Annotated in this window: 54 protein-coding genes and 1 pseudogene (1 of these 55 cut by a window edge); 24 read left to right on the top strand and 31 right to left on the bottom strand. The window is 61.6% G+C overall.

Translation table 11 applies throughout. The annotated features are described in order from the left end of the window. From ACE026_RS02205 to ACE026_RS02230, 6 genes and pseudogenes are all read left to right on the top strand, one after another. Positions 1-1,043: glycoside hydrolase family 3 C-terminal domain-containing protein (locus ACE026_RS02205; RefSeq protein WP_486037566.1), on the top strand; the 1,043-nt coding region annotated here is incomplete at its 5' end. Beyond that, positions 997-2,523, top strand: a pseudogene (locus tag ACE026_RS02210) (MFS transporter); the annotation flags it as partial. The gene ACE026_RS02205 and the pseudogene ACE026_RS02210, both read left to right, overlap by 47 nt. A gap of 27 nt (positions 2,524-2,550) precedes the next feature. After that, entirely contained in the window at positions 2,551-3,516 is a 966-nt protein-coding gene (locus ACE026_RS02215) for a glycoside hydrolase family 43 protein (protein WP_486037690.1), read from the top strand. Continuing rightward, the gene (locus ACE026_RS02220; RefSeq protein WP_486037568.1) at positions 3,506-4,369 is read left to right on the top strand and encodes an aldose epimerase family protein; all 864 of its coding nucleotides are present in this window, start codon (positions 3,506-3,508) and stop codon (positions 4,367-4,369) included. The genes ACE026_RS02215 and ACE026_RS02220 overlap by 11 nt, the downstream gene beginning before the upstream one ends. Positions 4,370-4,456: 87 nt before the next feature. Continuing rightward, positions 4,457-5,491: a BRCT domain-containing protein gene (locus ACE026_RS02225; RefSeq protein WP_486037569.1), complete on the top strand. Its 1,035-nt coding sequence runs from the start codon at positions 4,457-4,459 to the stop codon at positions 5,489-5,491. A gap of 187 nt (positions 5,492-5,678) precedes the next feature. Then, entirely contained in the window at positions 5,679-6,125 is a 447-nt protein-coding gene (locus ACE026_RS02230) for a hypothetical protein (protein ID WP_486037571.1), read from the top strand. A 224-nt stretch (positions 6,126-6,349) separates the two neighbouring features. Here ACE026_RS02230 and ACE026_RS02235 read toward each other — a convergent pair whose 3' ends face one another. Further along, positions 6,350-6,961 carry a hypothetical protein gene (locus ACE026_RS02235; protein WP_486037572.1) on the bottom strand — a complete coding sequence of 204 codons (612 nt, stop codon included), beginning with the start codon at positions 6,959-6,961 and terminating at the stop codon, positions 6,350-6,352. A 195-nt stretch (positions 6,962-7,156) separates the two neighbouring features. On the opposite strand from ACE026_RS02235, the gene ACE026_RS02240 reads away from it, so the two are divergent. Next, a complete protein-coding gene (locus tag ACE026_RS02240; RefSeq protein ID WP_486037574.1) occupies positions 7,157-7,660 on the top strand; it encodes an autotransporter outer membrane beta-barrel domain-containing protein in 504 nt (167 codons plus the stop codon). A 92-nt stretch (positions 7,661-7,752) separates the two neighbouring features. Here the strand turns inward: ACE026_RS02240 and ACE026_RS02245 are convergent, their stop codons facing one another. Next, positions 7,753-8,508 (bottom strand): fimbria/pilus outer membrane usher protein, encoded by a 756-nt coding sequence (locus tag ACE026_RS02245; RefSeq protein ID WP_486037691.1) that lies wholly within the window; start codon positions 8,506-8,508, stop codon positions 7,753-7,755. A 121-nt stretch (positions 8,509-8,629) separates the two neighbouring features. Here ACE026_RS02245 and ACE026_RS02250 point away from each other — a divergent pair, with 121 nt between their 5' ends. Both ACE026_RS02250 and ACE026_RS02255 read left to right on the top strand, forming a co-directional pair. After that, a complete protein-coding gene (locus tag ACE026_RS02250) occupies positions 8,630-11,689 on the top strand; it encodes a hypothetical protein (protein ID WP_486037575.1) in 3,060 nt (1,019 codons plus the stop codon). After that, positions 11,686-17,817, top strand: a complete 6,132-nt coding sequence (locus ACE026_RS02255) for a DEAD/DEAH box helicase (RefSeq protein ID WP_486037577.1) — start codon at positions 11,686-11,688, stop codon at positions 17,815-17,817. Before ACE026_RS02250 ends, ACE026_RS02255 begins: the two co-directional genes overlap by 4 nt. 75 nt (positions 17,818-17,892) lie before the next feature. Here ACE026_RS02255 and ACE026_RS02260 read toward each other — a convergent pair whose 3' ends face one another. Continuing rightward, entirely contained in the window at positions 17,893-18,402 is a 510-nt protein-coding gene (locus ACE026_RS02260) for a histidine phosphatase family protein (protein WP_486037692.1), read from the bottom strand. A gap of 35 nt (positions 18,403-18,437) precedes the next feature. Here ACE026_RS02260 and ACE026_RS02265 point away from each other — a divergent pair, with 35 nt between their 5' ends. From ACE026_RS02265 to ACE026_RS02275, 3 genes are all read left to right on the top strand, one after another. After that, entirely contained in the window at positions 18,438-18,959 is a 522-nt protein-coding gene (locus ACE026_RS02265) for a TetR/AcrR family transcriptional regulator (protein WP_486037578.1), read from the top strand. A 547-nt stretch (positions 18,960-19,506) separates the two neighbouring features. Next, positions 19,507-21,087 carry an ATP-dependent nuclease gene (locus tag ACE026_RS02270; RefSeq protein ID WP_301868533.1) on the top strand — a complete coding sequence of 527 codons (1,581 nt, stop codon included), beginning with the start codon at positions 19,507-19,509 and terminating at the stop codon, positions 21,085-21,087. Beyond that, positions 21,065-22,162, top strand: a complete 1,098-nt coding sequence (locus ACE026_RS02275; RefSeq protein ID WP_486037581.1) for a UvrD-helicase domain-containing protein — start codon at positions 21,065-21,067, stop codon at positions 22,160-22,162. The genes ACE026_RS02270 and ACE026_RS02275 overlap by 23 nt, the downstream gene beginning before the upstream one ends. A 15-nt stretch (positions 22,163-22,177) precedes the next feature. Here ACE026_RS02275 and ACE026_RS02280 read toward each other — a convergent pair whose 3' ends face one another. From ACE026_RS02280 to ACE026_RS02305, 6 genes are read right to left on the bottom strand one after another with little or no spacing between them, the layout of a single operon-like run. Beyond that, entirely contained in the window at positions 22,178-22,456 is a 279-nt protein-coding gene (locus ACE026_RS02280) for a hypothetical protein (RefSeq protein ID WP_301868535.1), read from the bottom strand. Next, on the bottom strand, positions 22,453-25,650 hold the full coding sequence (locus ACE026_RS02285; protein ID WP_486037582.1) for an efflux RND transporter permease subunit: 3,198 nt from the start codon (positions 25,648-25,650) through the stop codon (positions 22,453-22,455). The genes ACE026_RS02280 and ACE026_RS02285 overlap by 4 nt, the downstream gene beginning before the upstream one ends. Before the next feature lie 8 nt (positions 25,651-25,658). Beyond that, positions 25,659-26,609 (bottom strand): efflux RND transporter periplasmic adaptor subunit, encoded by a 951-nt coding sequence (locus ACE026_RS02290; protein WP_301868537.1) that lies wholly within the window; start codon positions 26,607-26,609, stop codon positions 25,659-25,661. Beyond that, on the bottom strand, positions 26,606-27,886 hold the full coding sequence (locus ACE026_RS02295; protein WP_301868577.1) for a TolC family protein: 1,281 nt from the start codon (positions 27,884-27,886) through the stop codon (positions 26,606-26,608). The genes ACE026_RS02290 and ACE026_RS02295 overlap by 4 nt, the downstream gene beginning before the upstream one ends. Positions 27,887-27,942: 56 nt before the next feature. Then, entirely contained in the window at positions 27,943-28,299 is a 357-nt protein-coding gene (locus tag ACE026_RS02300) for a hypothetical protein (protein WP_301868539.1), read from the bottom strand. Beyond that, positions 28,296-28,913 carry a cation efflux transmembrane domain-containing protein gene (locus ACE026_RS02305; RefSeq protein ID WP_301868540.1) on the bottom strand — a complete coding sequence of 206 codons (618 nt, stop codon included), beginning with the start codon at positions 28,911-28,913 and terminating at the stop codon, positions 28,296-28,298. The genes ACE026_RS02300 and ACE026_RS02305 overlap by 4 nt, the downstream gene beginning before the upstream one ends. Before the next feature lie 105 nt (positions 28,914-29,018). Here ACE026_RS02305 and ACE026_RS02310 point away from each other — a divergent pair, with 105 nt between their 5' ends. Further along, positions 29,019-29,435, top strand: a complete 417-nt coding sequence (locus ACE026_RS02310) for a MerR family transcriptional regulator (protein WP_301868541.1) — start codon at positions 29,019-29,021, stop codon at positions 29,433-29,435. A gap of 348 nt (positions 29,436-29,783) precedes the next feature. Here ACE026_RS02310 and ACE026_RS02315 read toward each other — a convergent pair whose 3' ends face one another. Both ACE026_RS02315 and ACE026_RS02320 read right to left on the bottom strand, forming a co-directional pair. Then, on the bottom strand, positions 29,784-30,404 hold the full coding sequence (locus ACE026_RS02315) for a histidine phosphatase family protein (protein WP_406846283.1): 621 nt from the start codon (positions 30,402-30,404) through the stop codon (positions 29,784-29,786). A 55-nt stretch (positions 30,405-30,459) separates the two neighbouring features. Further along, a complete protein-coding gene (locus ACE026_RS02320) occupies positions 30,460-30,828 on the bottom strand; it encodes a hypothetical protein (RefSeq protein WP_301868542.1) in 369 nt (122 codons plus the stop codon). A gap of 80 nt (positions 30,829-30,908) precedes the next feature. Here ACE026_RS02320 and ACE026_RS02325 point away from each other — a divergent pair, with 80 nt between their 5' ends. After that, complete coding sequence (locus ACE026_RS02325) at positions 30,909-31,133, top strand: helix-turn-helix domain-containing protein (protein WP_313218389.1); 225 nt, start codon at positions 30,909-30,911, stop codon at positions 31,131-31,133. Between the two features lie 480 nt (positions 31,134-31,613). Continuing rightward, on the top strand, positions 31,614-32,147 hold the full coding sequence (locus ACE026_RS02330; RefSeq protein WP_301868545.1) for an arsenate reductase ArsC: 534 nt from the start codon (positions 31,614-31,616) through the stop codon (positions 32,145-32,147). Here the strand turns inward: ACE026_RS02330 and ACE026_RS02335 are convergent. Genes ACE026_RS02335 through ACE026_RS02355 form a run of 5 tightly spaced genes read right to left on the bottom strand, consistent with a single transcriptional unit; the run spans position 32,108 to position 36,123 of the window. Next, entirely contained in the window at positions 32,108-33,193 is a 1,086-nt protein-coding gene (locus ACE026_RS02335) for an ArsO family NAD(P)H-dependent flavin-containing monooxygenase (protein ID WP_301868547.1), read from the bottom strand. The two genes, ACE026_RS02330 and ACE026_RS02335, sit on opposite strands and share 40 nt — an antisense overlap. Before the next feature lie 27 nt (positions 33,194-33,220). Continuing rightward, positions 33,221-34,207 (bottom strand): thioredoxin-disulfide reductase, encoded by a 987-nt coding sequence (trxB, locus tag ACE026_RS02340; RefSeq protein ID WP_301868549.1) that lies wholly within the window; start codon positions 34,205-34,207, stop codon positions 33,221-33,223. A 3-nt stretch (positions 34,208-34,210) separates the two neighbouring features. After that, the gene (arsB, locus tag ACE026_RS02345) at positions 34,211-35,269 is read right to left on the bottom strand and encodes an ACR3 family arsenite efflux transporter (RefSeq protein WP_301868550.1); all 1,059 of its coding nucleotides are present in this window, start codon (positions 35,267-35,269) and stop codon (positions 34,211-34,213) included. A 20-nt stretch (positions 35,270-35,289) separates the two neighbouring features. Beyond that, the gene (locus tag ACE026_RS02350) at positions 35,290-35,781 is read right to left on the bottom strand and encodes an arsenate reductase ArsC (protein WP_301868552.1); all 492 of its coding nucleotides are present in this window, start codon (positions 35,779-35,781) and stop codon (positions 35,290-35,292) included. A gap of 27 nt (positions 35,782-35,808) precedes the next feature. Then, a complete protein-coding gene (locus ACE026_RS02355; protein ID WP_046272489.1) occupies positions 35,809-36,123 on the bottom strand; it encodes an ArsR/SmtB family transcription factor in 315 nt (104 codons plus the stop codon). Positions 36,124-36,163: 40 nt separating this feature from the next. On the opposite strand from ACE026_RS02355, the gene arsH reads away from it, so the two are divergent. The 6 genes from arsH to ACE026_RS02385 all read left to right on the top strand — a co-directional run bounded on the left by arsH (position 36,164) and on the right by ACE026_RS02385 (position 43,580). Next, positions 36,164-36,904, top strand: a complete 741-nt coding sequence (gene arsH, locus ACE026_RS02360) for an arsenical resistance protein ArsH (protein WP_012480200.1) — start codon at positions 36,164-36,166, stop codon at positions 36,902-36,904. Continuing rightward, positions 36,901-37,320 (top strand): arsenate reductase (glutaredoxin), encoded by a 420-nt coding sequence (gene arsC / locus ACE026_RS02365; RefSeq protein WP_301868553.1) that lies wholly within the window; start codon positions 36,901-36,903, stop codon positions 37,318-37,320. Before arsH ends, arsC begins: the two co-directional genes overlap by 4 nt. 30 nt (positions 37,321-37,350) lie before the next feature. Continuing rightward, positions 37,351-38,574 carry an MFS transporter gene (locus tag ACE026_RS02370; RefSeq protein WP_301868554.1) on the top strand — a complete coding sequence of 408 codons (1,224 nt, stop codon included), beginning with the start codon at positions 37,351-37,353 and terminating at the stop codon, positions 38,572-38,574. Positions 38,575-38,605: 31 nt separating this feature from the next. Then, a complete protein-coding gene (locus tag ACE026_RS02375) occupies positions 38,606-38,953 on the top strand; it encodes an ArsR/SmtB family transcription factor (protein ID WP_301868555.1) in 348 nt (115 codons plus the stop codon). A gap of 63 nt (positions 38,954-39,016) precedes the next feature. Next, positions 39,017-40,063, top strand: coding sequence for a flavin-containing monooxygenase (locus ACE026_RS02380; RefSeq protein WP_301868557.1), 1,047 nt, complete (start codon positions 39,017-39,019; stop codon positions 40,061-40,063). A gap of 241 nt (positions 40,064-40,304) precedes the next feature. Beyond that, positions 40,305-43,580: a DEAD/DEAH box helicase gene (locus ACE026_RS02385; RefSeq protein ID WP_301868558.1), complete on the top strand. Its 3,276-nt coding sequence runs from the start codon at positions 40,305-40,307 to the stop codon at positions 43,578-43,580. Between the two features lie 80 nt (positions 43,581-43,660). Here ACE026_RS02385 and ACE026_RS02390 read toward each other — a convergent pair whose 3' ends face one another. From ACE026_RS02390 to ACE026_RS02405, 4 genes are read right to left on the bottom strand one after another with little or no spacing between them, the layout of a single operon-like run. Further along, positions 43,661-44,140, bottom strand: coding sequence for a hypothetical protein (locus ACE026_RS02390; protein WP_301868559.1), 480 nt, complete (start codon positions 44,138-44,140; stop codon positions 43,661-43,663). Beyond that, complete coding sequence (locus tag ACE026_RS02395) at positions 44,130-46,466, bottom strand: hypothetical protein (RefSeq protein WP_486037589.1); 2,337 nt, start codon at positions 46,464-46,466, stop codon at positions 44,130-44,132. The genes ACE026_RS02390 and ACE026_RS02395 overlap by 11 nt, the downstream gene beginning before the upstream one ends. Next, complete coding sequence (locus ACE026_RS02400; protein ID WP_301868561.1) at positions 46,463-47,977, bottom strand: site-specific integrase; 1,515 nt, start codon at positions 47,975-47,977, stop codon at positions 46,463-46,465. The genes ACE026_RS02395 and ACE026_RS02400 overlap by 4 nt, the downstream gene beginning before the upstream one ends. Positions 47,978-47,996: 19 nt before the next feature. Next, on the bottom strand, positions 47,997-49,214 hold the full coding sequence (locus ACE026_RS02405; protein WP_301868562.1) for a site-specific integrase: 1,218 nt from the start codon (positions 49,212-49,214) through the stop codon (positions 47,997-47,999). A 228-nt stretch (positions 49,215-49,442) separates the two neighbouring features. On the opposite strand from ACE026_RS02405, the gene ACE026_RS02410 reads away from it, so the two are divergent. Together ACE026_RS02410 and ACE026_RS02415 are read left to right on the top strand one after the other, a co-directional pair. Beyond that, a complete protein-coding gene (locus ACE026_RS02410) occupies positions 49,443-49,706 on the top strand; it encodes a DUF3653 domain-containing protein (protein WP_123729278.1) in 264 nt (87 codons plus the stop codon). A gap of 116 nt (positions 49,707-49,822) precedes the next feature. Continuing rightward, positions 49,823-50,224, top strand: a complete 402-nt coding sequence (locus ACE026_RS02415; protein WP_486037592.1) for a hypothetical protein — start codon at positions 49,823-49,825, stop codon at positions 50,222-50,224. Here the strand turns inward: ACE026_RS02415 and ACE026_RS02420 are convergent. From ACE026_RS02420 to ACE026_RS02465, 10 genes are all read right to left on the bottom strand, one after another. Beyond that, positions 50,221-51,363 (bottom strand): zonular occludens toxin domain-containing protein, encoded by a 1,143-nt coding sequence (locus tag ACE026_RS02420; RefSeq protein WP_486037594.1) that lies wholly within the window; start codon positions 51,361-51,363, stop codon positions 50,221-50,223. The genes ACE026_RS02415 and ACE026_RS02420 overlap by 4 nt on opposite strands. Next, positions 51,363-51,653, bottom strand: coding sequence for a DUF2523 family protein (locus ACE026_RS02425; protein WP_282261737.1), 291 nt, complete (start codon positions 51,651-51,653; stop codon positions 51,363-51,365). Before ACE026_RS02425 ends, ACE026_RS02420 begins: the two co-directional genes overlap by 1 nt. After that, positions 51,653-52,438: a hypothetical protein gene (locus ACE026_RS02430; RefSeq protein WP_486037596.1), complete on the bottom strand. Its 786-nt coding sequence runs from the start codon at positions 52,436-52,438 to the stop codon at positions 51,653-51,655. Before ACE026_RS02430 ends, ACE026_RS02425 begins: the two co-directional genes overlap by 1 nt. Positions 52,439-53,156: 718 nt before the next feature. Further along, entirely contained in the window at positions 53,157-53,384 is a 228-nt protein-coding gene (locus tag ACE026_RS02435) for a hypothetical protein (protein WP_486037598.1), read from the bottom strand. A 31-nt stretch (positions 53,385-53,415) separates the two neighbouring features. Continuing rightward, a complete protein-coding gene (locus ACE026_RS02440) occupies positions 53,416-53,622 on the bottom strand; it encodes a hypothetical protein (protein WP_481433574.1) in 207 nt (68 codons plus the stop codon). 15 nt (positions 53,623-53,637) lie between these two features. Further along, complete coding sequence (locus ACE026_RS02445; RefSeq protein ID WP_486037601.1) at positions 53,638-53,928, bottom strand: single-stranded DNA-binding protein; 291 nt, start codon at positions 53,926-53,928, stop codon at positions 53,638-53,640. Continuing rightward, positions 53,925-54,803, bottom strand: coding sequence for a rolling circle replication-associated protein (locus ACE026_RS02450; protein ID WP_486037694.1), 879 nt, complete (start codon positions 54,801-54,803; stop codon positions 53,925-53,927). Before ACE026_RS02450 ends, ACE026_RS02445 begins: the two co-directional genes overlap by 4 nt. 244 nt (positions 54,804-55,047) lie before the next feature. Then, positions 55,048-55,290, bottom strand: coding sequence for a hypothetical protein (locus ACE026_RS02455; protein WP_486037602.1), 243 nt, complete (start codon positions 55,288-55,290; stop codon positions 55,048-55,050). Continuing rightward, entirely contained in the window at positions 55,283-55,453 is a 171-nt protein-coding gene (locus tag ACE026_RS02460) for a hypothetical protein (protein WP_486037604.1), read from the bottom strand. Before ACE026_RS02460 ends, ACE026_RS02455 begins: the two co-directional genes overlap by 8 nt. Beyond that, positions 55,450-55,839, bottom strand: coding sequence for a rolling circle replication-associated protein (locus ACE026_RS02465; RefSeq protein WP_486037606.1), 390 nt, complete (start codon positions 55,837-55,839; stop codon positions 55,450-55,452). The genes ACE026_RS02460 and ACE026_RS02465 overlap by 4 nt, the downstream gene beginning before the upstream one ends. A 138-nt stretch (positions 55,840-55,977) precedes the next feature. On the opposite strand from ACE026_RS02465, the gene ACE026_RS02470 reads away from it, so the two are divergent. After that, complete coding sequence (locus tag ACE026_RS02470) at positions 55,978-56,331, top strand: helix-turn-helix domain-containing protein (RefSeq protein ID WP_486037608.1); 354 nt, start codon at positions 55,978-55,980, stop codon at positions 56,329-56,331. A 260-nt stretch (positions 56,332-56,591) separates the two neighbouring features. Here the strand turns inward: ACE026_RS02470 and ACE026_RS02475 are convergent, their stop codons facing one another. Continuing rightward, positions 56,592-57,038 carry the end of a Tn3 family transposase gene (locus ACE026_RS02475; protein WP_486037610.1) on the bottom strand. The gene runs 2,547 nt beyond the window's last position, so 447 of the gene's 2,994 nt are visible here — the last part of the coding sequence; the start codon falls outside the window, past its right edge — the gene reads right to left on this strand; its stop codon occupies positions 56,592-56,594.

Raw genomic sequence — 57,038 nt, forward strand, 5'->3', positions numbered from 1 at the left:
CCCCCCCCGACGACGGCCTCCGCCTCTACGTGGATGGCAAGCGGGTGCTGGACCACTGGGCCAACAGTGATCGCCTGCGCAGCGACGGGGTGGACCTGGACCTGCAGGCGGGCCGTGCCTATGAGCTGACGCTGGAGTACTACGATGCCGAGCGCGACGCCGGCGTGCGGCTGGGTTGGCGCATGCCCGGGGCGAAGCCGCCGTTCGAGGAGGCGGTCGATGCCGCCCGCAACGCGGACGTGGTCGTGTTCGTCGGCGGCCTGACCGGCGACGTGGAAGGCGAAGAGATGACGGTCAACTATCCGGGCTTCGCCGGCGGCGATCGCACCGACCTGCGTCTGCCCGCTACCCAGCGCGCCCTGCTGGAAGCACTGCACGCCACGGGCAAGCCGGTGGTGATGGTGCTGACGGGAGGATCGGCGCTGGCGGTGGAGTGGGCCCAGGCGAATCTGTCCGCGATCCTGATGAGCTGGTATCCGGGTCAACGCGGCGGCACCGCCGTGGGCGCGGCGCTGTTCGGCGACGTCAATCCGGGCGGCCGGCTGCCGGTAACGTTCTACCGCGCAGACCAGGCAATGCCCGCGTTCGATGATTACGCGATGGAAGGCCGCACCTACCGCTATTTCCACGGCACCCCGCTGTATCCCTTCGGCTACGGGCTCTCGTATACCCGGTTCGACTACGGCAAGCCAAGCCTCGACGCGCCCCGCATCGCCGACCACGGCACGCTCAAGGTGCAGGTGGAGGTGGCGAACGCCGGCAAACGCGCGGGCGATGAAGTGGTGCAGCTGTACGTGCGGCGGCTGGCGGCTGGCGCAGGCGATGCACAGCAGACGCTGCGCGGCTTCCAACGTGTTCACTTGGCTGCGGGCGAGCGGCGCACCGTGACCTTCGATCTGGACGCGCAACAGGCACTGCGCGAGTACGACGACGCGCGGGGCGCCTATGTCGTGCGGCCCGGGGCATACGAAATACGGATAGGCGGCTCAAGCGCCGATGCCCGCGTGCGGAGCCGTTTCACCGTGGAGGCGAGTCGTGATTGATGCCCGCCACAGCGATACCCCCGAGCACACGCTGTCGGTCCGGGAGAAGCTGGGCTACAGCCTGGGCGACCTCGCCGCCAACCTGATCTTCCAGACGCTGATCACCTACCTGGCGTTCTTCTATACCGACGTATACCGGTTGCCGCCCGCCACGGCGGCAACGATCATCTTCGTGATCGGCCTGCTGGGTGCCTTCGTGTTCACCCCGCTGATCGGCATTGCCGCCGACCGCACCGTCAGCCGGTGGGGAAAGTTCCGGCCCTGGATACTGTGGACGGCGATCCCGTTCGGTGTGCTGTCGCTGCTCGCCTTCAGCACGCCGGACCTGGGCGCGCAGGGCAAGGTTATCTATGCCCTGGTGACCTATGGCCTGCTGATGTTCGTGTACGCGGCCAACAACCTGCCGTACTCCGCGCTCAGCGGCGTGCTCACCGGCAGCATGGCCCAGCGCAACAGCCTCTCGGCCTACCGCTTCGTGGCAGTGATGATCGCGCAGTTCATCATCCAGGTCCTGCTGTTGCCGCTGGTGCTGATCCTGGGCGACGGGGATCGCGTGCAAGGGTTCGAGCGGGTGATGACCGTGTTCGCGGTGGTGGGCACACTTTTCTTCCTGATCACCTTCGCCACCACCCGTGAGCGCATCGTGCCGGCGAAGGAACAGACCGGCGGCGTGCTACAGGACCTGTCCGACCTGCTGCACAACCGGCCGTGGAAGGTGATGCTGGCCCTGACGGTGCTGGTCTTCATCAACCTGGCCCTGAAGGGCGGCACCTACATCTACTACTTCCAGTACTACATGAGCGAGGCCGCACTGGCGGGCTTTCTCGATGCTTCCGGTTTCAACCGCCTTATCAGCGGATTGAACGCGACCCTCAACGGATGGGGCCTGTCCGGCTTCACCTGGCCGGAGGATCCGGCGACCTCGGCGTTCAGCCTGTTCAACGCCTGCGGCATCCTCTGCATGATCCTGGGCATCGGGGTCTCCCGGCGCCTGGCCGACCGCTTCGGCAAGCGTGATGTGTTTGGTGGCGCGCTGCTGGTCTCGACCGTGTTCCTGCTGGTGTTCTACCTGTTTCCGCCTACAGCGGTGGGGGTGGCCTTTGGCGCCTTCATGCTGCACGGGTTCTGCTACGGCATCACCATCCCGCTGCTGTGGGCGATGATCGCCGACGTAGCCGACTACTCGGAATGGAAGAACCATCGCCGCGCCACGGCAATCATCTTCTCCGCGATGCTGTGCGGCTTGAAGATCGGGCTCAGCATCGGCGGTGCGCTGGTCGCCGGCATTCTTGCGCACCACGGCTATCAGGCCGGCGCGGAACAACAGCCCCAGGCCGTGGTGGACGGCATCCGCCTGACCATAAGCATCTACTGCTCCCTGCCGTTCCTGGTCGCGGTCGCGCTGCTCTTCTTCTACAAGATCGACAAGCGCATGGAGACGCGCATCGAGCAGGACCTGCACCTGCGTCGGCAGGGAAGCACCCTTGACCAGCTCAAGGCGCATGCCATCTCCCCGCCGCTGGTGACCCACATCTACACGGCCGACCCCTCGGCCCATGTGTTCGAAGGGCGCCTGTACATCTATCCGTCGCACGATATCGACGGCGGCGCGCCCTTCGACGACGAGGGTGGGCACTTCCGCATGGAGGATTACCACGTGCTGCGGATGGACTCTCCCGAGGGTGAGGCCACCGATTGCGGCGTGGCGCTGCATGTGCGCGACGTGCCCTGGGCCGCGCAGCAGATGTGGGCGCCGGATGCGGCGCACCGCGACGGCCGTTACTACCTGTATTTCCCGGCCAAGGACGCGCAGGGCATGTTCCGCATCGGCGTCGCGGTGGCAGATCACCCCGAGGGCCCGTTCACTGCGGAGCCCGAGCCGATGGAGGGCACGTACTCGATCGACCCGGCCGTGTACGAGGACGAGGACGGCACGCATTACCTCTACTTCGGCGGCATCTGGGGCGGCCAACTGCAGAAGTACCGGGACAATCGCTTTGATGTGGCGCATGAGGAGCCCACCGGCGACGCGCCGGCACTCGGCCCGCGAGTCGGCCGGTTGGACGCTGGCATGACACGGCTGGCGGAGCCTACGCGGGAGATCGTCATCCTGGATGAGCACGGACAGCCGCTGCGGGCAGATGACCATGCGCGCCGGTTCTTCGAAGGGCCGTGGCTGCACAAGTACCAGGGGCGGTACTACCTCTCGTATTCGACCGGCGATACGCACCTGCTGTGCTACGCCATCAGTGACAGCCCGTACGGACCGTTCACCTACGGGGGCGTGATCCTGAAGCCCGTTGTGGGCTGGACCACGCATCACTCCATCTGCGCGTTCAAGGGGCAGTGGTATCTCTTCTACCACGACGCCTTGCTATCCGGCGGCGTGACCCATCTGCGCTCGGTCAAGTGCACGCCGCTGCACATGGAGCCGGACGGCAGCATCCGGACGATCGATCCGTATGGCGCTTGAAGCGGCGTCACCCAAAGATGATGCGCAGGCACCGGTGCATGGTGGGCGCCTGTACTGGTTGCGCGCGGGCAGGCTGGAGGTCGCGCTTGCACCGGACGCCGGTGGCCGTATCGCTCAGATGCGGTACGACGGGGTGGACTGGCTGGTGGGCGAGGACGAGGGTGGGGCGGCCGCCATTGGATGGGGGTGCTATCCGATGGTGCCTTGGGCGGGCCGGATTCGGCAGGGGCGCTTTGTGTTTGATGGCAAGGCGTTTGAGCTCCCGCCGAACCTTGGGGCGCATGCCATCCATGGCGTAGGGTTCTCGCGGCCGTGGCGGATTGAAAATCTTGGCGCGGATACCGCGACGCTGTCACTGGCGCTTCCTGAGGATGGCTATTGGCCTTTCGGGGGGCGTGCGACCCAGGCGATCCATGTGCTGCCCGACCGTCTGAAGCTGAGGCTGGCCGTGCAAGCCGGCGACAAGGCGATGCCGGCGGTGCTTGGCTGGCACCCGTGGTTTCGAAAGCCCGATCAGCTGCTGTTCTCGCCAAGTGCGATGTATCCACGGGACGGGGAGGGCATCGCTACATTGCCCCGTGTTACTCCCCCGACCGCGACCGGGCCCTGGGATGACTGCTTCATCAACCAGGCTGAGGTGGTGCTGGTGTCTGGGGCGCAGCGGCTGGAGTTGCGGGCGGATACGGATCACTGGGTAGTGTATGACGGTGCTGCGCACGCGACGTGTGTGGAGCCGCAGACTGGGCCGCCTGATGGGTTTACCCTGGCGCCGAAGCGGCTGGATTCAGGGCAGATGCTTGAGCTGAGGTTCGAGCTGCTGTGGTGCAACGCCACTGCTCCACGACCGGAATGACACGTGACAGCACAGCGCGGGATAGCGGGCGAAACGCGACATTGCGTGTGCCAGCCAGTGCCCCCCCCAAGAACCTGGACATAGCGCGTGGACGCGCCGCCGCGCTGCCAGATTGCCCGTAACCGGTGCGGGACGCGTGCAATCTCGGCTCTAGCGCCTGATGCCGATAAGGCGGTAAGTTTCCATAACACGCCACTGGACGGCGTTGAACAGGGACGTAACGCAATGCACTCAGATCACCGCAACTATTTCAAGTTCACGTCGAAGGCCCGGCTGGACAAATCCGTCAACGCGCTCATCGGCATCGTGGAAGGTATCGTGATCGACGGCGAGATCAACGCCCTCGAGCTCGACTACCTCAACCTGTGGCTGGCCGAGCACGACACCGTGCGTGACCAGCACCCCTTCAACGAGCTCGTGCCGGTTGTCACTGCCGCGGTAGCCGACGGCGTCCTGACCGAGGAAGAGCACGCAGACATCGTGTGGCTGTGTGAACGTCTGCGCTCGACTGAATTCTACGACGACGTGACTGCCGACCTGCAGCGGTTGCATGCCATCTTGGGGGGCATCGTTGCGGACACGCATATCTCCGTGGAAGAGCTGCGCGCCCTGTCAGATTGGATGGCAGATCACGAGCACCTGAAAACATGCTGGCCCTTCGACGAGGTGGGTAGCCTGATCACAGGGGTGCTCGCCGACAAGCAGATAGACGCGAAGGAACACGCGATGCTCCAAGCTTTCTTCGCAGAGTTCACGCCCTTGCTTGACGACCGCACAATCACCAGTCCGCGCGTGTTGGAAGGGCGGCAGATCGTTGGCTTATGCGCGGTGGATCCAGAGATCAGCTTCATGGAAAGGGGCTTCTGCTTTACAGGCGCATCGTCACGCTTCACCCGCGCCGAATTCGAAGGCGTCGTTAAGAGGCTTGGGGGATCGGCCCATTCGTCTCCGTCGAAGAAGGTCAACTACCTGGTTATCGGTGCGGAAGGCAACCCATGCTGGGCGTTTGCGTGCTACGGACGCAAGGTCGAGAAGGCAATCAAGCTGCGCAAGGCAGGATCACGGGTTGTCATCGTCCACGAGCTCGATTTTCACGATGCGTTGGCCGATCACGGCGGGTAGTGGTCATGCGTTCCCGATAGGTCTAGCGCCCGCGACACCGCCAGCGTCACAGGCGTCAAGAGCAGTGCGTGCATCGCCATCGCTTCGAAAGCTAGACGCACGCCCTTGATTGCTTTAATTCTTCTCTAAATCAATAATCTCAAAGGAATGCGCGCGACATCCATGCGCGCAAGTGTCAGGAGTCTTCATGAAGAGCATGTTGGAGAGAGCAGCCCAGGTCGCAATCCAGGGCAGCGCATCAGGCAGCGTAGTAGATCTGCTGACGTCATTGCAGGCTATGCCAAAGCAAGCGTTCGGCGATCCCCAAGCCGCAGCCACGATGGGAAAGCAGGTGTCGCGCTCTACCGGCTCTTCTCAGAAAGCAGAGGCTAGAACTGCTTCTGAGATTGCCGGCAATGCGCAGCGAACCTACCGAAAGCTTGCCCAGCTGGCATCCACAGAGGAAGAGCGGGGAAGGGTGCTTGAGGCGGCGGTACGTTCTGAGGAGCGAAGTATCGAGAGTCTGAATCGAAGGGTTGATTCGATCGAGCGCACAGCTGAAGGTGGATATGGCGTAGTCAAAACCATCGCTCTCGGTGCCGCTGGGCTCGCGGTCTTGGGCACCCTGTACGTCGCTACTCAATCCAGAAAGTAGGCCCTTTCCTGTTTGGAGTTCCCGGGATTTCCTGGACAGAGCCAGGCTCTGTCAGGAATAGCCTTGGGAGACGGCCATGTCTACAGACAACATCTCCAGCGAAACCCGGCGAGCTTACAAGTTCATCGATGCCTCGCTTCTCATCTGGGATCGCAGCTTCACTAGAGACGGTTGGTGGTCTGCGATGAGCTGCCTGACGTTACTGCTCATCACTAATGCTGCGATCAGCAGCCACCTTGGATAGCCTGGTGTAGGTGCAGCAATGTTGGGGTCAGCGTGTCAGGTTGATCTCGCTGCGAAAGCGATTCCGTGCGAATCGGCGCGGCGTCGGTATAGACCAGGCATAGTCCGTCGGTCCACTCAAATGACGCAACCGCGTGCATGCCCAGGCGTTCGTGAGCACTGCGCGAGACACCGTTGGAGTCGGCAATGAACAACACGGCCGCACGTCCTGGGAGATGCAGCCGGGCATTGTCGTAGAGTTTGCGCAGCAACCCTTGGCCCCGCGCTTCCTCGGCGATGCAGACCGGGCCATACAGGTAATCACTCGCGTTGCCTGGCCAAGCCTGGCGCATCGCGGCAAGCACCGGCACGCCAGCCGCTGCCGTCGCCTCTGCCGTGAACAGCACGCCCAGCAATCGGTCGCCCTCCCACGCGCTGATGACCGGCGACGGCTGATCCAGCATTCCTCCCACCTTTTCGTCTGGAAATTTTCCGGTGAGTGCGCCCGTCCCTGATTCGTTGGCCTGCAACAGAGCAGCAACGGCGGTGACATTCTGCGGCGTTGGCGGCGTGAGAAGAAACACGGGCTCTGTACGGGTCGAAGCAGTCGTCATCGGTTTGCCTGTTGGTCATAAGGTGGAATCGACGGGGCATTCGCTTGACCATGCAAATGCGTCGCGGACTATACCGACACCGCTTGCTCGAAGTGCATGCCTTCGCGAACTATCGTCACACATCCATCGCCGTTCATCTAGCTTAATCTAGCACTGGCTGCAATCGAGAATCGTGCGTGTTCGAACAAACTCCGCATGTTGCAACTTACGGTCACGGATAGCGCTGTTACCGGCAACAGCATGACGGGCAGCGGCGCCGTAGTGGCTACCGTCAACAATGCCTCGCTGATCATCGCGAACTCTAGCATCACCGACGCGGCCACCAGTGGCGGCGCGCGGAATTCCGCCTTGGGCGTGTTTGGCCGAGCGCTTTCACTGACCGGTGGCAGCGTCGCGACAGGCGATGTGCTGGGTGCCTGGATCTACAACGACAGTCCGCTGACCCCGACCGATCGGCTTTCCTTGACCGTCAGCGATTCGACGCTGATGGGCACCAAGGGGGCCGCCATTCTGGTCGGCGGCCTTGCGCCGCGCGAGCAGCTCGAGGTCGATACGCCTCAGAACCGCTACGAGGTCCAGGCAGGCGCCCAGCTGAGGCTCGGTACCAACTGGGCGGCCTGGGGCCAGATGAACCTCCAGCGGGGTGACTCCGGCTATCGCAACGTCATCGGACAGCTTGGCCTGCGCCGTAGCTGGTGATCATCCACGGGGCACCTTCGGGTGCCCCGTCTCCACAACACATGCACATACCGGCACCAGCGCCACGCCACACTTTCGTACGATTTCTATATTCACCGGGCCAGCTGGGCACTAGAGTGCCGGCACCTCAGTGGCGGGGCGTTGGGCGGAGACCTTGGCGGCGGCCGCTGGAGGTCCTCATCTTTTCCTGGATCCTTGACGCCCATGAACATCGCCATGCCCTCCATCCGCATCGCCGTGCTGGACGATCCGCCTGCCGCGCTGCCGGCACTGAACGTTTCGCGCAGGCGTTGGGCCGACACGCTGTACGTGGTGTTCCGGAAGGTGTTGCTATAGCCGGCGTTGAAGGTGGTGGTATTGCCGCCTCGGTTCCAGAAGGTGGTGGTGTTGCCGGTCATCCACACCGAGCCATTGCCATCGCCCAGACTTTGGCTGAGGTTTGCATCTAGACGGCTGCGCTGGCGACCAATGCGGTCGGGCCCTTCTCCAGCGCGCAGATCGGCACGCAGATCGGCACGCAGGCGTGCAGTATCGGCCAGGTTCAGGTAGGCGCTGGTGGAGTAACGATACGCCGCCAGGGCGAAGTTGGTGCCGGTGGACGGCAGCAGCTTGCTGTAGGTCAGGCGTGCGGACTGCCCGCTCATGGTGCCACTGGGGTACACCTCATCGTCCAGGCGGGCCACGGCGGCGGTGAGGTCGGCGGAGAATGCACCGATCGGGGTGTTGACCGCGCTGCCGACCAGCACTGCACCGTACGCATTGGCCAGGGTCGCGCCGGCGTAAGCTGTGAAGTGATTGGTGAGGCCGCGTCGCAGCGTGCCCTCGGCGAAATACGGCTCGTCACCCAGGCTGGTCGCCGGCGCTCAAAGGCCTCAGGTCCTACGACTGCGCCACCAGCAATGGCTACTCAACTGCCCGAAATCTGTGTAATCCTTGGAGCGTAGCAAGGAAGCGCCTGAGGGGGCGGCGATGAAGGGAATCAAAATGCTCGGCACTGAGCCGGTCGATGGTCGGCCGCTGTACCGTTACAAGGCAGGTCTCTGGGCACTTTCCGCCCTCGAAGCCTCAATCAATAATCCGCTGGTCTCCAGGAAAGCACAGGTGCAAGCGGTTGCACCTGTTGCGGCCGCACGTTTTGCTTCCAACTATGACGGGGGCTCACCCTCCTGGAATCATTGCGGCGAGGAAATCCTGAGGCTTTATAACCGGAATGGCGCGCGCTTCCGCGAGCTGATGGATGAGAGCTTCAGCTTCTATCGCATACCTGTCGTCAGCCGCCCCGGAGCCGATCTTCTGCTTGAGACCGTGATCGGCCAAGCTGGACTGCCGAGTGGCATGATCCGGCAAGGGAAGCCCATCCGGAAGATCCTGGACAGCCTCATGCAGCACGAAGTTGCCGGAGGAGTGGATGCCCAAGCGACTGCACAGGCACTCATCGGTGCAGCGGACGCAAGAAGTGACCTTCGCAAAGCACATGAACACACGGAGCACCTGCCAGGCCTGTGTGTTGACCTTGTTCGCGCAGTCCTCAAGCTCACCACGGATGCGCAGTGGGAAGGTGGGGCGCTGGACAGGATCTGGAGCATGTCGGGTTGGATGCAGGCCCTGCCATTCCGTGTTGAGGAAGATGCGGCAAAGGAGATCGTTGGGCATCTGCTCAACGTGGCGCTGGCTGCGACCGAAGGCGCTGCTTGTGCCATCGAGCGAATCATATCGAGGCGACATGGCGCATGGACGCTTAACACCCGCGCGATGATCGACGGCACGGGCTTCGAAGCAGCCGGAGAGGTGCCAGGCCTTGTTGCTGTCCACTATGCGATTGCGGGAGAGCCTGTCGGCGAGGCCTTCAAGGCAAGGCGAAAAGACGGAGGCAGGTTCTTTCAGGCGAGTGCGGTCCAGGACCTTTCCGAGAACGTTTCCGACCGCGCGGTTTCGCTTGTCATCAGTGACGCCGGCACGTATCGCCGCCTCGACTGTATCGGTGGCGAACCGCTCGACGAACGTTGCGTATGGGTCTTCGAGCCTGGAGATGGCGATCCCGTTTACCGCTCTCCGGCACCGGTCAGGCTCCGCACGCGCACACTGCTGGCTGCGGCACCCGAGGGCACTATCGTCACCGGAGAGGCGACAGCCCTGGGCGAGAAACTGATGGTGAATGGCTCGGCGCGACCACTCTGGAGCGTCTCCGGCAAGGCCGTCTTTACGGCTGCGGACGGAGACTTCGCCGTTGTTGAATCAGGCTATGCAGGCCCGCAAGGCTATCTCGACTTCTCCGGACGCCCTCCACACTTCCGCGTGAAGGGCTATTCAACAGTCTTTGTTGGAGACGCAAACCCCCGAAAGCTCGGCGGACTCTCAGGCCGTATTGAATGGCGCAGGGCAGGAGACAGTGCGTGGCTAGGCCAATCGGCCAGAGGCGCCAGTGGCGATATGCAATTCCGTCTGGTTGATGACACCAGTGCAGTGATTGCCGAGCGCCGACGCGTTCTCGTGCTTCCTCAAGGCTTCGATCACCGCACTACCAGTCGGCACCTGTCGCTGTCCTTGCCAGCCGGCGTTACGATTGCTGGCCACGCTACGGCGGCCGACGGAACCTGCACGATCAAATTCGCAGGCTCCAGCCTGCTCACCGTCACACTGCTGTTTGCAGGCACCAGGGCGGATCTGCTATTCGAATGCCCAAAGCCCGCTTCATTCATTGACCTGGCAAGTGGCGAGGAAACTGCGACTGGAATGCGCCGCGTGAGTTCGATCGCCGCGGGCAGGATCGTGGCCCAGGCCGGCACGGCATTGCACAACCGTCTCGAGGTGAGGCGGGCCAGCGCGTCCTGGAATGCCGTCCACAGCCTCTCCTTGCGTGCCAACCGCCTGCCACTTTCTGAAGTGAGCGGCTTCCTTGAGGCACTCTCATTCGATCCGCGCGCGAGAACCCATGCACTCAAGGTCCAGTTCCCCAATGGGCCCGGAATCGAGATCGAACCTTATCGGATCAGGCGTATCGGCGCTGAAGTGACGGTGGAAGGCGCATCCGATGACGTGCGGGTGCAGCTGAGGGAACTTACGCACGTGACTGGCGATGAGCCAATCGAACTGCAGCGAAAGGACAGCCAGGCCTGGCTGCTGTCTGACGCCAAGCTCTTCCCTGGCGTCTACCTGGCGATTGATCCATCGCGCCAGGCCGCACCCTGCCTCGTGGTCCTGGGTGAAGACCAGGCCGACACTGCTTCGGAGTTTCTCCAGGCGGTGGGCATTAGCGAGTCGCACGCTCGATCTGCAGCCCTGATTGGGCTCTACCGGCGCATCACCGATGACCCGCACAGCGGAAAGTCGTCAGCGGAGCTGGATGTATTGCTGGGCTGGCTTGGCTCATTCCAGTTCTATCTGCGCTGGCTTGATCCGTTCCTTGTACTGGCAAAAGAACCGCTTCTGGCACTTCGGTTGCTCGCGCTGGCTCGCCTTCGCGGGTACACGGAGGCAGAGCAGGGGTTGCGCTGGGGCCTGGATGGGTTGCCTTTCTTCTGGCACGCGGCGCTCGCGCAGGCATCTGCAGAGCTGCTCGAATGGAGTAGAAGGCAATTTGGCGAATCCCAGACCACCGATGTGTCCTGCCTTCTCGCCAGCCTTCCGCTGGCGGGACGTGTTGGAGAGCTCGTCAAGCTGAGAGCGGCGTTTGGCCCTTGGAGTGATGCATGGCAGACCTCGGTGGGCGAGTGGTCTGACCGGCGGCAGCAGGAGCTGGAGTTTCGCGATCCTCCCGTGAGGGACGCGGCCGCGGAACTGTGGGAAAGGCTTTCCGTTCCAGGCTTGGTCGACACGCTGCGGACCCGCTCAAGAAGCATCACGCCAAGCGTGGATCTTGACCGGACATTCCTTCTTGCCCCGTATGAACTTGCCGTTGCCACCTGGTACCGGCACGACATGGATCAATCGCTACGGGACAACCTGCTCTTTGCGCGCTACATGATCGACCCGATGCTCTTTGACGACGCTTACTGCTCGGCCATCGCAATGTTGGAGAATGCAGCTTGAACACCTACGAGAATCTGAAGGCCCACCCTCTGCTGGAGCGCATTCCAAAGCGCCTTTCGGATGCCGTGATGAGCATGTACCGTCCGGCGGATCCGGGACTTCGCGCCTGGCTGCAGTCATGGCTCGGCAGCTACGCGAACGAGGATGGCGCCGTGCTCGGGGTCCCACTCATCGAGTGCATGTATCGCTGGCAGAGTGGCGAAGCAACCCTGGACGACCTGCAACTGCAGGGCCTGCTGCATCCGCGTTTCATTGATGCATTGGACCAGGCGTCCGGCGATTACCACTTCCCGCGTAGCCGCAGGCCGTTTGTGCACCAGCGCGCCGCGCTTGATTCAGTGGCGGCTGGCAAGTCTGTGCTGGTCTCAGCGGGTACCGGCGCGGGCAAGACCGAGTCGTTCCTGTTCCCGATCCTCAGCAGCCTGTGGGAGCAGACTGAAGAGCGGAAGGCCCCGTTGACAGGAGTGCAGGCGCTTTTCATCTACCCGCTCAATGCGCTGATCCGCAGCCAGAAGGAGCGCCTCGAGGCATGGATGGAGCCGAGTGCAGGACAGCACCGGTTTGCGCTGTACAACGGTGACATGAAGCAAAGCTTGAAGGCCCATGAGCACGCAGCCTTTTCTTCCTGCGAGGTGCCTGACAGGAAGACGCTGCGACTGAGTCCACCGCCACTGCTGATCACCAACACAACGATGCTCGAACTGATGCTGATCAGGCCGGAGGATCGTCCGATCCTTGAAGCATCCTCAGGAAAGCTCCGCTGGATCGTGATTGATGAGGCGCACTCCTACACCGGAAGCGCCGCTGCCGAGCTGACGCTTCTGCTGCGCCGCACGCTTCAAGCCTTCAACGTAAAGCCGTCAGATGTCCGATTCATCGCTACCTCAGCAACGATTGGTGACGCGGGCGATGAATCTACGCGCGCGCTCCGGAAGTTTCTGGCCGACCTCGCTGGGTGCCCGGAGGATTCTGTTGAGGTGGTGCGCGGCCATCGCGAGATCCCGCAGATCACATCGGCAAGCGGCAAGGCACCAGCACTGGATGAACTGGAGCTGCTTTGCCAGGACGCAGACACCAGCGCGGCAGACCTGCATATGGCGCTCCGCAGATCACCTGTTGCCATGTCGATCCGAGACCTCCTCACCAGAAAGTCAGCTGCCAACCTTAGGGAGATTGCGGATCATGCAGACCTGCCCACCCTCCAGGATGCAGCGCGCTGGATCGATGTAGCCTCTTCCGGAAAGGTGGCGGACGAAGACCACTCAGACGGCCGCTTCCTGCCAATCAGAATCCATCTGTTCCAACGGACGATTTCTTCCGTCTGGTCATGCATCAACTCAGCCTGTTCCGGTCGCATGGACGCCGCGTTGGATGAATGGCGATACGGGGCACTGTTCATGCAGTCGCACAAGGCCTGTCCGCATTGCAGAAGCATGGTTCTCGAGGTGTCGCTGTGCAATGACTGTGGTACCGCTGCGCTGCAGGGCGTGTTGTCTGCCGACAGACGCTTTGTCCGTGCGGAAGCAGAGCGGGAGGACGAGTATCTTGCTGACGTGGAAGCGAATGACGATGACCAGTTAGAAGAAAGACTCTACAGCCGCGTCCTTGTCTGCAGCCTCGAGGACAACAGGGCAGGTGTACCGACCGGGGAGGCCTTCTTCAACCCACTGACAGGCGAGATCGCCTCGCTGGATGGCGAGATGCAGTTCGCAGGCATGGTCTGGAACCCCTACAGCAGAAAGTCCTCCATGGCGATGCACGATGTCGAGGCAGAGCGGCCATGCCGCTGCACCGGTTGTGGCAACGCATTTACCGACATCGACAAAAGCCGAAGGGCGATCCGGCTTACCGCGCCGTTCTCGCTCAACAACATCATCCCGGAACTGCTGGCTGCTGCACCGCCGGATCCGGCGGCAGTGGGTGATTCCGTCTTGATGGAAGGACGGAGACTGTTGACCTTCACTGACAGCCGACAGGGGACCGCGCGCGGAGCGGCCAGGATGTACGATTCTGCACTCAGGGATTACATCCGCCACGTGGTCCCGCAGCTGTTGCCAAGGCCATTGACCCTCGGGGAAATTGAGTTCAGCAGAGGCAAGGTTCTACAGATCCAAGCCGAGCTGGCACATGCTACCGCACCGCTGGAGCGTGAAGACCTTGCTTCGCAGTTGGAGAAGCACGAGGCCCGACTCAAGGGCAGCCACCCGCAGACGTGGCCGGAGATCCAGAGCAGGCTGGCGGACCAGCCTGAGATCGATTCGACCATTGCGCCCTATTTTTCCGAGCTCATGGGGCCGACGTCTGCAGGCATTGTCTCCCGCTTACTGCTGCTGCGCGAGCTGTATCGCAGGCCCAAGCGGACAAACTCCCTGGAGACGCTTGGCCTGGTCTCGATCTGCTATCCCGGGATCGAGAAGATCACAGCGGGCCAGCTTCCGTTGGCATGGGTGGAGATTGGTGGCGATGTTGGTGAGTGGAAGAGCTTCCTGAAGATCTACATGGATTTTGTGATCCGTGAGAACGCCTGTGTCGAGCTTTCCGAGGATGAGAAGAACTGGATCGGAACGCGCTTCAGTCGCAAGTATCTGGTTGACCGGATAGAAAAGGGCGAAAAGAAGGGCAACAGGTTCCAGTGGCCTAGGCTTGACAGCGAGACCGGCAGCGGCGGTCGCGCGCGTCTACCGCGCCTGCTGCGCGCTGCATTCCCCGGCATGCGCCCACAGCTTGTCAGCGAGGTGCTCGACGCTGCCAAGCGCAGCCTGATTTCCAGCGAGCACCTGCTGAACGTCGAAGGCAGAGGTCATTGCCTGCGCTGGTCAACCGTATCGCTGTCGCGGCCGACTCAGCTCTGGCTCTGTCCGGTCACCCGGCGCCTGCTGGACACGGTGCTGCGGGGGGTATCTCCCTATCACCAGGCTGACGGAGTGCCAATTGCCTGTGAACCGGTCTCCCTGCCGGTCCCGCAATACACGTTCTGGCAGCGCGCCGGCGTTTCCGTGCCAGTGCCGGAGCGTGAGCAGTGGTTGGAGGAAAGTCGACGCGACCACCCGCTGGTCAGGCTCGGGCTCTGGCCTGAAGCGCTTGACCGTGCGCTTGTTGGCACACGATTCTACGCGGCACGCGAACATTCCGCCCAGATTGATCAGCGCCAGCTCGACCGGCTGACCGCAGAGTTCCAGGCCGGGAATCTCAATGTGCTCAGCTGTTCCACTACCATGGAAATGGGTGTGGATATCGGAAGCCTCGCGGTTGTGGCCATGGCAAATCCCCCACCAACGGTCGCCAACTACCTGCAGCGTGCGGGCCGCGCTGGCCGCCGCGGTGAAACGCGTGCGTTGGCCTATACGGTATGCCGCGACGAGCCACGCTCGCTGGGCATTTTCAAGGACCCGGCCGGTTTCCTGGCGACCAGTATCAGGCCGCCAGTGGTGCAGCTTGGAAGCCCGGTCATCGTCCAGCGCCACCTCAACGCCTGGCTGCTGCGCGAGTTCATCTCCGCCCAGGGAAATGGCGGGGAAATCATGAAGATGACAGCCGGCGGCTTCTTCGGATTGGAAGCCCCAGTGAAAGAGCAAGCAGGATCCGATACACGCGACCAAGCGCCGTTCCAGATGCTGATGGCTTTCCTTCAGGAAACGAGCAACTTCAAACCCGCCGCGCATGATGCCATCAGAGTCATGCTGGAGCGCTCAAGTCTTGCGGGTGTAGCCTTGCAGCCACTGCTCGAAGCGGCGAGGCAGGCATTCGAGTCTGCAGCGACGTCGTGGTATGCCGAGTGGGATTCAGCGAAGACCCATTGGGATGCAGTGCCGGCCACGCAGAAAGAGGCAAGAAATGCACTCTCCTACCGCCTTGTGCGGATGGGTAAGGCCTACCTCCTGCAGTTTCTGACCATTCGCGGCGTCCTGCCGGCGCGCGGTTTCCCGGTGGATGTACGCGAGCTGCTGATCGTCAAGTCGGATGTTGGCCGGGCCGAGATGTCCGAGCGGGAGAGCCTGAGCAACCGTTCGCTCAGCCGCGAGCTTGCGGTCGCGCTGCGCGAGTATCAGCCAGGCGCCAACGTGGTAGTTGGAGGCGCGGTCTACAGGGTAGGGGGCCTCACCATGAACTGGCAGCGTCCTGCCGGGGCGATGGCGCCAGGAGAGATCCAGGATCTGCGCTGGCGCCTGATCTGCCAGTCCTGCAGTGAAGTAACCGACAGACCCGAGCGCCCGGACGCCTGCTCGGTCTGCGGCCAGGTGGTGGACGAACACACCCCGGGGATATTCGAGTACATCGTACCGGCTGGCTTTGTCGTCCCGCTTGGCGCCAAACCCAATGATGACGTCTCCAGACCAACTTATATACCGGGTGAAATGCCTCGTTTCAGTGTCAGGAACGCAGACGGCAGCCATGTTATCCGTCGAGCGCTGGCCAGCCAGGCGGGCTGGTCTCGTGTTGGGCGCTCTGCGGAGGTTTATCACCACACGTTCGGGCAGGAGCATTCCGGCTTCTCGCTCTGCCTGGCATGTGGCTGGTGCGAGCCAGGTTCGGCCAGTCCGGAGAAGGGTGGCGGCTATCGGCACCGCCAACCTTTCACAGACCGCTGGTGCGAGCCAGCCCAGGAAAGCGGCTGGCTGGTAAAGCGGCTCGGTGCGCTGGGTGCAACCACACGGACAGACGTGCTTGAGTACTTGCTGGTGCCGTCGGTGGACGGTGCGCCACTGTCAGATCAGGCAGTGGCCGCAACGCTGGCGGTCCTGTTGCGCAATGTTGCCGCCAGACGCCTTGGCATCGACCTTGGCGAACTGGGCTTTGCCGTGCAGAGGGTTCTGATGCAGGGCAACGCCGGGCTTGCAGTGATTATCTTTGACAGAGCCTCTGGCGGCGCGGGATACGTTTCAAGACTCGAGAACAATGTCGAGGAGCTTCTTTCGGCAGCCATTGTCGAGGCTGCCGCGTGCCCGGCCAGCTGTGCCTCGGCGTGCCCGGAATGCCTGCTGTCACATGAGACCCGCGACGTGGCAGATGTACTGGATCGCCACGCGGTCCAGAAGCTCCTGGGCGGCCAGTTCCGAGGCACGCTGCTCGTGCCTGACGATGCCATTGCGCTGCTTGGCGAAGACGCTGGATGGGAAGCACGCAGCCTGACCGATGCTGTCAACTCAACGCTTTTGCTGTGCGGGGCTCCGGTGCTGACCCTTTACATTGGAGAGGAAGAGGACCCGGGTGAAAACAGCCTGATGCTGAAACTTGCCCGACGCACCCAGGACAGCCAGCCCGCATCGGTGCGCAATCTGGTGGTGCCGCGCGGCCGGTTTGACGGCGAGGCAACGTTCCGCCGGCGCTGCGCGATTCTCGTGGAAGCAGGCGCGATTTCCTCTGTTGGCCTATGGAGTGAGCCAGAGGGCGGGTTTGTTCCGCGTGTTCTACTGGAGGGGTCCAAAGGACGAAGCGGCTGGGCACAGGAGACCAACACCGGCGCCTACATCCAGGGCCATTCCCCGGCGTTCCCGCAGGTCGAGTGGGTGCCAGCGGAAGGCCTGGCCGGCAACCTGCACGCGCATGTCAGCGCCTCTGTATTTGATATCGTTCCGCACAAGCCACTGCAGCCGCGCCAGTTCTTCAATGAGCTGATTCTTCCTGCGCTGAATGAGCTTTGTGCGGACTTGCCCGCCATGCTGAAAGACAGTGTTGAGCGCATCGAGTACAGCGATCGCTACTTCCGCAGCTGCAGTAGCGCCGGGGTGTTTGCAGCGCTCGTCAAGGGGCTGACAGGCTACACGCACGGAGCTGACCGTGAAGTGGAGATCACCACCATGTCGGTCATGAGCAGGCCTTCTGGGCAGCGACCTGCATACAGTGACTGGCAGAACGATGTTTCGCGTGAACGCGACCTGCAGAAGCTGCTGTCTGACTTCAAGGTCTCTACGATCGAGAAGTCAAGACAAGCGGTACCTCACCAGAGAACACTGCGAGTGCATTTCGACGACGGCCGGGTGCTCACCCTCATGCTGGATCCCGGCGTCGACTACTGGGAAACGACCAGAGCGAATTCGATCGCACCAAAGTACTCCAATGTCCAGAATGGCGAAAGGCAGATTCTCATCGCTCGCATGGAGAGAGCGGCGGATCTGGCGCCAGCCTGACCCGAGTTCGCACACGTTGGAGCCCCAAGAACAGGGGCTCCATCCTCTACGCGTCAGCAGCCGGGAAGCCCGGCCTCAGCCAGCGCAGATCCGATACTGCTGGCAGTGCTCAATTGGATGCTTCAGATCCACTCTTCTGAAGTGACGCATTGCCTCGGAATCCACCGGTAGCGCTGGATGCTCCTGGAGCCAACGCAGCATCTGCATGAACTGCCCATGGCAGAAAACCACGACCTCTCCACGGTCGCGCCATGTTGCATCTGCCAGCAAGCACCTGGCCCGATCAACAAACTCCCGGAAGGTTTCTGCGCCAGGACCGTCGCGGTGGTCAGGGTCACTGAGATCCCAATACGCCAGTACCCACGAACGCCTGGAGGCAGCCGTCGTACCCACACACTTCCGCGGAGAAAGGTAGGTGAACTCCTGTACGGAAGCCGTGCCTATCGGCATGCCAAACCGCCGGGCGAGTGGCTCCGCCGTTTGCCTGGCACGCACAAAAGGGGAGCTCAAGATCGCCGCTGGCCGGCCGGTCCAGTTTCCTGCAAGGTCCTCCGCCTGCCGAATCCCCAGGTCTGTCAGGGCAATGCCATCCGGGCTATTGGTGGGCGTCGGCCGCCAACGTGGAACTGCTTGAGCGCCGGCAGTTTGAAGATTTCAACACCAACGTCATTGCAGCCCTGGCTGGCGTCAGTACCGGGTCTCTTTACCAGTACTACCCCGACAAGGAAGCTGTGCTCCGCGCCCTGGTTGTGAGAGAGGTGCAGGGCAGGGCGGCGAGAGCAGTAGACGCCATCATGAAACATCCCGGCCCTGGGGCGGTCGCCGCCGCAGTAGGCGCAGCACTTGCACACGCCCAGGAACGGCCTGCGCTGACAACGCAACTCGCATTTGCCGAGCCCTTGGTCCTTGTTGCTGCTCGTGATAGTTCGCTCGTCGGGGAACTTATCCCAGCCATGGAACGAGCGATTCAGAAGGACTACGGGGTATCTGCGGGGGACGCGAGCAGCCTGGCCCACGACTTGCTGGGAATCTGCAAGGGAATGCTTCTTTCGGCTGCGGCCCGGAATGCGGTTGGCGCCACCGACTTGAGCCGGAAGATCACTCTGGCGGTAGATTCCTATCTAGCCGCTTCTACCACATAGATATAGAGCACCCCCATGCTATCGAAACTACTCGCCGTGACGGCACTCTGTCAGGCGACAGCGAGCCCCGTCGCGCTTTCCGACATCCAAGTGCAGACCATCGATCGCTTCCATCGCCGTCATGCCTCTAGCTCATCCTTGCCCGGTGACCGGGCAGGGAAGCACGAGTCGATCCAGAGGCGGATCCAGCGCCAGGGAGAGCCTGCGAACCTCGCCAGAGCGGCCCCGATCCGATTTCGCAATCTTGGTATAAACACCCATTTGTTGCGTCGCTAAACCACCGTATTCAATGAACTTTCGGCGGCCTCGGGATCTTTTGCCGTTGCGACGCACTTGATCGCCGTAGTGTTGCGCAGTCGGTGGTTTAGCGCGCAACACCTGAACGCAACAGTGCCTAGGGGGTGTTGCACGAATTGCGGTGATAAAAGCCCCCTGCACAGGGGCGACACTACGCGGTTCAGAGATCAGATAGTATCGCTCTGAACAACGAGCCGCCCACTTCGACGTGCGGGTTCGTCGCCGAACATCTGGCCGCAAAGGACTGTGCATGCCGATTGAACGTATCGTCATCGACAACTTCAAGTCGTTTCGCCATCTGGACCTGCCCCTCAACGCCCACATGAACTTGGTGGTGGGGGACAACGAGGTCGGTAAGTCCACCCTGCTGGAGGCCATCCACGCGGTGGTCACCGGGCAACTGCATGGGCGCAATCTCGCCTACGAGCTCACGCCCTACCTGTTCCACCAGCCCACGGTGCAGGAATATTTGGCGACCCTTGCTGCAGGCACGCCGGCCTCGCCGCCACGGATCTCCATCGAAGCCTACCTGGGCGCAGACGCCGCGCTGGCGTCGTTGCGCGGCACCAACAACTCCCTGCGCCTGGATACCGCCGGCATCCGGCTGCTGGTCGAGCTCAACGACGACTACCGCGAGGAGTTCAACGCCTACCTGCAGCAGCACCAGGGTGCGGTCAGCCTGCCGGTGGAGTACTACACGGTGCGCTGGTATTCCTTCGCCAACAATGGCGTCACCGCCCGCAGTATTCCGTTCGACTCGACCATCATCGACACGCACGGCATCAAGACGCTGTCCGGTGCCGATCGCTATATCGCCGGCATCATCGAACAGGCACTGACGCCTGCACAGCGCGTCTCGCTGTCGTTGAGCTTCCGCCGCATGCGACAGAGTTTTTCCGAAGAAGCGGACGTGGCGGCCATCAATGCGTACCTGACCGAGCACACCGGGGACATCAGCCACCGGGCGCTGACGGTTGGTGTGGACACATCGCCGCGCTCAACGTGGGAAACCAGCTTGTCACCGTACTTGGATGAGCTCCCCTTCACCCAGGCCGGCAAGGGCGAGCAAAGCGCGGTGAAGATGAAACTGGCGATGCACGCGGCCGGCGCGGCCCACGTACTGCTGATCGAGGAGCCGGAGAACCATCTGTCCTATTCCAGCATGACCCAGCTGATCGACAAGATTGCGGCCCTCTCCACCGCCCAGCAGGTGATCATCGCCACCCACAGCAGCTTCGTGTTGAACAAGCTGGGCGTGGACAATGTAATCCTGTTCAGCGCGCAGGGCCAGATGAAGCTGGACCAGCTGCCGAGCGATACCCACGACTATTTCATGAAGCTGCCGGGCCACGACACGCTGCGGTTGATCCTGGCCAAGCAGGCGATCCTGGTGGAAGGCCCTTCCGACGAACTGGTTGTGCAGCGCGCCTACAGCGACCACCATGGCGTGGCGCCGATGGCTCGCGGCGTAGACATCATTTCGGTCAAGTCGCTGGCATTCAAGCGCTTCTTGCAGATTGCAGATCGGCTGAGAATCCAGGCCAAGGTGATCACCGACAACGACGGTGATATCGCAGTTGTGCAAGAGCGCTATGCCGAGCACATCAACGCGATCTATTACGATTCCGACGAGAGCGCCCCATCGCTGGAAGAGCAGCTGATCAAAGCCAACTCGCTGGCCGAACTCAATACCGTGCTGGGCAAGACGTTTGCCGATGAGGTGGCGCTGCTCAAGTACATGAAGGGCCATAAGACCGATACGGCCTTGGCGATTTTCAATAGCCCGCACTCGATCAGGTTCCCGGACTATGTCCAGCGTGCCATCACCTAACCGGGTACTGCTCTCGGCGGCCGGCTCGGGCAAGACCACGTTGCTGGTCCGGCAGGCCCTGGAGCGGCCTGGGCGACGCATCGCGATTGTCACCTACACGCTGGAAAATCTAGAAGAGATCCGGAGTTCGTTTGAGGTCCACGCGGGCGCGGTCCCCGCGCATGTCACCTTGCACAGCTGGTATGGCTTCCTGCTGCGCCAGTGCATTCGCCCGTACCAGGCGGCACTGTGTCCTGAGCCTCGCATCGAGACCATTCTGTTCGTAGAAGGTGTCACCAACAACCGCGCCCCACGTACTCAGGTGGCGCGCCACTACCTGGCAGGCAACCGGATGTATTCAGACCGGGCGGCCGACTTTGCTGTGCGATGCGATGAGCTGACCCAAGGTCAGGTCCTGGCACGCCTGGAGGCCATGTACGACGAGCTCTACATCGACGAGGTCCAGGACTTGGCCGGCTTTGATCTGGATCTGGTCGAACGGCTGTTGAAGAGCGAGATTGCCATCATGTTGGTAGGTGACACGCGCCAAGCCACGTACGCGACCAACTACGCGCCAAGGCACAGCCAATATCGTGGGCCGAACATGGCAGCGCTGTTTCGGATTTGGGAGGCGGACGGCCTATGTCAGCTCGATCACCGCCTCGTCAGTCTGCGCTGCGTCCAGGCCCTGTGCGATATGGCTGACACGCTCTATCCGCAGATGCCCCGGACCCAATCAGGCAATGGCGAGGTCACCGGGCACGATGGCATCTATCTCGTCGCTCCAGGGGATGTGGCGGCGTACATGCAGGAGTTTGGTCCCACCGTGCTCCGCCATGACCGGCGGCAGGCGTGCGACGGACTACCCGCCGTGAACTTCGGGCAGTGCAAGGGCCGCACTTATAGCCGGGTCCTGATCTTCCCCAACGGGCCGTTGACGCAGTACCTGCGCACGGCCGATGCAGCGCGTATCACCGCGCCACCGAAATACTACGTAGCCTTCACCAGGGCGCGGCAAAGCGTGGCCTTTGTGTATGCCGGCGCATGCGCGTTGCCGGGTCATCAGCTCTATGCGCCTGCCAACGCAGACGCATAGAGGCACCGGCGGCGATCACATCTTCTTTAAGGGTGCGGCGGTGGGCGGCGGCGGCACCGGCCCGGGGTCGTTGAAGGACAGCATGACCTGATCGATACCGAACTGATCGGCCAGCACGCGGGCGGTCACCGCGTGCACCAGGTCCAGGTCGACCGAGGGCGCAGCGACCGTGATAGTGGCCGCGATCGCACGGCCATGTTCATTACCGGACACCAGGCGTAGATCGTCCACCGCCTTCACACCAGGGTCGGTAAACATCGCCGCGCGGACCTGTTCCAGGTTGATCTCGTTCATGGTGTCGAAGACTCCAAAGCAGTGCTACCGGCGCGGGGAGCTCGGTCGCGATGTAGCCAACGATAGAGCACCGGCAGCACCAACAAGGTCAATGCGGTGGATGAGACGATCCCCCCGATGACGACAGTGGCCAGCGGGCGCTGCACCTCCGAGCCGGCGCCGACATTCAAGGCCATGGGCAGGAAGCCCAGCGAGGCTACCAGGGCGGTCATCAGCACCGGCCGCAGGCGTCCAAGGGCGCCGTCGCGCACAGCGTCGTCCAGCGGGTCACCCTGTTCGCGCAAGCGGCGAATGAACGCGATCATGACCAGGCCGTTGAGTACGGCCACGCCCGACAGTGCGATGAAGCCCACGCCGGCCGAGATCGACAGCGGAATCCCGCGTAGAGCCAGTGCCAGCACACCGCCGGTCAGCGCCAGTGGCACACCACTGAACACGATGGTCGCATCCTTGGCCGAACCGAAGGCCATGAACAGCAGGGCGAAGATCAACGCCAGTGTTACCGGAACAACCACCCCCAGGCGTTGGGCGGCCGAGATCAGCTGCTCGAAGGTGCCGCCGTAGTCGATCCAGTAGCCCTCAGGAAGCGTGACATCCTGGCCGATGCGCGTGCGCAGCTCGCCGACGAACCCACCCAGATCGCGCTCGCGCACGTTGGCGGTAATCACCACGCGCCGCTTACCGTTTTCGCGATTGATCTGATTGGGCCCGCGTTCCACCTGGATCTTCGCCACTTCCCGCAGTGGCACCGTACGAGGCCCGCCATTGGCGTCGGCGGCTAGACGGCTGGACTCATCGACACTGGTGCTTGCCGGCAGCGGAATGGGCAGATCTGCCAGCACGGCCGGGTCTTGCCGCTGCGATTCGGGCAGGCGCACGACCAAGTCGAAGCGTCGGTCGCCCTCGATCAACTGGCCGGCGACACTGCCCCCAATGGCGGTGGCCACCGTTTCCTGCACATCGCCCGGGTTCAGGCCATACCGTGCCAATGCCGCCGGATCTGGCGTGATGGTCAACAGCGGCAGGCCCGAGACCTGCTCGGCCTTGACGTCTTCGGCGCCGGGGACGCTGCGCATGACCCGCTCGACCCGGCTGGCCAGGCGCGTCAGCTGGTCCAGGTTGTCGCCGTAGACCTTGACCGCCACGTCCGAACGGACGCCGGAGATCAATTCGTTGGTGCGCATCTGGATGGGCTGGGTAAACTCGTAGTTGCTGCCCGGAATTTCCTTGGCCGCCGCCTCCAGCTCTTCCACCAGCTCGGCCTTGGGCTTGCGCGGATCGGGCCACTGGTCGCGGGGCTTGAGCATCAGAAAGGTGTCGGCCATCGACGGCGGCATCGGGTCGGTGGCCACCTCGGCGGTGCCGATCTTGGAGAAGATGTTGGCCACCTCCGGGAACTGGGCCAGGCGCTTCTCCAGCGTTTCCTGCATAGCCACCGACTGTTCCAGGCTGGTGCCGGGAATACGCATGGGCTGCAAGGTGATATCGCCCTCATCCAGGCTCGGCACGAACTCCGAACCCAAGCGGGTGGCCAGCACGCCACAGCCCACCACCAGCACGGCCGCGCCTGTCAGCACCACGACCCTCCGACGCAGCGCCCAATCCAGTAGCGGCGTGTAGCGGGCGCGCGACCAGCGCATGAGGCGGTTGTCGTGCTCGGCCCCGCGGCCGCGCAGGAAGGTGGCAATCGCCGCCGGCACGAAGGTCAGCGACAACACCATGGCACCGGTCAGGGCCAGCACTACCGTGATCGCCATCGGGTGGAACATTTTTCCCTCCACCCCGGATAGCGCGAAGATCGGCAGGTAGACCGCGGCGATGATGCCCAGGCCAAACAGGCTGGGACGGATCACCTCGGCGGTGGCCGAGGCGGTCAGGTCATAGCGCTCTTCATCGTTGAGCTGGCGGCCCAGCGCGTGCTGCGCCTCCCCGAACCGGCGCAGACAGTTCTCAATGATGATCACCGCCCCGTCCACGATCAGGCCGAAGTCCAGCGCACCCAGACTCATCAGGTTGCCCGATACGCCGCCACGCACCATGCCGATGATGGTGAACAGCATCGCCAGCGGAATCACCGCCGCAGTGATCAACGAGGCGCGCACATTGCCCAGCAGCAGGAACAGCACCACCACCACCAGCAGCGCGCCCTCGATCAGGTTCTTGGATACCGTGCCAATGGTGCGGTCCACCAGCGCGGTGCGGTCATAGACGGCCTTGGCATGCACGCCCGGGGGCAAGCTGGCGTTGGCGGCGTCCAGCTTGGCCGCTGCGGCTTGGGATACCTCTCGACTGTTGGCGCCGAATAGCATGAAGGCGGTACCGACTACGACCTCATGGCCGTTCTGGGTGGCCGCGCCGGTGCGAAGCTCCTTACCTTCGCCGACGCCGGCGACGTCGCGCACCCGGATGGGCACGCCATCGCGGCGGTCCAGCACGATGTTGCCGATCGCCTCCACATTGGCCAGCTGGCCGGGAACGCGCACGAGGAACTGCTGTCCATTGCGCTCGATGTAGCCGGCGCCAATGTTCTGGTTGTTGCGCATGACCGCCGCGACCACGTCGTTCAACGTGAAGCCCAGCGCCACCAGCTGGGCCGGATCGGGGGTGATGTGGATCTGCCGCTCGAAGCCGCCGATGGTGTTGACCTCGGTGACGCCGGGTGTGGTGCGCAGCTGCGGCCGGATCACCCAGTCCTGCAGGGTGCGCAGGTCCGTGGCCGTGTAGGGTGTGCCGTCAGGCTTGCGAGCGTCGGGCTCGGCCTCCACGGTGTACATGAAGATCTCGCCCAGCCCGGTGGAGATGGGGCCCATCTCCGGATCCAATCCTTCGGGCAGCTGGGAGGCGATCTGCTGTAGCCGTTCGGCGACCTGCTGGCGGGCAAAGTACAGGTCGGTGCCGTCCTTGAACACGACGGTGACCTGGGAGAGCCCGTAGCGCGACAGCGAGCGGCTATAGTCCAACTTGGGCAGGCCGGCCATGGCCGTTTCGATGGCGAAGGTCACCCGTTGCTCGGCCTCCAACGGCGAGTAGCCCGGGGCCTGGGTGTTGATCTGGACCTGGACGTTGGTGATGTCCGGCGTGGCGTCGATTGAGAGGTGACGGTAGCTCCACACGCCCAGCGCAACCAACGCAGCGGTGAGCACCAGCGTCAGCCAGCGATGGCGGATGGACAGCCCAATGAGGCGTTCGAGCATGGCGGGCCTCAATGGTCTTCTTCGACGGTGGATTTTTCGATGTCGGCCTTGATCAGGAAGCTCTGGGCCACCACCACCTGTTCACCGGCCTTGAGCCCTTCCAGCACTTCGGCGCGCTCAGCGTCGCGGCGCCCCAGCTTGACCGACCGGGTGTGGTAGGTCTCTCCCTGCTGCACGTAGACCACGTCCTGATCTTCTGCGGACTGCAACGCGGTGATCGGCACGACCAACGCCGCCGATTGACGATCCACGGTGACCCGCGCCTTGACCGCCGAACCCGGACGCCACAGGCCATCGGTGTTGGCCAAGGTGGCGCGCGCAATGGTGCTTTGGCTGGCGGTGGCGGTGCCTGGCAGGACGCGCTCCAAGGTGGTCTGCGCCGTGACGCCATCGCTCAAGCGGGTGACTGTCACCGGCACGCCGGCACCGATGTGCTGGACGTCGGCCCCGAAGATGTGCAGGTCCACCCACAGGGTGGACAGATCGGCGACCTCGAACAGTGGCGCGCCCTCAGCCGCCGCCATGCCCACGGCGGCCGTACGCGCCATCACCACGCCGCTGATTGGCGCGGTGACGGTATAGGTGGTCAGGCTCAGGTTGCTCTCCACGGTGGCCAGGGCCTGGCCGGCACGCACCTGATCACCCACGCCGGCTCGCACAGAGCGGACCGGTCCGGGGAAGCGTGCAGTGACCTGCGCGATGCGCCCATCGATCGGGGTGAGCAGCCCTTGTACCTCATGCTCGTCAGCAATCTCACCTGGACCCGCCGGCGCGACCTGGATACCCGCCGCCTGCGCAGCTTTGGCGGCAATCTTGGTTTCCAGCGGCGCTTCCTCGTGCTCGCCGTGCTCTTCGCCCTCAGCGGCGGCGCCGCCCTCGGAGGCTTCGTTGGGGGTCGACGCGTTGCAGGCGGCCAGCATCAGGGCCATGCCCAGTGCGGTCCAGAAAAAGCGATTCATGGGGTCTCTCCGGTGGAAGCGGCCGCCGGCGGCGTGACAAGCGCCTGGCCGGTCAGTCGTTGAATTTCGATCAGGGCGCGCTGCGCATCGAGCGCCACGTCCAGCTGCTGCTGGGCCATGGCCGTGCGTTCGGACTGCAGCTGTGCCCATTCCAGATAGCTGATCGCGCCGGCGCGATAGGCGCGCTCGGCAGCCTGCTCGGCCCGGGCCAGCTTCGGCAGTACGTCTCCTTGCAGCCGCGCCACTTCGGCCTGCGCCACGGTGTAACGGCCATGGGCCTCGACCAGCGTGGAGTACAGCGACAGGCCCTTGGCCTCGCGCTCGATCGTCAGCACCTCCAGCTCGGCTTCGCCGGCGCGAATCTCCGGCTGTGCGCGGCCGCGGCTGCCCAGTGGCATGGACACGCTGGCCACCAGCGCGGTGTCGTCGGACTCCTGCAGGCGGCGCACACCGAGCTGCCAGGACAGGTCTGGCGAGGCCGCCGAACGCGCCAGTTGCAGTCGCGCCTGCGCGATCCGACGGGCGTCGGCAAACTGCGCCAGCTCCGGAGTCCGCTCCAGTTCCTCGGCCAGCGTCTGCATGGACGCGATCGCCGGCAAGGCCATGGGATCGGCCGCAGCCACCTCGAAGTTGGGAGCACGTTCGCCCCACAGTGCGGCCAGATGCTGACGGGCGGCGATTCGCTGCTGATCGGCCCGATCACGGGTCAGCTCGGCCCGCGCCAGCGCTGCCTGCGCGGTGAGTACCACCGATTCGGGCGAAGCACCGGCCTGCAGGCGCTGCCGGGCGGCCGCCACGGTCCGCTGGCGCTGGCCGACATCCACGTCCGCCAGCCGTCGTTGACGGTCGGCGCCAACGACGGCCAGATAGCGCTGCGCCGTCTCGGCGAGCAGGTCCAGCCGACCGGTCTCCCGCTGCACGGCCAGCGCATCAATCCGGCTTTGGGCAAGGGTTCGGCGCGCATCGAGCTTGCCGCCGCGCTCCAGGACTGAGCTCAGGCTCAAGGTCAGCTCGGCGCTGTCCAGACCACGGGCCACGCCCGTGCCCAATGCATTTTCGACCTCGGCACCGACCGTCCACGGTGGGCGCTGCATGGCCTGATCGCGCTCGGCAGCGAGCACGGTGGCCCGCGCATCCACCAGGCGCAGCTCGGGGTGGGTTTGGGCCACACGCGCGAACGCGTCGTCCAAAGTCATCAATTCGGCCGCCGCCGCCGGCGTCGTCACCGCGCCGCCCAACAGCAGCCATGCGGCTATAGCCGCCAATCGCACATGCATGGAAGTACTCCGAAGGTTCTCGATATCGACAGGGCGCCGGCGCATGCCGGCCGACCTCACCCTGCGATCGGCGGTCGGAATGGCGCGATCAGGTGCGCGGGCGGATACCGGGGCGTATCGGCGTCCACCTCGTGCAAGTACCGACCGATGTCCGCCACGGCCAGCAGCATCTCAGGGGCCGGCACGGCTTGGCCGCAACACAGCACCAGCTGCTGAAGCCGGTGCAGGGCGACGTCTACGCCACGCTCGGCAGCTGGCGGCGACACTGCCGGGCCGCGGTCGGCAGTGGCCAGATGGGTTTGAACATGTAGCTCGCCGACCAGTGCCAGCACCGGCTGCGCCACCAGACCCACGGCCAAGTGCGCCAGCAAGAGCCAGCGCAGGCCAGAACCCAGCCGGCCAAGCCTGGTCATGCAGCCGTCTTGCTCGCGTCGGCACGTGCCCGGCGGGCATCACCCAAGATCTCGAAGGACTCCTTGATCACATACAGGCCGATCAGGGCGCCGATCACGAAATCTGGGTACGGGCTGGCCAGCCACCACACCAGCAGGCCGGCCAGAATCACGCCAACATTGGCGACCACATCGGCGCGGGTGAACAGCCAGGTCGCCCGCAGGTGCACTTCACCGGATTTGAGCGGCGCCAGCATGCGCAGGACGGTCATATTGACCACCAGCGACAGCAGGGCGGTGCCGATCATCCAGCCACTAACCGGCTCGGCGCCGTACATCACGCGACGGCCGACCTCCAGCAGCACACCCACGCCCAGCACCAGCAGCACGCTGCCGCTGACCCAGGCTGCGTTCGCCTTGAAGCGGGCCGTGCGCCCGATGGCGACCAGGCCGATGGCATAAGCGGTGGCGTCGGACAGCATGTCCAGGGCGTCGGCCAGCAGACCGGTGGAATGAGCAACCCAGCCGGCGATGCCGCCGATCACGGCCATCGCCGCGTTCAACGCTAGGGCGATCCAGAGGACGCGCCGCTCCTGCGCATTCTTGGCCTCGTGGTGGCAGCCGCAATCACTCATCGGAACATCTCCATTCGCAGGGAAGCCGGGCCCGGGCGGGCCGCTGGCATGACACAGCCGGTGAGGGTAAAGTCCGTAGCTACTACGGAGTCAAGCGTACTACGAATGAAAATCAGTGAAGCTGCCGACGCCAGCGGGTGCCATCTGGAGACCATCCGCTACTACGAGCGGATCGGCTTGCTGCCGCGCCCGGGGCGCTCGGGCAATGGCTACCGGGTCTATGGACCGGCCGACATCGAGCGGCTGCGCTTCATTGCGCGTGGCCGGGATCTGGGCTTCAGCCTGGAAGAGGTCCGCAGCCTGCTGCAGTTGGCCGGCGATGAGGAGCTTTCGTGCGGGGACGTGGATCGGCTGGCCCGCAGCCATCTGGCCGACGTGCGCGCCCGCATGGCCGATCTGCAGCGCATGGCCAGCGAGTTGGAACGGGTGATTGCTAGTTGCCATGGTGGTCAGCGGGCGGAGTGCACGATCCTGTCGACTCTGCGCCAGCCGACCTCGGTGGAGGCCACCACGCGCCAGTGACCGAACTGGACCGCTCAACTAGTGTGGTACGACTAGCGCGTAAGACCTCCTTCCCAACAGCTTGGTGCGTCTGCTGCGCGTGTTGCTGAGCAGTGCCGGGTTGCCGCCGCTCGGTTCCCAGCAGCCACTCGCTGCGTCGCGTCTTTGCCTGCTGGTCCAATTCCAAAGCTGCGACCGGAAGGCGATGATGGAGTACGTGGACTGGTGTGATGGAATATAACGACTTCGTGAAATAGGTCTGGGGGGATCTGCAACCGAGACGGCACACTCATCCTTGCGTTTCGGACGCTTAGGCAGGTTTGACCCTTAACGTAATGAGTCCTTGCCGACGGTACGGGCGTCGCTCCTTCATGGCCATCGCAAAACGGTAGCAGCGAGAGTGGGTGAAGCCGGGTGCACGCTGAGCCCCTCGCAGTGGCGGATCGGTGTCCGCAGGTCTAAAGCGCGAAAACCTCGCATTCCAGTTTTCGAAACAGGGGCGCCCTTGTACACATGCAGCCAAAAGATCATCTGCAGGAACTGACCGTGACTGAAGGCGAGGGTATGCCCGGCACTCCTTCCGGCTTCAAGCAGACAAAGAGCGTCACGCGTACGCCTGACGAGCATTGAGAATGACTCCGCACCGGGCCCATCTATGTAGTTCGGATCGCTGCGGCTCCAGTAGTCTTCGACCCACTGCATCCGCTCGCCTGCAGTCGTCCCCGCACAGCGAGCCGGGCAAAGATAGGTGAACTCTTGGATGGGGAGCTCCTGGACAGTCAGCCCGTACCGCTCTGCAGTAGGGGTCGCCGTTTGGACTGCCCGCAAGTAAGGTGAGCTCCAGACTGCCCCTACTGGAGAGGGGAACGCTGATCGCGCCAATTGTTTCGCGTGCAAATGCCCCGCCGGCGTCAGAGGAATGGTCGCAGGATCATGCGTTGCAAAGCCAGCATTTGCGGTGCTTTGCGCGTGTCTAATCAGCGTGAGCATTGAGTCTCATTTGAGTTCGTTTCTCCTCTGGACGAGAGTGCGTGCGATACCAATTTTATGCGGATTTCGGGGGTTTAAGGCGACCGCGCGTACGCTTCGAACCTAGGATCAGATTTGCGTTAGCGTCCAAAAAAGCGCCCATGTCGCTGCGGCGCTGGAGAACCTTGGCCGGTATCTCCAGGTTTAACTTCCTCGCAAGCGACACGGCATAGCTTACTTGTGCGGAAGTGGGTGGCTTCAGGTCCCAGTCGAGGCAGTCTGATAGAACTGGCAAAAGGCGAGCCGCAATCCGAGCTGCAAACTCTTCACGTTCCGGGTCATGGGCCAGCCGCAGCCACTGCTCTTGTACGGACTCAAGCACACCAACTGGGGCGCCTAGGTCAAGCAGGAGGTCGTAATCGGGATCAATTAGAAGCAGCGCCATGGCTTTGTCAGCTGATACCTATAAGTAGTCTACCTTTAGGGTGGTAGCTATAGAAGTAGCTCAACGCCAATCCTGTGCCCATGCAGGAAGAGAATCTAGCGCTCCAACTTGGGGCAGCCATTCGAACAAGCCGCCTAGCCACCGGCTCGAGCCAAGAGCGCTTCGCCGACGCAATTTCAATGCATCGCGCCTACTACAGTGCAATTGAGCGAGGCGAGAAGAACATCACTATAGGGACCCTGGTCCGGCTCGCAAATGGGCTAGGGATCAAGCCGTCCGAGCTCTTGGCTGCTGCCGGGCTTTAGGTTGGCAGGGCCATAGCGGGGACTGCGGTCGCGTTTGCTGGGACCTGCATTCGGCCGTAGGCTAGCCACAACTCGTGCGAGCGGGCCCAGATGTCAGATCTCTTAGAGCCAACGGCAGAGCCTGAAGAGCCAGGTTCCGGTTCTGCAGGAAGCTGGGTGTCTCGACACGTTTCATTACGGCGGCGTGACGCCGAATGGATGGATCCATTGAGAGCAGCCATCTCCGAGCGATTGAAACCCCGACCAGATGAGGAATTTGCGAACGAACTGCTCGAAAGGGCAATCGGCGCTTATTCGGCACGGCGTGCGGGCCGTGAGTAGGGGAAGGCCTGTGCCCCATTGCAAGTATGGACGCGCCGCTTCCTGCACTTGCAGGATCAACATAGAGCAGGGCCAGCCCATCGCAGAACCTGGATCGTCATTGAACAGACACATCTCTGGGAAATAATTCGACTATTCCAGATAAATGGTTTTGATGGCATGCGCAAGCTCAATGTTCTGTTCCTCTGCACAGGTAACTCAGCGCGCAGCATTCTTGCCGAGGCTCTTGCTAACCATCTTGGCCGCGAGCGCCTACGTGCTTTTAGCGCCGGAAGTCATCCCAAAGGCGAAGTCCACCCCATAGCCCTGCAGGTGCTGGAGGAGATTGGATTTGAGACTGCCAATCTTTCCAGTAAGCCTTGGGAGGTCTTTGCAGGCGCCGATGCACCACACATGGATTTGATCGTGACAGTTTGCGATCGCGCAGCGGGCGAAGCATGTCCTGTGTGGCCTGGCCACCCCGTCACGGCCCACTGGGGCATCCCTGACCCGGCAGCGATGCACGGTAGCGAGGAACAGGTCCACAAGGCTTTCCTGACTGCACTCCATCAGCTTCAACATCGCCTGGCATTGTTGCTTGCACTTAAACCTGAAGCTTTAGACCGCATGACCTTGCAGTCACAAGTGCGGGGGCTGGCCGACGGCGGCGCGGCTCAGTCACCGGGTGTGGACGAAGCTGAGGATCGGAGGTAGTCGCTGATCTGCCTAACAGCTTCGCGCGCGTAGCGGGTGACGCCGATCAGCGTGGCTGATGCGGTACCGTTCCAGTCGCCGTAGCCCAACAGCCAGACCAATGGCTCTGCGACAGAGCGAACCTTGGAGTCGTCCACGTTGATCTGACCATGCGCGTTGACCAAGCCCAGCCCTTCCAAGTATGACAACGCCGGCCGGAAGCCGGTGCACCAGATCACGGCATCAATGGGGCGCTCGCTGCCATCTGGCCGTTGCATACCTGTGGGGGTGAAACGGGCCGGCGGCCTTATGGAGGCAAGCACGCCGCGTTGACGCGCGTCCACCACCGGCGGCACCATGACGATGTCGCCGAAACCGCCCTGCGGCAAATTCGGCTCGCGGCCTTCCTGCTGCGCTCTCCATTTCTCTGTGGCGCGTTCGAACAGCACGCGCCCATCGACATCGTCACCCAGGAACGCCGGCTCCTGCTGGGTGATCCAAATGGCTTGGGCGACCTTGGATACCTCGGCCAGAATCTGCGCGCCGGAGTTGCCGCCTCCGATGATGGCCACGCGCAGTCCGGCAAAGGGTTCGGGGGTGCGATAGTAGGCCGAGTGCAGCTGCATACCAGCAAATGTGTTCAACCCGTCGAACGCAGGTCTGTAAGGATGACGCCAGGTACCGGTGGCGCTGATTACCGCACGCGCTTGCCACTGCCGGCCGTCATCTGCCTCTACCAGCAATTGATCGCCTGAGCGGCTGATGCGCTGCACCCACACGGGGCGCAACACCGGCAGCGCGTACTTGTCTTCGTAGCGGGCCAGGTAGTTGATCACTTCCGTCTTGGCGGGGTAGGGCGCGCGGCTGACCGGCATCGGCCAGCCGGGAATCGAGCTCCAGCCTGCGGGCGAGAACAAGTGCAACGACTCCCACGCATGCTGCCAGGCACCGCCGGGAGCTGCCTCCGCATCAAGAATCACATAGGACAGCCCGCTCCGGCGCAGGAAGTAGCCGGCTGCCAAGCCGGACTGGCCACCCCCGATCACCACCACATCGATGCTGTCCATCTACGCTCCCTTCTGCCTGCGCAACAGTCAGGCGGCGCTTCTATGCTGCTGTTGATCAGAGATATTGAGCGCATCCAGGTAACGCTCGGCATCCAGCGCGGCCATGCAGCCGAAACCGGCCGAGGTGATCGCCTGGCGGTAGTGCTGGTCGGCCACGTCGCCGGCGGCGAACACGCCTTCCACCGAGGTCTGGGTGGCGTTGCCGCCCAGGCCCGAACGGATGTCCAGGTAGCCGTTGTTCATGGTCAGCTGGCCGTCGAACAGGCTGGTGTTGGGGTGGTGGCCGATGGCCACGAAGAAGCCGTGCGCCTCGATGTCGCGGGTGCTGCCGTCAAGGGTGGACTTCACCCGCACGCCGGTGACGCCGGCGTCATTGCCCAGCACTTCGTCCACCTGGTGGTGCCAGACGGTCTCGATCTTGCCGGCGGCGACCTTGGCAAACAGCTTGTCCTGCATGATCTTTTCCGCCTTCAGCGTGTCACGGCGGTGGACCAGGTAGACCTTGCGGGCGATGTTGGACAGGTACAGCGCCTCTTCCACGGCGGTGTTGCCGCCGCCGACCACGACCACGTCCTGGTCACGGTAGAAGAAGCCGTCGCAGGTGGCACAGGCCGACACGCCGCGGCCCTTGAAGGTTTCCTCGGACGCAATGCCCAGGTACTTGGCGGTAGCGCCGGTGGCGATGATCAGCGCGTCGCAGGTGTACTCGGCGCTGTCGCCGATCAGCCGGAACGGGCGCTGGGACAGGTCGGCGGCGTGGATGTGGTCGAAGATCACCTCGGTCTCGAAGCGTTCGGCGTGGGCCTGCATGCGGCTCATCAGGTCCGGGCCCATCAGCCCATGCGCGTCGCCGGGCCAGTTGTCCACCTCGGTGGTGGTCATCAGCTGGCCGCCCTGCTGCAGACCGGTGATCACCACCGGCTTGAGGTTGGCGCGGGCGGCGTAGACCGCCGCGGTCCAGCCAGCCGGGCCAGAGCCGAGGATTAACAGCGAAAGGTGTCGTGTGCTGCTCATTGATCAGTGGCTCCTGGCATCGGCAGGAAAGTAGCGCTTGCCCAGCCGCAGGGCGACGTGCACCAGCAGGATCAGCACCGGCACTTCCACCAGCGGGCCGATGACCGCCGCGAAGGCGACCGGCGAGGCCAGGCCGAACGCCGCGATCGCCACGGCGATGGCGAGTTCGAAGTTGTTGCCCGCCGCAGTGAAGGCGATTGCGGTGGTACGCGGGTAATCCTTGGCGATGAGTTTGCCCATGAAGAAGCTGAGGATGAACTGGATGATGAAGTACAGCGTCAGCGGGATCGCGATGCGCACCGCGTCCATGGGGATGCGCAGCACGTCGCCGCCTTTCAGGCTGAACATCGCCATGATGGTGAACAGCAGCGCGGCCAGGGTGATCGGGCTGATCGCCGGCAGGAATTTCTCTTCATACCAGCGCACGCCCTTGCGCGCCTTCAGCCAGCGGCTGGTAAGGAAGCCGGCCAGGAACGGAATGCCCAGGTAGATCAGCACGGCTTCGGCGATGGTCCAGAAGCTGACATCGATCACGCTGCCCTGCAGGCCGAATACCGGCGGCAGCCAGGACAGGAAGAACCACGCGTAGACGCTGAACAGCGCGATCTGGAAGATCGAATTGAACGCCACCAGGCCGGCCACGTACTGGCTGTCACCGCGTGCCAGCTGGTTCCATACCAACACCATCGCGATGCAGCGGGCCAGGCCGATCAGGATCAGGCCGGTCATGTATTCGGGGTAGTCGCGCAGGAACAGCATGGCCAAGCCGAACATCAGGAACGGACCGACGATCCAGTTCTGCAGCAGCGAGAGCATGAGCACGCGCTTGTCGGCGAAGACCTTGGGCAGTTCTTCGTATTTCACCTTGGCCAGCGGCGGATACATCATCAGGATCAAGCCGATCGCGATCGGGATGTTGGTCGACCCGACCGACAGGCTGTTGAGCGCGGCAGGGACACCTTCGAACATCGCGCCCAGACCGACGCCGAGCGCCATGGCCGCAAAGATCCACAGGGTTAGATACCGGTCCAGGAAGGAAAGGCGGGAAGTATCAGTGGTCATGGTGTTTTCCGGAGAGGCGGTCAGTCGATCTGCGCGATAGGGTCGAGCTGGGCCTTGAGGGCCGCACGGTCGTTCCAGGCACTGTCGGGGATGTCGAGGAAGGCCTGCAGGCGCGCTTTGATGATCTGGTGCGCGCGGTCGAACGCTGCAGCTTTTTGCTCGTCAGTCCCTTCCAGTCCGGCGGGATCGAACAGCCCCCAATGCACGCGCACGAAATCACCAAACACCACCGGACACGCCTCGGCGGCCGCGCTGTCACACACGGTGACGATCAGGTCCATGGCAGCGGCATCGGCCTCGGCAAATTCGTCCCAGGACTTGCTACGCATGCCCTCGACCGGGAAGCCTTCGCGCTCCAGCTGGGCAATGGCAAAGGGATTGACGCGACCGGCCGGCTGGCTGCCCGCACTGAAGGAGAGATAGCGGCCTTCGCCCCATTTTTTAAGGGTCGATTCGGCAAGCACGCTGCGGGCGGAGTTGCCAGTACACAAGAACAGAACACGACGGGTCATTTGAGCGGTCTCTATGACGGGGGAAGGTCAGCAGCCAGCAGGACGTTCGCAGGCTTGTTCGTCGGCGCAGCAGTTTTCGGTCAGGTAGGCCACCAGCGCGCTCATCGCCTCGAACTCGGCCCGGTAGCAGATGGTGCGACCGCGCTGCTCGGCGGTGATCAGGCCAGCGGCCAGCAACTCCTTCAGATGGAAAGAGAGGGTGGCACCGGGAAGGGAGAGGGACTGGGCGATGTCGCCGGCCAGCTTGCCGCCACTTCCGGCCTGGACCAGCAGGCGGAAGATGGAAAGCCGGGTGGCGTGACCCAGGGCGGCCAGGGCGTGAGTTGCGTTTTTATGTTCCATGCTTCTAGAATAGTCGAATCGAATAGGCAGGACAACCCCCATGCAACACCTTCCCAATGTCGTCCCGGGCGCCTTGAACCCTCCGGTGGCCGAAAAGCTGAGCGAGCCGAATGCCGCGCCGCACCGGCCCCGCATCCTGATCTTGTACGGTTCCCTGCGCCCGCAGTCGTTCAGCCGCAAGCTGGCTTTGGAGGCGCAGCGGTTACTGGAACATCTGGGCGCAGAGACCCGAGTGTTTGATCCGCATGAACTGCCGATGCTCGATTCGGTGCCCGCCTCCCACCCCAAGGTGCAGGAGCTGCGCCAAGCCTCGTTGTGGTCCGAAGGGCACGTGTGGGTCAGCCCGGAACGGCACGGGACGCTGACTGCCGTGTTCAAGAACCAGATTGACTGGCTACCGCTGGAAGAGGGCAGCGTACGCCCGACCCAAGGTCGCACGCTGGCAGTGATGCAGGTCTGCGGTGGCTCCCAGTCCTTCAACGTGGTCAACGCGTTGCGCGTTCTCGGCCGCTGGATGCGGATGGTCACGATTCCGAACCAGTCCTCGGTGGCCAAGGCCTGGCAGGAGTTCGATGACGAGGGGCGCATGAAGCCTTCCGCCTACTACGATCGCGTCGTGGATGTGATGGAAGAGCTGGTCAAGTTCACCCTCCTGGTGCGTGGACGCAGTGACTACCTGGTTGATCGCTACAGCGAACGAAAGGGGGCTGTCGAAGCGGCCGCGCTGACTGCCGCGGCCGGTGTCGTCGAGACCGCATTGAATGAAAAGGAGAACGCATGAACGCTGTCATCTATCACACCCCCAAGTGCGGCACCTCGCGAAACACCTTGGCTTTGATTCGCCACGCCGGCATTGAGCCTGAAGTCATTGAGTACCTGGCCAACCCACCCAGCCGAACGCGGCTTGTCGAGCTGATTGCCGCCGCCGGATTGGATGTTCGCGGTGCAATCCGCCAGAAAGGCACACCCTATCTGGAACTGGGGCTGGACGATCCCGCGTTGAGCGAGGACGCACTGCTGGATGCCATGCTGGCCAATCCTATTCTCATCAATCGCCCCTTCGTCCAGACCACCATGGGCACGCGCCTGTGCCGGCCTTCTGAGGTGGTTCTGGACATCCTGCCAGCAGTGCACGAGCCCTTTACCAAGGAAGATGGCGAAGTGGTGATCGATCAGGACGGCAAGCGCGTCCGCTGAGTTGCTAAGCGGCAGGGAGAGTTCGAGAGCATGCAAAGCGCGCCCAAGCAGCCGCAAAAGCTGCCCCGGCTGATCGTTGCGCTGGGAGTGGGCCAGATCATTGCGTGGGCCAGCAGCTATTACCTGTTGGCCATTCTGGCGCTTCCTATGTCCAGAAGCACTGGCTGGTCGCTGGGGCTGTTGGTCGGAGGCCTCTCCGCTGGGCTGGTCACAGCCGGACTACTCGCTCCTCTGGCCGGTCGGACCATCGACAGGCGGGGAGGGCGGACCGTACTGGCGGTCAGCTCCGTAGTGTTTGCCATGGGCCTCGCGGCGCTGGCCACGTCACACTCCCCAACTACCTATTACCTTGGCTGGGTGGTACTGGGCGTTGCCATGTCTGCGGGCCTGTATGACGCTGCGTTCACGACACTGGGACAACTGCTCGGGGCAAACGCGAAGCAATCCATTGCCGGCCTGACCTTGGTGGCCGGCTTTGCAAGCACGCTCGGCTGGCCAGCGCTGACCTACCTTGACGAGGCCATAGGATGGCGCGGCGCGTTGTGGGTGGCTGCCGCATTCAACCTGCTGGTCGCATTGCCCATCCATTTGCTCGCCATTCCGAAGCATCAGCCCCGTACGGGCGCAAGTCCGCATCCCTCAGCGGCCGCTGCCGTCCACACCAGCACTGCAGCACCCGTTTCTGCTGCAGCACCGCCTGCACACTGGCTTGTGCTCATTGGCCTGTTGCTGACCTGCCAGGCAGCGATCATGGCGACCTTATCGGTGCATCTGATTGCGCTGCTCGGTGCCATCGGGCTGGCGCCATCGGTTGCGCTGCTCGCTGGCATGGTGATCGGCCCCGCGCAGGTCATCGCTCGTTTGCTGGAGATGTACTTCGGGCGAGGCGTGCATCCGACCTGGTCCGCACGCGTGGGGATTGCAGCGACATTGGCAGCCCTACTGCTGCTACTCACTGGATACTCGTGGGCAGCGATCATTGCATTCGTCATTTACGGTGCCGGCAACGGGATACTCACGGTGGCCCGCGGCACCCTCCCGTTGGCGTTGATCGGATCGGCGGACTACGGCAAGACCATGGGCCAACTTGCCCGTCCCATGCTACTGGCACAGGCGGCAGCACCGCCGCTTGCAGCCATTGCGCTCGAGCGAACCGAGCCTGTTTGGCTGATCTGCCTATTGGCGCTGCTTGCCACTGTTTCCTTGGTTGGAAGCTGTTGGTTGCCTGCAAAGACGCAGGGCGCGAGCCCTTGAATATGCATGCATGTGCATATATGCTTTATGCATGAGCAAGGGCACCCCCAAGGCAGACGCCATTGAGCAAGCAGTAAGCGTGCTGGCAGACCCCATTTTTCGGGCGCTGGCTGAGCCGTCGCGCTTGGCCGTGCTCAAGCGTGTGCTTCAGGTGGAACGGGCAGATATCGCGGAGATTGCCGCCGGCCTTCCACAGGAGCGATCCGTGGTCTCACGTCACCTGCAGGGACTCCACGATGCTGGGATCCTACGCGCAGAGCGGGTGAGCCGGCAGGTGTACTACCAGGTCGATGGCCCCGCGATGGTCGCACGCTTGGAGCAGATCCTGCTGCAGGTCAGGGCGCTGGCACCTTACTGCTGCCCCGGTGATTTGAAGTAATACCGCAGGCAATTCTTGATCCATCAACGCAACTCACATATATGCATATAGGCGCATACACGCATGAATAAGTTGAATGTCGACGTCGTCGTGATCGGGGCAGGGCAGGCAGGCTTGGCGATGTCCTATCGGCTCAAGAACGCAGGCGTGTCGCACCTGATTCTCGAACGACAACCGGCCGCTGGTGGCAGTTGGCCGTGGTACTACGACAGCCTGACCCTGTTCTCCCCGGCAGGATATTCCTCGCTGCCTGGCCTCGAGTTCCCCGGCGGAGCCAAGCGCTATCCCAAGCGGGACGAGGTCACCGCGTATCTGCGCCAGTATGCGTCCGCCTTCGACCTGCCAGTGCGCGCCAACAGCGAGGTTGTGGAGGTCATCTCCGAAGCAAGCCAACATCGCGTCAAACTTGCCGATGGAGCGGTCATTACCGCCCAGGCAGTAGTGGTGGCAACCGGTGGCTTCAACACACCTCACCTGCCGGAGATCCCTGGAAGGCAGCTATACCAAGGGACGATTCTGCACAGTTCGGCCTACCGAACACCCACCGGCTTCGAGGGCAAACGCGTCGTCGTCGTCGGTGCGGCCAACTCAGCGGTACAGATCGCGCACGAACTGCACTCCACTGCCACCGTGGTGCTGGCAACCCGCGAGCCAGTGAAGTTCATGCCACAACGGTTCCTCGGCTTCGATTTTCATGACTGGCTCAAGTGGACCGGCCTGGGCAATTCCCGTTGGCTGAGCGATCAGAGCACGCCCGTTCTGGATGATGGACATTATCGACACGCGCTCCGTACGGGTGCCATCTCCCGTCGAGAGATGTTCACTGCGTTTACCAGTGATGGGGTGGTGTGGCCGAATGCAGAAATACAGGGAGTCGACGCTGTGATCTTCGCAACAGGCTTCCGGCATAACACCTCATTCCTGCCACGGGAAGCCATGGGCCAGGACGGGCGAGCGCTACACAGCAAAGGCGTTTCCACCACGATCAAAGGGCTCTACTACCTCGGGCTGCCGTTACAGCGCAATTTTGCCTCTGCCACGCTTCGCGGGGTGGGCAGTGATTCAGTGGGCATCGTCGCCGCGATCATGACCCACTTGCGGTCCGCATAGATCCCCGCTGAGATGTTCCAATACCGATGCCCGGCTGGCATCATCCGGCACTCAAATTAACAATGAGAACAATGACTTGTGATAGTCCAGCAGTCGTTGGCAAGGGGCCCTTTCGCCTGGCGGATGAGGTCGTGCCGAGACCATCCGGGACGGCACGGTTCAACCGATACTGCGTAGGCCCTCAGGCTGTGGCACGCTATCGGCGGGGAAGCACCTTTAGAGCGTGCCAGAAGGAATAAGGATGATCCATCTACCACCCTTGATTGTGGAGCGTCGGCACGCAGTCGGTACTGTGCGCCACCAACTGCGTCCGGCTGCTGACGTCGTCGTACACGCCGTTACCTCTGTGAAGATCTCACCTCGAGTCGAGCAACCGCTCTGGGAGCTGGATACTGGAGAGCGGATAGTTGTTACCAGCCGCAGCGGCGTGGCGATTCCGGAGGGCGCAGACGGTGTCTTGCGCGAACGCGACGGAGCCTTTTCATGGTCGTCGCATCGCCTCATCGAGCAATTTGTCCAGGAAGCCGGGCGAATCGGCTGGCATGAGCAGGCCCGGCGTACCGCGGCCACATGGAATGGCCGACTCGCGTTCCGTGCCGAGGTTCGCCAGCCCGATGGCAGTGTGGATCCGGGGGAAGCAGGGTTGCGCCCTCCGCAGCTAGGTGCTCTACACGCGATCGGCGCGCACTGGAGTCTGGACCTGCGGCCAGCCACAGTGGTCATGCCCACCGGCACCGGCAAGACCGAGACCATGCTCGCAGCACTGGCGGCCTACGGGCGGAATCCGATCCTGGTTGTTGTTCCGTGGGACCTACTGCGGAAGCAGACGGCCAACAAGTTCCTAGCATTCGGCCTGCTGAGAGCGCTGGGAGTGCTGCCTCATGATGTGCCCAATCCGATCGTAGGCATCATGACAAAGCGGCCAACCAGTGTGGTCGATCTGGATCTGTTCAACGAGTGCAACGTGATTGTTGCCACCATCCATACGGTAGGAGTGGGGATTGACACGCAATTGCTCGCGACGATCGCGCAACGGTGCAAGGCGCTGATCTTGGACGAGGCGCATCACGTTGCAGCCACCAACTGGAACAGACTGAAAACCGCGTTTCAGTCCATTCCCATTTTGCAGTTCACTGCGACCCCGTTCCGTCGTGATGGCCAGCTTGTCGACGGCCGCGTCATATTCAACTACTCCCTGGCGTCCGCACAGCGTGATGGCTACTTCAAGCGCATACGATTCGAACCAATCCATGAGGTCGGCGGAACCACCCGCTCTGACCAGGCCTTGGCCGCCGCCGCCGTTCAACAACTTAGGCAGGACCTGGCCGCAGGATTTGATCATTTGATGATGGCGCGTTGTGCCAGCATTGGCCGCGCCGCGACCGTTTACCAGATCTATCGCGACCTTGCACCTGATTTGCGTCCCGTGCTGATCCACTCGGACGAGTCCGACGCCGCAGCCCGCTTGGCGGCACTGCGAGCGGGGCAGGCACGAATCGTAGTGTGCGTGGACATGCTCGGCGAAGGCTTTGATCTGCCCCAGCTTAAGGTCGCTGCTATCCATGACATGCACCGCAGCTTAGCCATTTTATTACAGTTCGTTGGCCGATTTACCCGAGTGGCGGGCGCTCGTATCGGTGAAGCAACTGCTTTGGCCAACCTCGCAGATCCCGGGGCGGCTCACGCGTTGGAGCGACTCTATAGTGAGGATGCAGACTGGAACCAGGTGCTCAGCGAACTGAGTTCAGAGGCCGCACGAGACCACGCCGAGCTAGTCGAGTTCCTGCAGACGTCCCAACGGCTTGATGAGGTGGACGATTTCAACGTAGCCATTTCCCAACAACTGCTACGTCCGGTTTTCAGCACCGCGGTGTATCGCGTTCCCAGATTCGTACCGGAACGCTTCCATGGAGGTCTTGCCGAGGCGCGCCACGTGCACGCGGTTTGGTTACACCACGCCTCCCAAACGCTGTACTTCGTAACGCGAACCGAGCCGCGTGTACGTTGGACCCAGTCCAAGGGCGTGCGCGATCGGGAGTGGGCTCTTTTCGTCCTCCACTATGATCCTGTCATGGGACTACTTTTCCTATCGTCCACCGACCATAGCTCCTTGTTTGGCGAGTTGGCCGAAGCAGTCAGTGGCGAGTCAGAGCTTATTTCGGGCGAGAACATGTTTCGGGTGCTAGGGCATATCAATCGCCTGGTGTTTCAGAGCATGGGTGTCAAGAAACATGGTCGGCGCAACCTTAGCTACGCCATGTACACCGGCGGCGACGTCGCCCAAGCCCTGGGAATGACTGAGCGCCAAGGCTCAGTCAAGAACAACGTTAGCGGCATTGGCTGGGAAGCAGGACAAAAGGTGTCGGTTGGCTGCTCCTACAAGGGCAGGGTGTGGTCGCGAGAGCAAGGAACCGTGCCTGCATTGGTCAATTGGTGCAAAGCCATGGGTACGAAGCTACTGGATGACCGCATCGACGTCGCCACGATAATCGCTAACGTTCTTATTCCAGAAGAGGTGACCAGCCTGCCGGCAGATAAGGCCATCCTCTCTTTGGAGTGGCCTGCAGAGCTTTTGGCGCTGGCCGAAGAGCGGGTGGTATTGGCAACGAATGCGGAGGCGGCTGAAGGCTGGCCGCTGTACTTAGTGGACATCAACTACGACGGCAGGCAAGGCAACGACGTCTACTTTTCCATTAGGACGGATGATCAGGACCCACTGGCCCAGTTAGTGCTGTCAGTCGGCGGCGAAGCTGGATATAGCGTGGCACAGACAGGCGGCGCGCAGGTCCAGATCAGCGTCGGCCGGCGGACACTCGCCCTAGATGCGTATCTATGCGAGTGCCCGCCACTGCTTCGATTCGTCGACTTGTGCGAGCTGGACGGCAACCTTTTGATCCGCCCCCAAGACCCACGACATCTGGTGATCGACGACTCGCGGTTCGAGTCTTGGGATTGGACTGACGTTGATATCACGAAGGAGTCGATGTGGAAGCACGGGGCACTGCGACACGATTCCGTGCAATGGAAGGCAGCACGACACTTTATTGATGGTGGCTTCGAAGTCGTTTTCGACGATGACGCTGCCGGTGAGGCGGCAGATCTGGTTTGCTTGAAGGAGGAGGAGGCCTCGATCCGCTTGGCGTTGGTGCACTGCAAGTTCTCGGGTAACTCTGAAGCGGGTGAGCGCATTAAGGATGTCGTAGAAGTGTGTTCGCAGGCCATCCGTTCTGCAAAGTGGAAATGGCGATTCGTTGATCTCGGCAAACACCTCCTGCGTCGCGAGGATCGGCTCAGGGCTTGGAATCGGCCAACCCGGTTCTTGGAAGGCAGTGCCGTTGACCTAAATCGCATTGTGCGTGCAAGCCGATTTAAGCCAGTTGAGGCAGAGGTCTTGATCATCCAGCCTGGCATTTCAGCGGCAGCACGAAGTGATGACCAGAACATGGTCCTGGGCGCCGCTGTAGCGTATTTGAAAGAGACCATCGGCTGCGACCTTGATATCGTGTGTAGCATGTAGAACTCAAGCCACCGCAACTAAGTACCAAACGAGCGCGACCGTTTATCCGGGCCGACGGGATAAATTTGGATCCCACCGCGTCACTTCTTGGGCCTCCGCGGTGGCAACGTTCGAATCGCTGCTTCAGGTAGCGCCCCGAGTTTTGCCAACCGATCTCTGCAATCGCGATATGAATCATAGAACTGTGCCCACTTGCTGAATCCTCCCAACTCGCCCACTGCGCGGAGCAGGGCAACATGCGAGGCCGTCAGCAGGGCAACTTGCGATTCGAGTGTAGATATGTACAGGTCTCGATCTGCGAGCGCACCCGCAGCAGCACCGCTCAACTTTCCGGGCCTGCCACGCCAACGACGAAACTCACGTTGCCGCTCCTGATACAGCGCTAGCAGATGGCTTCGTTCGTTGCTACGGGTAATCGACGAGGCGGCACTGATCGTTGGGTGCAAGCGCGCCACCGCGCGGGCGGTGATGTTCTCATCGCGGGACAGAAGGTCGTCAAGGACCTTTAGCATTTCCGGATCGGTGTCAACATGAATCTTTTCCGCGAATTCAATATTCATCCATCACTCCCTTACGGTCAGGAAGCGAGAAGTCCGGACCGTCTGGGAATGGCCTTTCGCCTTCGGTGGTCCCCAAGAGAGCCCGAACGCCATCAAGCCTGACCCTCGCGTGATCAATCTGATTGGTACGTCCGATGCTCGTCGACGGACGTGCCTCTGCAATCTCAATGGCATCGAGCAGCTTCAACTCGAGAGTCCGAAGATGAGCGCGATTCTCGGGCAAATTGGTTGCGGAAAGGTGGCGGCAACCCGCAAAGCACTCCAAGTGCTTTGGACAGGGATCAACAGTAAAACTGTTCAGGCAATGACCATATGGTGTCGCATGAAACCCGTCTGCCTCAATCTTCAAGAACTCGAACGCTGCTGCATCGCCTTCGTTTTTCTGGACGAGCTTGAAGGAATCAACGATTGGCCCGCTTGCCTTGCCCGATTGAATCATTTTCGCCACTGTGCTCGCTCGCTGGCCCAACGCAGCTTCAACGTCAATCGGAAGTTCCAGTTGATCTAGCTCTTCTGCAAGGCTGCGATGATCGTACTCATAGCTCTGAGCTGTACTTCTACGATTAAAGCGCTTTGAGATGATGGTATCCGCAACACCTAGACGAAATAGCTCCGTGTTCTGAAGATGGCGGAGCGCATGTGACGTTAGGGTCGCACTCCGATCCTCGTCGGACTGACCATAGCGCATGAACAGGGTCTCACCAGTCTTTTGTTCACCAAGGGACATGTTGATCATGGTCGCATCTGGTCGGCCAACTGCGACATACCGGCCTATGTCACAGATTCCGCTATTCCTTTCCTCGCTCAGGGATCGCTTTGGGTGGAGGAACAGGAATTCCCATGATGCAAAGCGACGATCTGCCAAATCGAAATACTCTGTATCTGAAATCTTGGATGCAGTTGCCGCGCGCACATATCTTTCGGCGTCCTCGACCCTGATGAAGAAAGATTGGAGATCCCGCCTACTACCTAGCGCCACCGCCTCGCCACTGGAGTTCCTGAGGGCCAGGGCCCCGTGCTCCCTGCTATCAATCGCAGCGATTCGTCGGAAGAACATGCGAAAAGCTGCCGTCGCTTCCGCCTGCAATTGGGTGCTCATGTGCATCTGCGTGTTCTGCAGTTCATCAAAGCACTCGATTGAGTAATTTTCACGGCATCGCTTTATCCACTCTCGCTTTCGATCCTCGGCCATATCAACCCAGAATGCGTTTCCCGTAAGATTCGTATAGATCTGAGTTATCGGAACCAAGTCTCCTGGCTGATGGTGAGGAAACACTCGGCCCGTTTCAGTCTGCTTCTGCAGGGTTCTCCGCAACGGTGCCGTGATAGCCTCAGCCCTATTTAAGGTGCCCGAAACAATCTCCTCAAACATCTCCGGGACGTAGTGAGTCCTATCAATCAGAATCGAGCTCCCACCACCTTTGGCTTGCTGCTTTTCCGCAAAATGACGGATCATCAACGCCTTCGAGAAGCCTCCAGACTGCCCCGCAGGCTGCTTCGTTGAGTCGCAATAGTGACGATCTGTGCGCCACTCTGCAGGCAGCAGAGTGGCCTCACCTATTCTGAATCCGGTCAGGATCATGATGCGGATGGCTGCGAAGCGCAGCTCATCCATGAAGCTCAGAGGCTGTTCGGTCATGATGATCCTCACCAGCTCCCAGAAAGCACGGCGTTCAGGCAGCAGTTCCGCGCGCTTTCGATCTTCCAAACTCTCCCTAATTTCTGTTTGCGATTTTAGGTAGCCCGCGCGTCGATCTAGGCGCGGCTGTAGTCGTTTGGTAGACAGGGTAGGGTAGAGCGGCCCCGAGTCGGCCAAGTGGTTTCCATCGAATACAACCCTGATCAGCCCGGCGATGAGATCCCCTAGCTTGCCCGATGCTTGAAGCATGTTTCCCACGTTCACGGCGAGAGCGATGTCGTCAGTCGAAATGCGCCACGGTTCGGACTCAGAAGCAATGGTCGCAAGAACTCGTAATGGGCGCACTACATTGTTGGCGACGTGACCAGAAGAATTTCTGCGTACAAAGACCTGCTCCATCACGGTCGCTTTGATAAGATCCTGCCACGCATGGGAGAATGCGCCGGGCGTCCGGGCAGGCAGGCCGCTTGAGAGACGAGTTGAGTTGATCGCGTCAAGCACCGATGGCTCTGATCCAAGGTGACGCAGACGGTGCTTGGGAGCAACACCTCCAGAAAGCGCAGTAATGTCCCACTCATGCCCTTTAAGCGCCGACCCATTTATATCCAGCGGAATCTCCCAGACTATCGAGTTAGCTGTAGCCAGTTCTTTTCCGAGCTGAACAAATGCTTTGAAATGTGTGTTCACGATGCCGTACCTTTCAGTTCCACGACAACTGCTTGCACTTCAGCAATTGTTCGCTCCAGCTGTAGATATGCGGGCGACACCGAGTCGCTGCGCGACGAACTGTGGAAGAACCTCACAATGCCGCGCAGGTCGGCTAGGACCTTTGAATGCATACCAATGTCCTGAACAGGCATGAACTTTCTGCATCCATAGCAAGACATGATTGGATTGAAGGGGCAGGCCGGCTGCCCAGATGCGCAGCCACCAATTCCGGCGATGACAACTCCGTGTGGAACTCCTGCAATCTGCTGATCCCCCTTCAGTTGCGCGAGATCCTCTGGCGCAATGAATCTGCTGTGCGCTATTCGAGCTACACGCTGATAAATGTCCGATATCCCCAGCGCTCGGTTGACCCGCTCAGCCTGATTTGATGACGTCTCGTAATAGACCAGGGCAGTGGTCGAGTCAGTATGCCCAAGGAACTCGGCGAGCTCCTCATGACTTGCGCCGGCGTCAACCAGCCTCTGCGCAGCGGTATGACGCAGTGCATAAGCAGTCTCCGAGCCGCCGATTAGCCTACGCAGGACGAGCGCAATACGACGCCCCGCCTCGTGCGAAGACTGCACTCCGAACACCCTTTGCCCGGGGTCGATTCCTCGAGAATGCGCCTGGTCCCTTAGTGAAGCGAAGATCGGGACCCACTCAAGCTTCACGCGGCGCAGCAGCGACCTTACTGCTGATTTCCCTCTCTGCTTGACCATTCGGAACGTTAGGTGAACTGAGCCGGGTCGTTCAGTTCGATCAAGCCTTATCCGCACATCTCGAAAAGTGAGCATGGCAATCTGCACCGGTCGCATTCCGAACTGGTACGCGCAAAGAAGCATGGCGGCATCCTGCAACACCTCCTCAGCGAGCGGCCTTGAACTACACTCATCTGCCACCTCATCCAAGAAGCGGACGATCGCGGCCTCTGCGTCAACGGAAAGGAAGGCATCTCCCGACCTTACAACTGCATACTTGTCATAGAACGGCAAGGGCAGGGCAGCCAGAACATCCTCGTATATCTCTGACCATCCGTTGACTCGATACTTCGCGAGGAGATGCAAAGTTGCCTTAGCGCAGTTGTACGTGTGCCGCGGATGATTCAAGGCAAGGAAGGGAACCCAAACGGAGGAAATGCCGAGGGGGCCTGCCGCTAGTAGCCTGGAGACCATTTCCGCGTCGATTTTTTTCCCTGAGGACAAGTAGTCCAGGGCGGTACCGGGCCCAAGATCTTTCCCAAGCATAAGCACGAGGACATGCTTCATCAGGGTTGCGAAGTCTTCAGAGCTGTGCTCGAAGGATAGGGAAATGGCGCGTCCGTTGTAATGAATATCGACCTTGCTGCACTCCGCAAGATTCCTTATCGATCGCTGGGTGTCGTCAAAGTCGTCGTGGTACCGGACCAGCGACGGAAGTGCAGGGAGCTTCGCAACGACATCACGAATTATTTTTGAATCGGAAGATGGAAGCTGCTCACGAAAAAGATCCATTCGATCATCCCCTCTATCCTTAGATGTTAAGTGCCCTCAGAACCTCAACTCTTTCATCGAACGCCGCGTTCCAGACAGACGACAAGCGATCCTCGAAAACGGCTCGAGCGTAGTGAATCGGCATTTGCGACTCCCGAGACCACCCGAAGAACGATCGCAGCTTCTGCAGTGCTTCATCCATAGGATCACCTTGGACCAACAGCTGATTAAGCCGCATGACAGCACACGTGTGCCTCAGATCATGCGGGGTGACGCTACTTCTGCCATTTCGATCTCTAAGCTCCTGAATGACAGAAGACGGAAGCTTTGCGGATACCTTCGCAAACATCTTTGTCAGTGATTCGGTGGACAACGGGCTTCCCAGCTGCGTACTTAGTAGAAAGGCGTGATTGGGTCTACCTCGGTAGTTCTCTACGTAAACCTGGACCAACGATGAGATGGTATCGCTCACGGGAAGCTGACGTATTGAACTGGCTGACTTGATACTTGGCGCTGAGTAACGCGGATCATCGTCGTTGGAGTACTTGCTTTCCTGGACGTTCAACCAGCTACGAAAACGGCCCTGTCTCTCATCAAAGCTGCCTTTGATTGCGTCTGCAGTGAGCAGGAGGATTTCTCCTCGGCGCAGTCCTTGATGAAGCATCAGCAGGAAAGCCAAGAAGGCAAGCCACCGCGTCCGCTGGCGAGGAAATGGATTAGAAGTTGATGACGGCTCAAGGATCACGTAAAGGGCCTCAACTACGCTCGCCGGAAGTGATCGCACATGAGCCGCGCGTCGGCCCCTCCGAACGTGCAGCTGCCCGTAGAGATGAGACAATCGGTGCAGTCTCGCATCCATCTGATGCAGACGATCCAACGGAAGGGCAACCTTTGATAGTCTTGTGACAATCGATTCTACAAAGGAAAGCCCAGTTCTCCATCGCGCTTCGTCGGATGGCCCCACGATGGGTTGGTTCTTGATTGAAACAAACCAAGATTCGAGAATTTCCGAGAGCAGAGCATCGTCCACCGAACCCAATGCGTCGTCCAGGGAGCTGGATCCGAACAGCCTATCGGCGTGAGCATAAAGGCTCTCGATGTACCGGAGCTTCTTGATTAGGCTGGACTTGGCGAGGTGGGATCCATCCATGAGTGTCCAAACGGCGACCCAGTACCTAGGAAGTCCATGCTTGCCGTCGACGAGCAGCGGCCCCTGGAGTAGCCCGGGCACATGATTGTCGGCAAGCTGCTGAAGCATGGCGAGTTCCTCGCTGCATGAACCGTGGCTTTTGTACCATTGATCAGCTCGGTGTTGCGGTAACAAGGTCTAGCCAAGGACCTTGCGCGCAACACCAGTAAAAGTACCAGCTTTTCGCATAATGTATATTATGTTAAATGTCGGCCGGTACTACGCAGGCCTGATCCGCCTTCTGCTGGCATCGCTCTTGCCTCTCCGTGGTTCCAAGGACAAAGCGAGCATTGATGCATGTGCCAGTACCTAACCGGCCCCTTCGCGGGCTGGAGCGTCAGAGGCAATTACCTAGTCAGCCCTGACGGAGACCGCATGACACCCGAACGGATTGCCGGACTGGCATGGCGCGATCAGATGGAACTCAGAGTGGCCGGGTTCGCCTCCCGGCGCAAGGCCGAGGCCGGACAGCGAAAAGCCGGTCAGCGCCAGATGGTCAAGGTCGTCGTTGTAGACCTGGGCGACTTCCGGGACCGGCACTTCGGGCGGTCTGCGGGCTGAGGGCGTCTCCGTAGGGGCGCCGCCGCCCCTACACCCCGGCTAGAATGCCCGCAGGATGCAATCTAGGGGGATTCATGGACAGAGAGCGGCAAGAGCCGACATTCAGCACACCGGACGTGACGGATCTTCAGTTCCGCAGCGACCGGGTTCGTCAGACCAACCGGCAGACCAGCGGCCCGCCTTGGGGATCCATCGCCGGGGGCGTCGTGGCCGCCATTCTGATCGTCATGGGCTTGATTGAATGGAATGCCCGCAGGCAGGCAGCAGCAATTACGGCGGAGCTGACCCGGCCCATGACGAAGGCCGAACAGGCGAAATTTGACGCGGACGTAGCGAAGCTCACTCGGGAAGCGGAGGCGGAAGCTAGGGCGTTCCGTCGATCGATGGAGAAAGCGTTCGACACGACGCCCGTGTACGTGGCACCAAATCCGCTACGCCCAGGCGAACGATGCATTGGCGGCAAAAGGCTTCAGCGCATCGAGGGTGGTTGGCGGGACGTACCCAACGACCCATGCTAGCTGCCGCCGTAACGATTCTGCGGTGACTCGGGGAACGTGCCCATGGATCGCTGCGGTGCGGGTACGGTGGAACCGGAAATGCCCGGCGATGGCAGTGGCACGGGATCGGCGACGTACTCAGGCGGCTTTGGCACAGCTGAAAACTCGCGCTGAGTCTTGTATGGGTTGTACACCGGTCCATTGCGGGCAAGGGTGCGGCACTCAGGCTGCGAAAGCTCGTAGCGCGTGCCCTGCTCTGTCATGCACGTACAGGACGCTTCGGCGCGCTTACCGTGGCCGTCAAGACCTTCCATGCTGGACATGCAGATCAGCTGCGGATCGGTGGTGATCGCACGCTGATCGTAGATCGGCGCTGTCCAGGGCATTGTGCCAATGCGAGGCAAATGAGCTTTGGCGTACTCAGCGGTGGACGCGTAGGTCACTGGCCCGCCCGCGCCCGCCCCCGCTTCGCTGGCGGCAGTCACGGGCAGTCCAGCGCCCATCGGTTGCTGAGCGGCAGGGAGGCCCGAATAGTCCTCGATCTTCTTCTGTAGCTGCCATTTGATGCCTAGTACGAGAGCTGAAACTACGACGATGGCAACCAACAGCCACCGCATCCACATCGGCATGCTTCGCTTTGTAGTGACGAGCGTGGTGCTGGTGTAGTAGTCAAAGACGTACTTAGGTCGCACCCAATCAATCACATCGGTGCACTTGACCTGGACGTTAGTTTGATACTGGTTCCAGCGCTTGAGCTTTGTCTTGCTGCGCATGATCGAGGTCTGTCGGACATGCACATGCTCTTCGTATAGGCCGCGCAGAAATGGATCAAGCTGCAACCCCTGTTGCGCGATCATGATGAAGTCAAAGCCGCGATGCCTGTGCGTAGCCATAGCCTGCACATGCGCAGGCACAGCAGCGCCCGGATTGCGGTTCGGGAAAACCGTGTAGCACTCATCGAGCAAGACGACAGCGCCGTCAGGTAGCTGCTCCCACTTCTTCGGGTCTTCGACGTACGTCCACCCTGCCTTGGCATAGTCGAGGTCTTTTACGCCGTGAGCGAAGATCGCCCTCCCCTCCTTTTGGAACTTGAATGCCTTGTCCAGCGCATATGCAGTCTTGCCGTGTCCTGGCTGGCCGGTAACGAGATAGAGCGCCATTACTTGCTCCCCAGCTTGCTTAACACGGCCTTCTGCGCGCGCCCAGCAATCCATGCAGAAAGGATCATGGTCACGGCCACGCCAATGCCAGTGGCACCCCAATAGGCCTGCAGGACAGGTGGAAGCGCGCCGAACTTCGACTCAACCAATGATTTGAGCGACGGCATGGCAATCTCATGGGTAACGAAACCGATTCCGAGGGCGAGAAGGATTCGGCCAGCGATGCCGGGCAGATACTGCCGTGCGGCCGAGACAAGAAGGGCTACGAGGGCCGCAATGATCTGAGGCATTAGTTACCACCTCGCGCGAGGATGACAGCCGCGGCGACCGCAGCAATGGTGATGATCAGTGCCTTGATCTGCGCGATGTACTGGCAGAAGAACGGAGGGGGCGTGGAGATGGCCGACATGAACCCGGAGGTGATGCCATTGCTGCCGCCGGAGGCAAAACCCATACATGAACCTCCACCGCCGATGCCGGACTGATCGAGGTCAGAGACGCTGAGGGTCTTTGTGGTCAGAACCTTCAGATCATCAGGTGATGATCCTGCGCCGGGATCGGTAGACATGCCGCCGACCTTGGTCCATTCCGGCTGAGCGCCTGCGTTTCCATTGTTGCCTTGGGCAAGCTTTTCAGTAGCGCAGGCAGTGCGCCACTGCATGAGCAAGCCGGTATATTCAAGCGCGTCACATCTCTCGCCTGTGCAGACCGGTGGCGTGCTGCATGTCCCACCCGCGATGTTGCGGTTCCTGCGCGTGTTGCAGTCAATACGCCATTGAATACGCGCCTGCCCGCACATGATCGGCGACCCGCTGCAGGTCGGCGGTGTTTTGCAGTCATCTCCGCCTGAGAACTCATCCTTCTTCTTCCCATCAGACCCCTCGCCTCCTTCTTCTCCCTCATCAGGTTTGCCGTCCCCGTCGCTGTCCTTCTTGCAAGTGCCGTCCTTGCCCCGCACTTCGCCCTGGGCACACTGCCCGTCGCCGGGCAAGCATTTGCCATCAGGTGACTTGATCTGGCCAGCAGGGCATTCGTTGTTCTTGTTCTTGCAGGTGCCATCCGCTTGAAGCGTCATACCTTCAGGGCAAGGCTCCGGCGCACACTGACCAAGCGAATTCTGGGGGCGACCTCCGCACTTCCCCTCCGGGGGTTCGCATACGTTGAGAACGGGGTTCCAGTAAAAGCCGTCGCCGTAGTTATCGCACGTGCCTTTCTCGTTCTCCGGGCAAAGGCCACCCGTGCCCTGCCACGTCATAGAACTATCTGCGTTGCGGGACCACACACCATCACAACCGTCCTTACAGCCGATACTGCCATTACGCGCAGCACCGCCAGAACTCCACGGTCCGACGCCTGTATACGCAGAGCGCGTTGCGCAACTCTTGCCCGTAGGAAACCTGTGGTTGCTATCGCGAGTAGGGCTGAATGCTAGGCCGCAGCCACGAGGTCCGGTAGATCCAGAGCCGATGAATTTCTGCGCGCAGTTGTACGTTGTCGTGCTAAGCGTACAAGCGCCTTTGGCGTAGCTCTTATCAGTCGGCGCTTCACCCGCCTGCGCTAAACAACCAGCCCAGGCAGCGCCTTGATCGGGGTAGTCAAGCGCGTGGGCTCGATGAATGCCAAACGTTGATAGGAAAAGCACGAACAAGATGCATGAAAACGATGTCAACCGTCGAGTGCAAGCCATAGTCCCCCCAGAAACCCAATCATCACGAAATAACCGGCGTAAGCCATGACGTATCCCCTGAACAAAAAAAGGGGCGGGTCTCCCCGCCCCTACTGTTGACCTGGCCTTAGCCGCCGGAGGCCTTTCGACCGGCGCGGATCAGGGCAACGACGCCGCACATGGCGAGAACGGCAGCGCCGATCAGGCTGAGTTCGGCGATATCCATGCCGCCGGTAGCGGCCTCCGCCAGCGGGCCGGCAAACACCGGCGCGGAAACCAGTGCAGTGGTGACGACCGCTGCGGCCTTGATGCTGACGTTGCGGACCTTGGAACCCAGGTTGATGCTCTTGTTCATGATTTTCTCTCTCTCTCTCTCTCGATGGTGGTTAACCGCCTGAGACCCGGCGGGCTTGCCGGATCATGTATCCGACGCCCCACATGCCAGCGATTGCGGCTGACAGTGCGAGGCCTTCGGCAACGTCGATGGGCGGAAGAAGCATCGGCGCTGGTCCATAGAAGGGATGCGCACACTGCCCGGTCGAGGCATCGAAATCCGCCTGTTTGCAGTACAGCGTGAGAACGGTCTCTTCCATGGGAACTCCTGAAAATTACGGCTTGACCGGCGCCGGGCCGGGCGTGGGCGACGGCGTCAGCAGTCGAATGCGGCGACCGAACTCCAGACCGCCGAATTTGTTGTTCTGCAAGGAGGTCGGGCACAGGTCATAAGTCCCGATCTTGTAGGGCTGCTGGTCTTCATCCAGACCAACGGTGAACGGCAGCGGGAAATCGCCCGGGCGGACGATGGCTGCTTTCTGCTCGCGGAAGACCGTTGCGGCCTTGCCTTCGCGTGCGGGGAACGAACGAACGGCGATGTTCTCGCTGATGATTTCAACTTTCATAGTGGGATTACCTTCCAAGCGATAGTCCGGCCGAATGCGAATGTCACTCGCCACGGGGACGACCAGAACTCCCCGGTGAGCTTGTCGAAATAACCGCCCTGGCACTTGCGGATGTCGGCTTCTACGCCGAGCGCTTCGCGTGCAGAGATGGGCGCTTTCCACCACCGCAGTTCGCGGCGGGATTCTTCATTGAGTCCGCCGCAACCGTGCGTGCGGAACCCCTTAGGAAATGCAGCAGCCATCACGCTGCTGAACTTCGATGCGTACTTTGCGAGATACCCGACAGCGTTGCGGGCTTCTTCGAACTTGCTGGATCCGTGCGGCCACCACTGCCTGTGATCGACGCGGCCAAACCACATGCCCTGCGGAACCCAAATCAGAAGGTGGTAGTGGGGCCATCCGCGCTGGGTGAGTTCGCCCACCCACAGGTAACGGAACACTTGACCCGTGAGCCGTCGGAGCCGAGCGACAGTTCGATTGAAGTGGCCGCGCATGCGTTTAAGTAGCTCGCTAACGTCACGAGGGCCGCTACGGCTTCCGTCTCGGTAGGTGAGCGTGAGCATGTACCACTTGCCCCGCCTCGATCCTTTCTTCGCTTCTTGGTCATGGAGTCGTGCACTCGTGATAACGGACTTGCGCAGCCGTTGCGCCCGCGCTTGCAGCGGGTCGATTTCGATGGAGAGACGACCGGTCTTCGACGCGGTGTCACTTGTTTTGTAATGGACAAGCCCAAGGGCCAGCGCTTCGCGCTGGCCCTCCGGGGTCAACGCGATCGGAGCCGCTGCGAGGTACGATTTGAGCGAAGCACCCGATGCGCGCTTGTTGCGCTGCATGGCCTCTGAGGCCATCTCGGTGCGGCGTGCAGAGGCGTGCATCACGCCGATGGCGTCATCGAATGCGGCAAGCTCAGGACGCGGCGCAGGCGTCAACCCTTCCAGCTTGATGCGGGCGTTCTTGCCGGTGCAGGCAGCACAAAGACCGCCTGCGAAGAAGTAGACGGTTGGCTCACCGCAGAAGTTGCAATGGCCGCTCATTTCTTGCGCCTTTGCAGCAAGAAGCCGACGAAGAAGATCGCTACGAGGCCGACGAAGAACGGCAGCATCTCTGCGGGGGACATGATCATTCCAGCGGCTCCTGAATCAGACAGATGCAGGTGCGTCGGCAGAAGCAGTGGCCGGGCTTGCACTCTGGTAGCCGCCAGATCCAGCGATAGGCGCGATCCAAAGGCAAGGCGAGCCACGAGCTAAGGACGCCCCACAGCCCGCCAATGAGGACAGAGGCCATGAGAAGCGAGAACACGATGACAACGCCGTCGCCATGCGCCAAAAGGCCGGGTGAGATGCACGAAAGCGAGTCAGACATTGCGCACCTCGGCGCGTGCCTGGGCGACGAATGCTGCGTCACGGATTGCCTTGGTGCCCTGCTCTTCTCGGCGGTTGATGAGCCATGAGCCAATGCGCACTAGGCCACGGGCGAGGCACATGGAAGCGGCGATCAGGGAGACGATGCAGGCAACGGCGCTCATTGCGAGACGCCGGAGAAAGTGTCAGGTGCCGAATTCTGAGAATGCGTAAGGAATTCGGGGAGCACGCATATCGACCAGCGCGTGTACAGGCCGGCAAACCAAGCCGCTGCATGAGCAGCCACCTGACCGCGATAGCGTACCACTTGGGTCATTCCGTGAGGCCACAGGCCAGCCCTGTCCGGAAGCGGTGCGGTGAAGCCGCGCGGTAGATCAGCGATTACGACCCAGTGGGGCCGCCCTGCCCTGTCATGGCGTTTCTCGGCGGCGAGCTTGGGGTAGACGCCACGGTCAAGGCAGTAAAGGCCCAATGCCCTCATGAAGTCGCGCGCGTGGATATCGTCCGCAATGCAGCCTGTGCGGTACGTCAACGTGAACTCTACGGTCATGCCCCTACCCCTGCCCCCAGCCCCTAGAACCCCGCCAGCGGCCTAGGGGAGCCGACTGGCGGGTGCACTACATGGTCCATGTAGTGCGGGGGTGATTAAATACCCCTTGTACTGCCAATACAAGGGGCTAATAGTCTAATGGACATAAATGTTTTGCTTGACAAGGCGAAAGAAGAGTGCGGGGTCCAGATGGAAAAGGACCTCGCGAAGCGCCTTGGCGTGAGCCCTCAGGCGGTGTCGAACTACCGAAAAGGCCGAGCGCTACCGGACCCGGTGGTGGCGGCGACCCTCGCTGGACTGACGGGCGTTCCGCTGGCGCGGGTGCTAGGAATCGTCGGTGAGGCGCGAGCAATAAGCCGCGAAGAGAAGGCCGTTTGGAGGAAGCTGGCTGCAAGCGCCATGCTACTGGCCATCAGCATCGGAATCAGCGCAACGCCTACTGCCGCAACGGCTTCGACGGGCTCGGCTAAGACCGGAATGTATATTATGTAAGAACGCAGTCAGGCTGGCAGGCTACTACGGCGGCCTGCTGAAGCTGCTGCTGGCATCGCTCTTGCCTCTGCGTGGTTCCAAGGACAAAGCGAGCATTGATGCATGTGCCAGTACCTAAGCGGCCCGTTCTCGGGCTGGAGCATCCGCGGCAACTACCTAGTCAGAGGGTCGGCAGGGAATCGTTACGTACAGGGCCAAAAGCTGCCTAAGCAATTGAAACGAAATGATAATTGCCTTATCCCGATAGCGGATCTCCCCGTCTATGGGGCCTGTTCAAGGACTTTCGCTGTATAGCTCAGCGGCGCCACTTCCCTATCAAGGTCGAGATGGTAGTCGCCGAAGCGATTGATGTGGCTGGTCCGATACGGCGACAGGCCGGCCAGGATCTCGGGGGTCAGTTCAATCCCCTCCTTCCGCATCTCAGCCAAGGTCCGGCTCATGCCTTCTACGTTGTGGAGGATGATCATGTTGGCGACCAGCTGGCTGTACTTGATGATCTTGCGCTGCTCGTGTTGGACGTTCTCAGCAATGATCCCCTGGCTGCCAAAGAACACCCATTTTACGAAGCCGTTGTACTCCTCGCTCTTGTTGGTCGCAGCATGGATCGTTTTCCGAATCTCGTTGTCGTCGATGTAGCGCAGCAAGAACAGCGTTCGGACGGCCTTGCCAACTTCCCGGAAGGCGAAGTACAGCTTGTTCTTCCGGCT

The sequence above is a fragment of the Stenotrophomonas sp. AGC87 genome (assembly GCF_057333975.1).

Bases quoted from the DNA above. Each gene is read 5' to 3' on its own strand.
- ACE026_RS02220 (WP_486037568.1), top strand. From the start codon at position 3,506: ATGGCGCTTGAAGCGGCGTCACCCAAAGATGATGCGCAGGCACCGGTG.
- ACE026_RS02230 (WP_486037571.1), top strand. From the start codon at position 5,679: ATGAAGAGCATGTTGGAGAGAGCAGCCCAGGTCGCAATCCAGGGCAGC.
- ACE026_RS02235 (WP_486037572.1), bottom strand. From the start codon at position 6,961: ATGACGACTGCTTCGACCCGTACAGAGCCCGTGTTTCTTCTCACGCCG.
- ACE026_RS02240 (WP_486037574.1), top strand. From the start codon at position 7,157: ATGTTGCAACTTACGGTCACGGATAGCGCTGTTACCGGCAACAGCATG.
- ACE026_RS02250 (WP_486037575.1), top strand. From the start codon at position 8,630: ATGAAGGGAATCAAAATGCTCGGCACTGAGCCGGTCGATGGTCGGCCG.
- ACE026_RS02270 (WP_301868533.1), top strand. From the start codon at position 19,507: ATGCCGATTGAACGTATCGTCATCGACAACTTCAAGTCGTTTCGCCAT.
- ACE026_RS02275 (WP_486037581.1), top strand. From the start codon at position 21,065: ATGTCCAGCGTGCCATCACCTAACCGGGTACTGCTCTCGGCGGCCGGC.
- ACE026_RS02280 (WP_301868535.1), bottom strand. From the start codon at position 22,456: ATGAACGAGATCAACCTGGAACAGGTCCGCGCGGCGATGTTTACCGAC.
- ACE026_RS02285 (WP_486037582.1), bottom strand. From the start codon at position 25,650: ATGCTCGAACGCCTCATTGGGCTGTCCATCCGCCATCGCTGGCTGACG.
- ACE026_RS02290 (WP_301868537.1), bottom strand. From the start codon at position 26,609: ATGAATCGCTTTTTCTGGACCGCACTGGGCATGGCCCTGATGCTGGCC.
- ACE026_RS02295 (WP_301868577.1), bottom strand. From the start codon at position 27,886: ATGCATGTGCGATTGGCGGCTATAGCCGCATGGCTGCTGTTGGGCGGC.
- ACE026_RS02300 (WP_301868539.1), bottom strand. From the start codon at position 28,299: ATGACCAGGCTTGGCCGGCTGGGTTCTGGCCTGCGCTGGCTCTTGCTG.
- ACE026_RS02305 (WP_301868540.1), bottom strand. From the start codon at position 28,913: ATGAGTGATTGCGGCTGCCACCACGAGGCCAAGAATGCGCAGGAGCGG.
- ACE026_RS02310 (WP_301868541.1), top strand. From the start codon at position 29,019: ATGAAAATCAGTGAAGCTGCCGACGCCAGCGGGTGCCATCTGGAGACC.
- ACE026_RS02315 (WP_406846283.1), bottom strand. From the start codon at position 30,404: ATGCTCACGCTGATTAGACACGCGCAAAGCACCGCAAATGCTGGCTTT.
- ACE026_RS02320 (WP_301868542.1), bottom strand. From the start codon at position 30,828: ATGGCGCTGCTTCTAATTGATCCCGATTACGACCTCCTGCTTGACCTA.
- ACE026_RS02325 (WP_313218389.1), top strand. From the start codon at position 30,909: ATGCAGGAAGAGAATCTAGCGCTCCAACTTGGGGCAGCCATTCGAACA.
- ACE026_RS02330 (WP_301868545.1), top strand. From the start codon at position 31,614: ATGCGCAAGCTCAATGTTCTGTTCCTCTGCACAGGTAACTCAGCGCGC.
- ACE026_RS02335 (WP_301868547.1), bottom strand. From the start codon at position 33,193: ATGGACAGCATCGATGTGGTGGTGATCGGGGGTGGCCAGTCCGGCTTG.
- trxB (WP_301868549.1), bottom strand. From the start codon at position 34,207: ATGAGCAGCACACGACACCTTTCGCTGTTAATCCTCGGCTCTGGCCCG.
- arsB (WP_301868550.1), bottom strand. From the start codon at position 35,269: ATGACCACTGATACTTCCCGCCTTTCCTTCCTGGACCGGTATCTAACC.
- ACE026_RS02350 (WP_301868552.1), bottom strand. From the start codon at position 35,781: ATGACCCGTCGTGTTCTGTTCTTGTGTACTGGCAACTCCGCCCGCAGC.
- ACE026_RS02355 (WP_046272489.1), bottom strand. From the start codon at position 36,123: ATGGAACATAAAAACGCAACTCACGCCCTGGCCGCCCTGGGTCACGCC.
- arsH (WP_012480200.1), top strand. From the start codon at position 36,164: ATGCAACACCTTCCCAATGTCGTCCCGGGCGCCTTGAACCCTCCGGTG.
- arsC (WP_301868553.1), top strand. From the start codon at position 36,901: ATGAACGCTGTCATCTATCACACCCCCAAGTGCGGCACCTCGCGAAAC.
- ACE026_RS02370 (WP_301868554.1), top strand. From the start codon at position 37,351: ATGCAAAGCGCGCCCAAGCAGCCGCAAAAGCTGCCCCGGCTGATCGTT.
- ACE026_RS02375 (WP_301868555.1), top strand. From the start codon at position 38,606: ATGAGCAAGGGCACCCCCAAGGCAGACGCCATTGAGCAAGCAGTAAGC.
- ACE026_RS02380 (WP_301868557.1), top strand. From the start codon at position 39,017: ATGAATAAGTTGAATGTCGACGTCGTCGTGATCGGGGCAGGGCAGGCA.
- ACE026_RS02385 (WP_301868558.1), top strand. From the start codon at position 40,305: ATGATCCATCTACCACCCTTGATTGTGGAGCGTCGGCACGCAGTCGGT.
- ACE026_RS02390 (WP_301868559.1), bottom strand. From the start codon at position 44,140: ATGAATATTGAATTCGCGGAAAAGATTCATGTTGACACCGATCCGGAA.
- ACE026_RS02400 (WP_301868561.1), bottom strand. From the start codon at position 47,977: ATGGATCTTTTTCGTGAGCAGCTTCCATCTTCCGATTCAAAAATAATT.
- ACE026_RS02405 (WP_301868562.1), bottom strand. From the start codon at position 49,214: ATGCTTCAGCAGCTTGCCGACAATCATGTGCCCGGGCTACTCCAGGGG.
- ACE026_RS02410 (WP_123729278.1), top strand. From the start codon at position 49,443: ATGTGCCAGTACCTAACCGGCCCCTTCGCGGGCTGGAGCGTCAGAGGC.
- ACE026_RS02420 (WP_486037594.1), bottom strand. From the start codon at position 51,363: ATGGCGCTCTATCTCGTTACCGGCCAGCCAGGACACGGCAAGACTGCA.
- ACE026_RS02425 (WP_282261737.1), bottom strand. From the start codon at position 51,653: ATGCCTCAGATCATTGCGGCCCTCGTAGCCCTTCTTGTCTCGGCCGCA.
- ACE026_RS02430 (WP_486037596.1), bottom strand. From the start codon at position 52,438: ATGACGCTTCAAGCGGATGGCACCTGCAAGAACAAGAACAACGAATGC.
- ACE026_RS02435 (WP_486037598.1), bottom strand. From the start codon at position 53,384: ATGAACAAGAGCATCAACCTGGGTTCCAAGGTCCGCAACGTCAGCATC.
- ACE026_RS02440 (WP_481433574.1), bottom strand. From the start codon at position 53,622: ATGGAAGAGACCGTTCTCACGCTGTACTGCAAACAGGCGGATTTCGAT.
- ACE026_RS02445 (WP_486037601.1), bottom strand. From the start codon at position 53,928: ATGAAAGTTGAAATCATCAGCGAGAACATCGCCGTTCGTTCGTTCCCC.
- ACE026_RS02450 (WP_486037694.1), bottom strand. From the start codon at position 54,803: ATGCACGCCTCTGCACGCCGCACCGAGATGGCCTCAGAGGCCATGCAG.
- ACE026_RS02455 (WP_486037602.1), bottom strand. From the start codon at position 55,290: ATGTCTGACTCGCTTTCGTGCATCTCACCCGGCCTTTTGGCGCATGGC.
- ACE026_RS02460 (WP_486037604.1), bottom strand. From the start codon at position 55,453: ATGAGCGCCGTTGCCTGCATCGTCTCCCTGATCGCCGCTTCCATGTGC.
- ACE026_RS02465 (WP_486037606.1), bottom strand. From the start codon at position 55,839: ATGACCGTAGAGTTCACGTTGACGTACCGCACAGGCTGCATTGCGGAC.
- ACE026_RS02470 (WP_486037608.1), top strand. From the start codon at position 55,978: ATGGACATAAATGTTTTGCTTGACAAGGCGAAAGAAGAGTGCGGGGTC.